At 64.4% G+C, this 57,671-nt stretch carries 50 protein-coding genes and 1 pseudogene (2 of these 51 running past the window's edge); 22 read left to right on the forward strand and 29 right to left on the reverse strand.

What is annotated here, in order from left to right; genetic code table 11:
* A protein-coding gene (locus tag XH96_RS35650; protein ID WP_194389971.1) for an NlpC/P60 family protein crosses the window boundary here: on the forward strand, positions 1–47 show its final stretch. It extends 808 nt beyond the left edge of the window; only the last 47 of its 855 coding nucleotides appear in the window; its start codon lies off the left edge, out of view; it ends in the stop codon at positions 45–47.
* Positions 48–225: 178 nt separating this feature from the next.
* Positions 226–552, forward strand: coding sequence for a BA14K family protein (locus XH96_RS35655; protein ID WP_194389972.1), 327 nt, complete (start codon positions 226–228; stop codon positions 550–552).
* 116 nt (positions 553–668) lie between these two features.
* On the opposite strand, the gene XH96_RS35660 is transcribed toward XH96_RS35655, so the two are convergent.
* The 6 genes from XH96_RS35660 to XH96_RS35685 form a co-directional block, all read right to left on the reverse strand.
* Entirely contained in the window at positions 669–2,306 is a 1,638-nt protein-coding gene (locus XH96_RS35660) for an ABC transporter ATP-binding protein (protein ID WP_194389973.1), read from the reverse strand.
* Positions 2,307–2,310: 4 nt separating this feature from the next.
* Complete coding sequence (locus XH96_RS35665; protein WP_194389974.1) at positions 2,311–3,492, reverse strand: ABC transporter permease; 1,182 nt, start codon at positions 3,490–3,492, stop codon at positions 2,311–2,313.
* Complete coding sequence (locus XH96_RS35670; RefSeq protein WP_194389975.1) at positions 3,492–4,601, reverse strand: microcin C ABC transporter permease YejB; 1,110 nt, start codon at positions 4,599–4,601, stop codon at positions 3,492–3,494. Before XH96_RS35670 ends, XH96_RS35665 begins: the two co-directional genes overlap by 1 nt.
* A 2-nt stretch (positions 4,602–4,603) precedes the next feature.
* Complete coding sequence (locus tag XH96_RS35675) at positions 4,604–6,487, reverse strand: extracellular solute-binding protein (protein WP_194389976.1); 1,884 nt, start codon at positions 6,485–6,487, stop codon at positions 4,604–4,606.
* 14 nt (positions 6,488–6,501) lie between these two features.
* Entirely contained in the window at positions 6,502–8,403 is a 1,902-nt protein-coding gene (locus XH96_RS35680) for an extracellular solute-binding protein (RefSeq protein ID WP_194389977.1), read from the reverse strand.
* 212 nt (positions 8,404–8,615) lie between these two features.
* Positions 8,616–9,170: a cytochrome c family protein gene (locus tag XH96_RS35685; RefSeq protein WP_194389978.1), complete on the reverse strand. Its 555-nt coding sequence runs from the start codon at positions 9,168–9,170 to the stop codon at positions 8,616–8,618.
* A 234-nt stretch (positions 9,171–9,404) separates the two neighbouring features.
* Here XH96_RS35685 and XH96_RS35690 point away from each other — a divergent pair, with 234 nt between their 5' ends.
* Both XH96_RS35690 and XH96_RS35695 read left to right on the forward strand, forming a co-directional pair.
* Positions 9,405–10,145 (forward strand): 3-deoxy-manno-octulosonate cytidylyltransferase, encoded by a 741-nt coding sequence (locus XH96_RS35690; protein ID WP_194389979.1) that lies wholly within the window; start codon positions 9,405–9,407, stop codon positions 10,143–10,145.
* A gap of 21 nt (positions 10,146–10,166) precedes the next feature.
* Positions 10,167–11,024 (forward strand): prephenate dehydratase, encoded by an 858-nt coding sequence (locus XH96_RS35695; protein WP_194389980.1) that lies wholly within the window; start codon positions 10,167–10,169, stop codon positions 11,022–11,024.
* An 87-nt stretch (positions 11,025–11,111) separates the two neighbouring features.
* Here XH96_RS35695 and XH96_RS35700 read toward each other — a convergent pair whose 3' ends face one another.
* On the reverse strand, positions 11,112–12,128 hold the full coding sequence (locus XH96_RS35700) for an LLM class flavin-dependent oxidoreductase (RefSeq protein WP_194389981.1): 1,017 nt from the start codon (positions 12,126–12,128) through the stop codon (positions 11,112–11,114).
* 375 nt (positions 12,129–12,503) lie between these two features.
* Here XH96_RS35700 and metF point away from each other — a divergent pair, with 375 nt between their 5' ends.
* Together metF and metH are read left to right on the forward strand one after the other, a co-directional pair.
* Positions 12,504–13,415, forward strand: a complete 912-nt coding sequence (metF, locus tag XH96_RS35705; RefSeq protein ID WP_194389982.1) for a methylenetetrahydrofolate reductase [NAD(P)H] — start codon at positions 12,504–12,506, stop codon at positions 13,413–13,415.
* Between the two features lie 6 nt (positions 13,416–13,421).
* Positions 13,422–17,267: a methionine synthase gene (gene metH, locus XH96_RS35710; protein ID WP_194389983.1), complete on the forward strand. Its 3,846-nt coding sequence runs from the start codon at positions 13,422–13,424 to the stop codon at positions 17,265–17,267.
* A gap of 386 nt (positions 17,268–17,653) precedes the next feature.
* On the opposite strand, the gene XH96_RS35715 is transcribed toward metH, so the two are convergent.
* Positions 17,654–18,283 carry a glutathione S-transferase family protein gene (locus XH96_RS35715; RefSeq protein WP_194389984.1) on the reverse strand — a complete coding sequence of 210 codons (630 nt, stop codon included), beginning with the start codon at positions 18,281–18,283 and terminating at the stop codon, positions 17,654–17,656.
* A gap of 115 nt (positions 18,284–18,398) precedes the next feature.
* On the opposite strand from XH96_RS35715, the gene XH96_RS35720 reads away from it, so the two are divergent.
* On the forward strand, positions 18,399–18,542 hold the full coding sequence (locus tag XH96_RS35720; RefSeq protein ID WP_194394424.1) for a hypothetical protein: 144 nt from the start codon (positions 18,399–18,401) through the stop codon (positions 18,540–18,542).
* On the opposite strand, the gene XH96_RS40005 is transcribed toward XH96_RS35720, so the two are convergent.
* The 10 genes from XH96_RS40005 to XH96_RS35770 form a co-directional block, all read right to left on the reverse strand.
* The gene (locus tag XH96_RS40005; protein WP_371739914.1) at positions 18,486–19,088 is read right to left on the reverse strand and encodes an NACHT domain-containing protein; all 603 of its coding nucleotides are present in this window, start codon (positions 19,086–19,088) and stop codon (positions 18,486–18,488) included. The genes XH96_RS35720 and XH96_RS40005 overlap by 57 nt on opposite strands.
* The gene (locus tag XH96_RS35730; RefSeq protein WP_194389986.1) at positions 18,997–19,467 is read right to left on the reverse strand and encodes a hypothetical protein; all 471 of its coding nucleotides are present in this window, start codon (positions 19,465–19,467) and stop codon (positions 18,997–18,999) included. The genes XH96_RS40005 and XH96_RS35730 overlap by 92 nt, the downstream gene beginning before the upstream one ends.
* A 313-nt stretch (positions 19,468–19,780) precedes the next feature.
* Positions 19,781–20,374: an N-acetyltransferase gene (locus XH96_RS35735; protein WP_194389987.1), complete on the reverse strand. Its 594-nt coding sequence runs from the start codon at positions 20,372–20,374 to the stop codon at positions 19,781–19,783.
* A 206-nt stretch (positions 20,375–20,580) separates the two neighbouring features.
* Positions 20,581–22,086: a glycerol kinase GlpK gene (gene glpK / locus XH96_RS35740; RefSeq protein ID WP_194389988.1), complete on the reverse strand. Its 1,506-nt coding sequence runs from the start codon at positions 22,084–22,086 to the stop codon at positions 20,581–20,583.
* A 267-nt stretch (positions 22,087–22,353) separates the two neighbouring features.
* On the reverse strand, positions 22,354–23,127 hold the full coding sequence (locus tag XH96_RS35745) for an SDR family NAD(P)-dependent oxidoreductase (RefSeq protein ID WP_194389989.1): 774 nt from the start codon (positions 23,125–23,127) through the stop codon (positions 22,354–22,356).
* A 122-nt stretch (positions 23,128–23,249) separates the two neighbouring features.
* The gene (gene pimD / locus XH96_RS35750) at positions 23,250–24,392 is read right to left on the reverse strand and encodes a pimeloyl-CoA dehydrogenase small subunit (protein ID WP_194389990.1); all 1,143 of its coding nucleotides are present in this window, start codon (positions 24,390–24,392) and stop codon (positions 23,250–23,252) included.
* A 132-nt stretch (positions 24,393–24,524) separates the two neighbouring features.
* Entirely contained in the window at positions 24,525–25,715 is a 1,191-nt protein-coding gene (gene pimC, locus XH96_RS35755; protein ID WP_194389991.1) for a pimeloyl-CoA dehydrogenase large subunit, read from the reverse strand.
* A 135-nt stretch (positions 25,716–25,850) separates the two neighbouring features.
* Positions 25,851–27,038 carry an acetyl-CoA C-acyltransferase gene (locus XH96_RS35760; RefSeq protein WP_194389992.1) on the reverse strand — a complete coding sequence of 396 codons (1,188 nt, stop codon included), beginning with the start codon at positions 27,036–27,038 and terminating at the stop codon, positions 25,851–25,853.
* Positions 27,035–28,717: a dicarboxylate--CoA ligase PimA gene (gene pimA / locus XH96_RS35765; RefSeq protein WP_194389993.1), complete on the reverse strand. Its 1,683-nt coding sequence runs from the start codon at positions 28,715–28,717 to the stop codon at positions 27,035–27,037. The genes XH96_RS35760 and pimA overlap by 4 nt, the downstream gene beginning before the upstream one ends.
* 220 nt (positions 28,718–28,937) lie before the next feature.
* Positions 28,938–31,034 (reverse strand): 3-hydroxyacyl-CoA dehydrogenase NAD-binding domain-containing protein, encoded by a 2,097-nt coding sequence (locus tag XH96_RS35770; RefSeq protein ID WP_194389994.1) that lies wholly within the window; start codon positions 31,032–31,034, stop codon positions 28,938–28,940.
* Between the two features lie 129 nt (positions 31,035–31,163).
* Here XH96_RS35770 and XH96_RS35775 point away from each other — a divergent pair, with 129 nt between their 5' ends.
* From XH96_RS35775 to XH96_RS35820, 10 genes are all read left to right on the forward strand, one after another.
* Positions 31,164–32,030 (forward strand): IclR family transcriptional regulator, encoded by an 867-nt coding sequence (locus XH96_RS35775; protein ID WP_194394387.1) that lies wholly within the window; start codon positions 31,164–31,166, stop codon positions 32,028–32,030.
* Between the two features lie 66 nt (positions 32,031–32,096).
* Positions 32,097–32,894, forward strand: a complete 798-nt coding sequence (locus XH96_RS35780) for an ABC transporter ATP-binding protein (RefSeq protein ID WP_028179414.1) — start codon at positions 32,097–32,099, stop codon at positions 32,892–32,894.
* Positions 32,891–33,604 (forward strand): ABC transporter ATP-binding protein, encoded by a 714-nt coding sequence (locus tag XH96_RS35785; RefSeq protein ID WP_025033919.1) that lies wholly within the window; start codon positions 32,891–32,893, stop codon positions 33,602–33,604. Before XH96_RS35780 ends, XH96_RS35785 begins: the two co-directional genes overlap by 4 nt.
* A 13-nt stretch (positions 33,605–33,617) precedes the next feature.
* Positions 33,618–34,496 carry a branched-chain amino acid ABC transporter permease gene (locus XH96_RS35790; protein ID WP_194389995.1) on the forward strand — a complete coding sequence of 293 codons (879 nt, stop codon included), beginning with the start codon at positions 33,618–33,620 and terminating at the stop codon, positions 34,494–34,496.
* A gap of 2 nt (positions 34,497–34,498) precedes the next feature.
* Positions 34,499–35,518, forward strand: a complete 1,020-nt coding sequence (locus XH96_RS35795) for a branched-chain amino acid ABC transporter permease (protein WP_194389996.1) — start codon at positions 34,499–34,501, stop codon at positions 35,516–35,518.
* Between the two features lie 38 nt (positions 35,519–35,556).
* Complete coding sequence (locus XH96_RS35800; RefSeq protein ID WP_194389997.1) at positions 35,557–36,792, forward strand: ABC transporter substrate-binding protein; 1,236 nt, start codon at positions 35,557–35,559, stop codon at positions 36,790–36,792.
* 116 nt (positions 36,793–36,908) lie between these two features.
* Positions 36,909–38,135, forward strand: a complete 1,227-nt coding sequence (locus XH96_RS35805; RefSeq protein WP_194389998.1) for an ABC transporter substrate-binding protein — start codon at positions 36,909–36,911, stop codon at positions 38,133–38,135.
* A 256-nt stretch (positions 38,136–38,391) separates the two neighbouring features.
* Positions 38,392–39,621 (forward strand): ABC transporter substrate-binding protein, encoded by a 1,230-nt coding sequence (locus XH96_RS35810; protein ID WP_194389999.1) that lies wholly within the window; start codon positions 38,392–38,394, stop codon positions 39,619–39,621.
* A 174-nt stretch (positions 39,622–39,795) separates the two neighbouring features.
* Entirely contained in the window at positions 39,796–41,025 is a 1,230-nt protein-coding gene (locus XH96_RS35815) for an ABC transporter substrate-binding protein (RefSeq protein WP_194390000.1), read from the forward strand.
* A 193-nt stretch (positions 41,026–41,218) separates the two neighbouring features.
* The gene (locus tag XH96_RS35820; protein ID WP_194390001.1) at positions 41,219–42,502 is read left to right on the forward strand and encodes a glycerate kinase; all 1,284 of its coding nucleotides are present in this window, start codon (positions 41,219–41,221) and stop codon (positions 42,500–42,502) included.
* Between the two features lie 138 nt (positions 42,503–42,640).
* Here the strand turns inward: XH96_RS35820 and XH96_RS35825 are convergent, their stop codons facing one another.
* The 7 genes from XH96_RS35825 to XH96_RS35855 are packed head-to-tail and all read right to left on the reverse strand — an operon-like array spanning position 42,641 to position 50,047.
* On the reverse strand, positions 42,641–43,165 hold the full coding sequence (locus XH96_RS35825) for an NADH-quinone oxidoreductase subunit B family protein (protein ID WP_194390002.1): 525 nt from the start codon (positions 43,163–43,165) through the stop codon (positions 42,641–42,643).
* A 3-nt stretch (positions 43,166–43,168) separates the two neighbouring features.
* Positions 43,169–44,683, reverse strand: a complete 1,515-nt coding sequence (locus XH96_RS35830; protein ID WP_194390003.1) for an NADH-quinone oxidoreductase subunit C — start codon at positions 44,681–44,683, stop codon at positions 43,169–43,171.
* Positions 44,684–44,686: 3 nt separating this feature from the next.
* A complete protein-coding gene (locus XH96_RS35835) occupies positions 44,687–46,126 on the reverse strand; it encodes a hydrogenase 4 subunit F (protein WP_194390004.1) in 1,440 nt (479 codons plus the stop codon).
* Complete coding sequence (locus XH96_RS35840; RefSeq protein ID WP_028138582.1) at positions 46,123–46,785, reverse strand: hydrogenase-4 component E; 663 nt, start codon at positions 46,783–46,785, stop codon at positions 46,123–46,125. The genes XH96_RS35835 and XH96_RS35840 overlap by 4 nt, the downstream gene beginning before the upstream one ends.
* A 1-nt stretch (position 46,786) precedes the next feature.
* Positions 46,787–47,743, reverse strand: a complete 957-nt coding sequence (locus XH96_RS35845; RefSeq protein ID WP_194390005.1) for a respiratory chain complex I subunit 1 family protein — start codon at positions 47,741–47,743, stop codon at positions 46,787–46,789.
* A complete protein-coding gene (gene hyfB, locus XH96_RS35850; RefSeq protein ID WP_194390006.1) occupies positions 47,740–49,740 on the reverse strand; it encodes a hydrogenase 4 subunit B in 2,001 nt (666 codons plus the stop codon). The genes XH96_RS35845 and hyfB overlap by 4 nt, the downstream gene beginning before the upstream one ends.
* 40 nt (positions 49,741–49,780) lie before the next feature.
* Complete coding sequence (locus tag XH96_RS35855; protein ID WP_194390007.1) at positions 49,781–50,047, reverse strand: transcriptional regulator; 267 nt, start codon at positions 50,045–50,047, stop codon at positions 49,781–49,783.
* A 138-nt stretch (positions 50,048–50,185) separates the two neighbouring features.
* Here XH96_RS35855 and XH96_RS35860 point away from each other — a divergent pair.
* A pseudogene (locus XH96_RS35860) lies at positions 50,186–50,359 on the forward strand (MOFRL family protein); the annotation flags it as partial.
* Positions 50,360–50,703: 344 nt separating this feature from the next.
* On the opposite strand, the gene XH96_RS35865 reads toward XH96_RS35860, so the two are convergent.
* Positions 50,704–51,225 (reverse strand): MarR family winged helix-turn-helix transcriptional regulator, encoded by a 522-nt coding sequence (locus XH96_RS35865; RefSeq protein WP_194390008.1) that lies wholly within the window; start codon positions 51,223–51,225, stop codon positions 50,704–50,706.
* Positions 51,226–51,402: 177 nt separating this feature from the next.
* Between XH96_RS35865 and XH96_RS35870 the strand changes: the two genes are divergently transcribed.
* Genes XH96_RS35870 through XH96_RS35880 form a run of 3 tightly spaced genes read left to right on the forward strand, consistent with a single transcriptional unit; the run spans position 51,403 to position 54,948 of the window.
* The gene (locus XH96_RS35870) at positions 51,403–52,443 is read left to right on the forward strand and encodes a branched-chain amino acid ABC transporter permease (protein ID WP_061881026.1); all 1,041 of its coding nucleotides are present in this window, start codon (positions 51,403–51,405) and stop codon (positions 52,441–52,443) included.
* Between the two features lie 7 nt (positions 52,444–52,450).
* A complete protein-coding gene (locus XH96_RS35875) occupies positions 52,451–54,220 on the forward strand; it encodes an ATP-binding cassette domain-containing protein (protein ID WP_194390009.1) in 1,770 nt (589 codons plus the stop codon).
* Entirely contained in the window at positions 54,217–54,948 is a 732-nt protein-coding gene (locus XH96_RS35880; protein ID WP_194390010.1) for an ABC transporter ATP-binding protein, read from the forward strand. Before XH96_RS35875 ends, XH96_RS35880 begins: the two co-directional genes overlap by 4 nt.
* A gap of 179 nt (positions 54,949–55,127) precedes the next feature.
* Here XH96_RS35880 and XH96_RS35885 read toward each other — a convergent pair whose 3' ends face one another.
* Positions 55,128–55,763, reverse strand: coding sequence for a pyridoxamine 5'-phosphate oxidase family protein (locus XH96_RS35885; protein ID WP_194390011.1), 636 nt, complete (start codon positions 55,761–55,763; stop codon positions 55,128–55,130).
* Between the two features lie 124 nt (positions 55,764–55,887).
* On the opposite strand from XH96_RS35885, the gene XH96_RS35890 reads away from it, so the two are divergent.
* Positions 55,888–56,772: a LysR family transcriptional regulator gene (locus XH96_RS35890; protein WP_194390012.1), complete on the forward strand. Its 885-nt coding sequence runs from the start codon at positions 55,888–55,890 to the stop codon at positions 56,770–56,772.
* Between the two features lie 140 nt (positions 56,773–56,912).
* On the opposite strand, the gene XH96_RS35895 is transcribed toward XH96_RS35890, so the two are convergent.
* Together XH96_RS35895 and pobA are read right to left on the reverse strand one after the other, a co-directional pair.
* Complete coding sequence (locus XH96_RS35895) at positions 56,913–57,332, reverse strand: PaaI family thioesterase (protein WP_194390013.1); 420 nt, start codon at positions 57,330–57,332, stop codon at positions 56,913–56,915.
* A gap of 234 nt (positions 57,333–57,566) precedes the next feature.
* Positions 57,567–57,671: the 3' end of a 4-hydroxybenzoate 3-monooxygenase gene (gene pobA / locus XH96_RS35900; RefSeq protein ID WP_194390014.1), read on the reverse strand. Its footprint extends 1,065 nt past the window's final position; only the last 105 of its 1,170 coding nucleotides appear in the window; its start codon lies off the right edge, out of view; its stop codon occupies positions 57,567–57,569.

A 57,671-nucleotide genomic window follows, 5' to 3' on the forward strand; every position in this document is an offset into this window, starting at 1 on the left:
GGATCAGGCAGGCCGGCAGCGAGGTCACCGCGATCAAGCGACTCTAGCGGGCCTGCTTCGACCACTGCCTCTCGTTCCACAAACACACGACGCTTTCTGTGTTTGAACGACAGCATTGGGCCGGGCAGCAAGTATGGCTCACAACGAGCTTGTTGACCGCACCATGTCGATCCACATCTCACCGCGCCGGCTGCACGACGCGCCGGCTGGTGATGGAGATCGACTATGACTGGACTTAAGACACTCGCTGCCGCGATCTTGCTGTCGAGCCTGACCTTAAGCACCGCCTACGCGCAATCCGGCTTTGCAGGCAGCCATCCGGATACGTACGAGGCCGAGTACCCCAATCGCAACCTGAATGGCACACTGACGCCGGCAGGTCGGATAGGCCTCGAGTTGCCGGATGGCGCGGCTCCTTCGCGGAGCGTGGACAACGCCCTGGCTCGCATTGACGGCGCCGCCTCACGTGCTTGCGCGGAGCGCTACCGATCCTACGATCCCGCAACGGGCACCTACATCGGTCGAGACCGTCGCCACCATCTCTGCAGGTAACGCCGTGAATTGCGGGCCTGCATTCCCGGCAGGATTTGAGGCGACGCCTCGAATCTTGCCGAACATTTCGCCTTCGCCCCCGGACGGACAGATCGCAGTCCCAGGAATGACGACAGCTACGTCGCGACCGAGCCATTCCCGGCCGTCTCCAGCCGGAACGCGGCCGCGAACAGCGCGCGCGTATAATCCGTCTTCGGATTCTTGAACAGCTCGGCGGCCTGGCCTTCCTCGACCACCTTGCCGCCGCGCATCACGATGAGATGGCTGGCGAGCGAGGCGACGACGCGCAGATCGTGCGAGATGAACATGTAGGTGAGATCGCGCTTGCGCTGGAGCTCGCGCAAGAGGTCGACCATCTGCGCCTGGAACAGCATGTCGAGCGCGCTGGTCGGCTCGTCCAGCACGACGAAATCCGGCTCCAGCACCACCGCGCGCGCGATGCTGATGCGCTGGCGCTGGCCGCCGGAGAATTCATGCGGATAGCGGAAGCGCGTATCCGGATTGAGCCCGACATCCTCCAGCGCCTTGACGACGCGCACCTCGCGCTCCTCGCGCGACAGCTTCGGCTGATGCACGGAAAGACCTTCGGCGATGATGTCGGCCACCGACATGCGCGGGCTGAGCGAGCCGAACGGATCCTGGAACACGATCTGCATGTCGCGCCGGAACGGCCGCATCTCCTTGAAGCGCAGGCCCTGGATGTCCTTGCCCAGGAACACGATGCGCCCGTCCGAGGAGATCAGCCGCAGCAGGGCGAGACCCAGCGTGGTCTTGCCCGAGCCTGATTCGCCGACGACCCCGAGCGTCTCGCCCTTGCGCACGGCGACGCTGACGCCATCGACCGCCTTGATGTGGCCGACCGTCTTGCGCATCAGGCCGCGCTTGATCGGAAACCAGACCTTGAGATCATCGGCCGACATCACGACGGGCGCATCCGGCTGCGGCGGTGCCGGATCCGGCTTCGGCTCGGCCGCGAGCAGGTCGCGCGTATAGGGATGCTTCGGGGTCTTGAAGACCTGCTCGACCGGTCCCTGCTCGACGACCACGCCACCCTTCATGACGCAGACGATGTCGGCGATGCGGCGAACGATGCCGAGATCGTGGGTGATGAACAGCAGGCTCATCCCGAGCCGCGAACGGATCTCGGCGAGCAGTGCCAGGATCTGCGCCTGCACGGTGACGTCGAGCGCCGTCGTCGGCTCGTCCGCGATCAGAAGGTCCGGCTCGTTGGCGAGCGCCATCGCGATCATCACGCGCTGGCGCTGGCCGCCGGAAAGCTGGTGCGGATAGCTCTTCAGCCGCGTCTCGGGCTCGGGAATGCCGACCTGCGTCAGCAGTTCCAGCGTCCGCCTGCGCGCCTCGGCATTGCTGGTGGGATTGTGCAGCTGGATGATCTCGCCGATCTGCGCCTCGATCGTGTGCAGCGGATTGAGCGAGGTCATCGGCTCCTGGAAGATGATGGAGATGTCGCTGCCGCGAATCTCGCGCATCTTCTGCTCGGACCGGTCGATCAGCTCCTGTCCCTTGAAGCGGATGCTGCCCGAGGGGTGCGACGCGTTCGGATAGGGCAACAGCTTCAGGATCGAGAGCGCGCTGACCGACTTGCCGGAGCCGGACTCGCCGACCAGCGCCACGCATTCGCCGCGCTTGATCTGGAACGAGACCTTGTCGACCGCGAGCGTGGTGGCGCCGCCCTGGTGGAAGGCCACCGAAAGGTCGCGCACGCTGAGCAGGGGCTGGTTGATTGCGTCCATGGCCCTACCTGAACGTCTTGCGCGGATCAAAGGCGTCGCGCACGGCCTCGCCGATGAAGATCAACAGCGACAGCATGATCGCAACCGAGAAGAAGCCGGAGAAGCCGAGCCACGGCGCCTGCACATTGGACTTGGCCTGCGACAGCAATTCGCCCAGCGAAGGCGATCCCGGCGGCAGGCCGAAGCCCAGGAAATCGAGCGCCGTCAGCGTCATCACCGAACTCGACACGATAAAGGGCAGGAACGTCATGGTCGCGACCATCGCGTTCGGCAGCAGGTGACGGAACATGATGACCGGGTTGGAGACGCCAAGCGCCCGCGCCGCCTGGATGTATTCGAAGTTGCGCCCGCGCAGGAACTCGGCCCGCACCAGACCGACCAGCGAGACCCAGGAGAACAGCAGCAGGATTCCGAGCAGCACGAAGAAGCCGGGCACGAGGACCGAGGACAGGATCAAGAGAAGGTAGAGCGAGGGAATCGCCGTCCAGATCTCGATGAAGCGCTGGAAGATGAGGTCGACCCGCCCGCCGAAGTAGCCCTGCACCGCCCCCGCCGCGATGCCGATGACGGACGAGACGATCGTGAGACAAAGTCCGAACAGCACCGAGATGCGGAAGCCGTAGATCAGCCGCGCCACCACGTCGCGGCCCTGATCGTCGGTGCCGAGCCAGTTATATTCGAGATCGCGGCAGCTCTTCAGTCCCTTCTTCTCTACCACCGGCTGGCACTGCTTCTCCGTCAACATCCAGGTTGGCGGCGACGGCGCTGGCGTCGGCAAGTCGAGATTGTGAGTATCGTAGGAATAGCGGATCAGGGGCCAGACGATTGTGCCGTTCTTGTCCTTGATGAGCTTCTGCAAGTAGGGATCGCGATAGTCGGCCGCCGTCTCGAAATCGCCGCCGAAGGTCGTTTCCGAATAGGTCACGAAGGCGGGCCAATAGAGCCGGCCGTCGAACTTGATCAGGAAGGGCCGATCGTTGGCGATCAGCTCGGCGAACAGCGACACCACGAACAGGCCGATGAAGAGCCAGAACGACCAGTAGCCGCGGCGGTTGGCCTTGAAGTTCTGCCAGCGCCGCCTGTTGAGCGGCGAAGGCGCGAACGGCTTTCGCGTGATGGGCACCGAATCGCCGAGCGGAGATTTCGCCGTGGTTTCAATCGGCGTCGTTGGGGCGGCCAGCGTCATCAGACCTCCCGCGCCTCAAAATCGATCCGGGGGTCGATCCACATATAGGTCAGGTCGGAGATCAGGTTGATCACGAGACCGACCAGCGAAAAGATGTAAAGCGTGCCGAACACGACGGGATAATCGCGGTTGAGCACGCTCTCGAAGCTGAGCAGCCCCAGCCCGTCCAGCGAGAAGATGGTCTCGATCAGAAGCGAGCCTGAAAAGAAGGCGTGGATGAAAGTCCCGGGGAAGCCGGCGATCACGATCAACATCGCGTTGCGGAAGACATGGCCGTACAGCACCCGGTTTTCGCTGCACCCCTTGGCGCGCGCGGTCATGACGTATTGCTTGCGGATCTCGTCAAGAAACGAGTTCTTGGTCAGGAATGTCATGGTGGTGAACGCGCCGAGCCCCATGGCGATCAGTGGCAGCGTCAGATGCCAGAAATAGTCGATGATCTTCCAATACCAGGGAAACTGCGACCAGCCGTCCGAGGTCAGCCCGCGCAGCGGAAACCAGTTGAAGAACGAGCCGCCGGCAAACAGGATGATGAGGAGGATCGCGAACAGGAAGCCGGGAATGGCATAGCCGAGCACAAGCACCGTCGACGTCCAGGTGTCGAAGCGGGTGCCGTCCTTGATCGCCTTGCGGATGCCGAGCGGGATCGAGATCAGATAGGTGATCAGCGTCAGCCAGATCCCCAGCGAGATCGAGACCGGTAGCTTCTCCTTGATCAGCTGGATCACGCTGACGTCGCGAAAATAGCTCTTGCCGAAATCGAAACGGGCGAAATTCCAAACCATCAGCGCGAAGCGTTCCGGTGCCGGCTTGTCGAATCCGAACTGCACCTCCAGCTTCTTGATGAAATCGGGGTCGAGCCCCTGCGCGCCGCGGTATTTCGAGTTGATGGCATCGCCGCCGGCGCCGACCTGCCCAGGCGCGCGCTGGGCAAAATCGCTGCCGCCAGAGATGCGCGAGGTACCGCCGGTGTCGGCGCCCGAGAGCTGGGCGATGACGCGCTCGACCGGGCCGCCCGGCGCGAACTGCACCACGACGAAGGAGACGAACAGGATTCCCAGCAGCGTCGGGATCATCAGGAGGATCCGGCGGGCGATATAGGCGCTCATGGCTATTTTGCCTGCTCGAGCTTGGCCGCCTTGGCGGGTTCATGCCACCAGATGTCCGGCGCGCCGACGCCGTTGGCATAGCGCGGCAGCTTCTGCGGATGGCCGAACTGGTCCCAATAGGCCAGCCGGTGCGTCTTGTTGTACCATTGCGGCACCCAATAGCGGCCGGCGCGGAACAGCCGATCGAAAGCGCGGCAGGCGACGGTCAGCTCTTCGCGGCTGTCAGCCGCCATGATTTTTTCGATCATGGCGTCGATGGCCGGGTTGGCGATGCCCGCGAGATTGTACGAGCCCTTGGTATTGGCGACCTGCGAGGAGAAGAACGAGCGCATGGCGTCGCCCGGCGTCGCGGACATGCTGAAGCGCTGGATCGTCATGTCGAAATCGAAGTCGTCCTGACGCGCCCTGTATTGCACCGCATCGACGAGGCGCACGTTCGCTTCGATACCGAGCGTCGCGAGATTCTTGATGTAGGGCGCATGATGCGGCTGGAAGGAAGGCTCATCCAACAGGAACTCGATCTTGAACACCTCGCCATTCGGCAGCATCCGCTTGCCGTCCTTGATCGGCACACCCGCCTCGCTCAGCAGTTGCTGCGCCTTGCGCAACAGGCTGCGGTCCTGCCCGGAGCCGTCCGTGACCGGAGGCGTGAACGGTGCGGTGAAAACGTCGTCCGGAACCTGGCCACGAAACGGCTCCAGCAATTTCAGCTCTTCCGGCGAAGGCGGCGTGTTGCCTGCCATGAGGTCCGAGTTCTGGAATGGCGACACCGTACGGGCATAGGCGCCGTACATGATGGTCTTGTTGGTCCATTCGAAATCGAAAGCGTCGATCAGGGCCTCGCGCACGCGAGGATCCTTGAATTTCTCGCGTCGCGTGTTGATGAACCAGCCTTGCGCTCCGGACGGAGTGTCATCGGGCACGACCTCCATCTTGACGCGGCCATCCTTCACCGCCGGAAAGTCATAGCGCGTCGCCCAGATGCGCGAGGTGAACTCTTCGCGATAGAGATAGCTCTTGCCGGTGAAACCTTCGAAAGCGACGTCGCGGTCGCGATAGAACTCGTAGCGCACGACATCGAAATTGTAGCTGCCGCGGCAAACCGGCAGATCGGCGGCCCACCAGTCCTTGACCCGCTCGAATTCGATGTAGCGATTGACCTCGAACCTGCCGACCTTGTACGGACCGGAGCCGAGCGGAATATCCAGTGTCGATTCATCGAACGGCCTGGACGCATAATAGGCCTTCGAGAAGATCGGCAGTCCGGCGACATAGAGCGGCACGTCGCGGGCGCGTCCCTTGGCGAAGGTGACGACGAGCGTCGCGTCGTCGATGGCTTCCGCGTTCACGAAGTCACGCATCTGCACGATGATCAGCGGGTGGCCCTTGGCCTTCAACGTCGTCAGCGAGAACGCCGCGTCGTGGGCGGTGAGCTTGGTGCCGTCGTGGAATTTCGCCTCCGGCCGCATCGTGAAGCGATAGACCAGCCTGTCCGGCGATATCTGCACGGATTTTGCGGCAAGTCCGTACATCGCGTCCGGCTCGTCGCTGCCGCGCACCATCAGCGGCGAAAACGTCATGTCCATGCCTTGCGCGCCATCGCCCTTGAGGATGTAGGCGTTGAGCGAGTTGAAGGTCTGGTAGGACTGGTTATACGACCTCGTCGATGGGATGAGCGAGAACGTGCCGCCCTTCGGCGCGGACGGATTGACGTAGTCGAAATGGTGGAAATCGGCGGGATATTTGAGATCGCCGAACGCAGAGATGCCGTGCGCATCGGTCCCCGCTTCCGATGCACACGCACTGCGCAACGGCGCACCAATGGACGCCCCGAGGGCGCCGCCAACACCCAAGGCCAGCACATGGCGGCGTGACATCTGCGTCATGCGGGGAATGTCCTTCACGACTTCTTTGCGATCCGCGCCGCCTTGTCTGCGTCGTACCACCAGATAAACGGGAAACCGGACTGACCATATCTGGGCAATTCCGCCGGCCGGCCGAAGCGATCCCAGCGCGCGGTACGCACCTTGTTGTAGGTCCACTGCGGCACGACATAGTGATTCCACAGCAGCACCCGGTCCAGCGCCTTTGTTGCGGCCACCAGGTCGTCGCGATCGGTGGCGTAGATGACCCGTTCGATCAGCTTGTCGATCGCGGGATTCTTGATGCCGGCGATGTTGCGCGACCCGGCGATGTCGGCCGTCTTGGACGACCAGAACTCGCGCTGCTCATTACCCGGCGACTGAGACTCGCCCCATGAATTGGTGACGACGTCGAAATCCCACTCGCGGGTCCTGTTCTCGTACTGGGTCGGATCGACTGTCCGCACGCTGACGGCAATGCCGAGCCGCTCAAGCGACGGCTTGTAGAACAGCGTGATCCGCTCGAAGCTCGGATCCTGGTTCAGCAACTCCAGCGAAAACTGGGTGCCGGTCTTGACGTCGATCAGCTTGCGGTCGCGCACCTCATAGCCAGCCTCCTTGAACAGACGCAGCGCCTCGCGAAGATTTTCCCGGACGGCCTCCGGGCTGCCGCCAACCGGATTGCTGTAGGGCGTCGTGAAGACCTCGGGCGGGACCTGGGCGCGGACGGTTTCGAGGATCTCGAGCTCCTTGCCCTGCGGCAAGCCGGTCGCCATGAGCTCCTCGATGCCGTCGAAATAGCTGCTGATACGCTTGTACTGACCAAAGAAGATTTGCTTGTTCATCTCCTCGAAGTCGAAGGCGTAATTGAGCGCACGACGCACGCGGGGGTCGCTGAATTTGGCGCGTCGCAGGTTCGGCACGAAAGCCTGCATCACGCCCGAGCTGCGATTGACGAATTCCTCTAGGATCACGCGCTTTTCGCTCACGGCCGGGAAGTCGTAGGCCGTCGCCCAGCTCTTGGCGCTGTTCTCGGTGCGCCAATCGACCTGATCGGCTTTGAAGGCCTCGATCGCGACCGTGGCGTCTCGGAAATATTCGTAGCGCAGCTCGTCGAAATTGTTGCGGCCAACATTGGCGGGGAGGTCGCGGCCCCAATAATCCTTGACGCGCTCCAGCGCGATCGACCGTCCTGCGACGAACTCCTTGACCCTGTAGGGGCCCGAACCGAGCGGCACTTCGAGCGTGGTGGCGGAGACATCGCGCTTGCGGCCCTGCGCGTCGGTCCCCTCCCACCAATGCTTCGGCAAGACCGTAAGCTGTCCCACGATCTGCGGCAATTCGCGATTGCCCGGCGCGTCGAATACGAACTTCACCTCGCGCTCGCCGACCTTCTCGGCCTTCACCACATGGCTGTAGTACGCCGAATACATCGGATGGTGCTTCTTGAAGGAATCGAGCGAGAAGATCACATCCTCCGGCGTGACGGACTTGCCGTCATGCCATTTCGCCTGCGGCCGCAAACGATAAATGACGAAGGAGAAATCGTCCGGGTGGCTGACCGCTTCGGCCAGCGCGCCGTATTCGGTCGAGACCTCGTCAAGCGAGGGCGTGGTAAGGGATTCGTAGATGAAGGCGACGGCACCGGCGACCTGCCCCTTCACCCCTGAGACCACAATGTTAAAATTGTCGAATGTGCCGACGGCGATCTGGCGCGCGACGCCGCCTTTGGGCGCGTCCGGATTGACGTAGTCGAAGCGCTTGAAGTCGGCGGGGTACTTGACCTTTCCGAACAGGGACAGCGCATGGCGCCAAGGCAGCTCATTGGAAGACTGCGCCTCGGCCGCGCCGACGACGGGAACGCCCGCCACGGAACCGAGGACGGGAAGCGCTGCGGCCGCAGTGCCGGTGAGCAGAAGATCGCGTCGGGTGATGGCCAAATCAACATCCCTGTCTTGAAGGAGGCTACTCCTTTAAGTTCCTAATATAGACGAGGTTTCGACCGAATATGTGTTGCTTTTTCCTCATCTTGGAGGCCGGGCGGCCGATCGGATGCGGCCAAACGCCCCGATAAACTGGCCGCGAGGCCTGGATAAGCAAACGGCCAGGCATTTCAGCCTGGCCGCTCATTCCAAGATGCGCTCCGGCGGCCTTATTTGGAGGCCGTCGGCAGCGGCTGCGGATGCTCCGACAGCGTGTTCAGATAGGCGATAACGTCGGCGCGTTCGGAATCCTTCTGGATGCCGGCGAAGCCCATCGCGGTGCCGGGAATGAAGCCCTTCGGATTGGCGATGAACTTGTTGAGGTCGTCGAACGTCCAGTTGCCGCCCTTGCCCTTCATCGCGGCCGAGAAGTTGAAGCCACCACGGCCCTGGCCCTTTGGCTCGCCGACGACGCCATAGAGGTTCGGACCGACCCGATTCGGGCCACCCTTCTCGAACGTGTGGCAGGCGCCGCACTTCTTGGCGGCCGCCGCGCCCTTCTCGACGGAGGCGGTCTGGAGCAGCTTCTCGATCGGCTCGGACGGTGCGGCCGCAGCGGCGCCTTCCTTGCCATGGCCGGCATCTTCCTTCACAGCGATTTCAAAGCCCGGCTTTTCCGGCATCTTGGGGGAGAACAGCGCACTCGCGGTGAAGCTCGTCACCAGCAGAAAGAGACAGGTGCCGAGCACGGCACCGAGAATCTTGTTGAGTTCGAAAGAGTCCATTTCCGGCCAGGCCCCACCGCAAGAAGGAAACAGCGGCCCAAGCGGCCGCCAGGACGAGCCTCGGGAGAATCAAAACATTCCTTATTGTTTCCCCGAGTTTTGCCATTGAGATATCGGTTTGCCCGGGGTCTGGCAACCCGTATAAGCGAGCCGGCTTTCAGCCCGTCCCCACCCCATTTCTCGGCGCGGAAAACGCCCCGTTCCCAGGCTCTTGACCCCAGACCTTTGAACCCAATGATCGATCCCCGCATCCTGGTGCTGATCCCGGCCCGCATGGCCGCCACCCGCCTGCCCGGCAAGCCGCTCGCCGACATCGCGGGATTGCCGATGATCGTGCATGTGCTGCGCCGGGCCGAAGCCGCCGCCATCGGCCGGGTCGCGGTGGCCACCGACACGCCGGAGATTGCCTCGGTCGTCACCGCCCATGGCGGCGAGGCCGTGATGACCCGCTCCGACCACCCGTCGGGCTCCGACCGCATCCACGAAGCCATGCAGAAGCTCGATCCCGAGGGCAAGGCTGAGATCGTGGTCAATGTTCAGGGGGATTTTCCGACCATTACGATCGACAACATCCGCGAGGTGCTGCCGCCGCTGCAAGACCCGGCCGTGGACATCGCGACGCTGGCCTCGCAGATCCACACCGAGGAAGAGGATCTCGCCCCAAGCGTGGTGAAGGCGATCGGAACCTCGGTTGGCGGCAGGCGGATGCGCGCACTTTATTTCACCCGCGCGACCGCCCCGACCGGCGACGGACCACGTTACCACCATATCGGCCTCTATGCCTTTCGCCGCGCCGCGCTGGAGCGCTACGTCTCGCTTCCGCCGTCTCCGCTGGAATTGCAGGAGAAGCTCGAGCAGCTCCGGGCGCTCGAGGCCGGAATGCGCATCGATTTCACCATCGTCGATACCGTGCCCCGCGGGGTCGATACGCCGGCGGACCTCGAAACTGCGCGCAGCATCCTTTCCAAATCCTGAGCCGCTGTTACAAGGCCGATCATGAGCAAGATGAAGATCGCATTCCAGGGCGAACCCGGAGCAAATTCCCACATCGCCATCGCCGAGGCCTATCCCGAGGCCGAACCGATGCCCTGCGCCACCTTCGAGGACGCGCTCTCGGCGATCTCCTCGGGCGAAGCCGAGCTCGGCATGATCCCGATCGAGAACTCGGTCGCCGGCCGCGTCGCCGACATCCATCATTTGCTGCCGGCGTCGGGCCTCTTCATCATCGGCGAATGGTTCTTGCCGGTCCGGCACCAGCTGATGGCGGTCAAGGGCACCAAGATCGAAGACATCAAGAGCGTCGAGAGCCATGTGCACGCGCTTGGCCAGTGCCGCCGCATCATCCGCAAGCTCGGCATCAAGCCGATCGTGCACGCCGACACCGCCGGCAGCGCCCGCGACATCTCCGAGCGCAAGGACAAGACCGTGGCCGCGATCGCCTCGCGCCTCGCCGCAAAGATCTACGGCCTCGACATTCTCGCCGAGGACATCGAGGACGAGGCGCACAACACCACCCGCTTCGTGGTGCTGGCACGCGAGCCGAAATGGGCGCCCCAGGGCGCGGGCCCGCTGGTCACCACTTTTGTGTTCCGGGTGCGCAATTTGCCGGCCGCACTCTACAAGGCGCTTGGCGGCTTTGCGACCAACGGCGTCAACATGACCAAGCTCGAGAGCTACATGGTCGACGGCAACTTCTTCGCCACGCAATTCTATGCCGACGTCGACGGTCACCCCGACGACAAGGGTCTCGCCTTCGCGATCGAGGAGCTGAAATTCTTCTCGCGCGAATTCCGCATCGTCGGCGTGTATCCGGGACATCCGTTTCGCGCGACGTTCAGCGAGACGCAGGACTGATAGCGTCGTTCCGGGGCGCGCGCAGCGCGAACCCGGAACCTCGAGATTCCGGGTTCGATGCGATGCATCGCCCCGGAATGACGGTAACTATTCCGCCTGCTTCACCAATCCGAACGCCTCCGCCAGCAGCGAATATGATTTCTTGCGCGCCTCGTGGTCGTACACGGCGGTGATCACCATCAGCTCGTCCGGCTTGCTGGTGTAGATCAGCGGCTGAAGCTTCTTCTGCACCGTCGCGGGGCTGCCGACGAACAGGCGCGAGCGGTTGCGCAGGATCGAGGTGCGCTCGGCGTCCGTATACGGATAGGCGATCGCCTCCTCGACGCTCGGCAATGGCAGATATTGACCGCGGTCACGGCGCAGCCGGTTGAGGTCGAAGGACGAGGCGAGCCTCTCCGCTTCCTCGTCGGTATCAGCCGTAATGACGGCAACCGCGAGAATGGCATACGGACTCGCACGCCAGGCCGAGGGCTGAAAACGATTGCGGTAATGGACCATCGCATCGATCGCGTCGTGGGTGGCGAAATGATGGGCGAAGGCGAAACCCATGCCGACTTGTGCGGCCAGTTCCGAGGAATAATCGCTGGAGCCGAGCAGCCAGATCGGCGGCAACCTGGTGTCGTCGGGCATCGCGACGACGTTGTTGTAGGGGTGTCCCGCAGGGAATTCGCGGGTCTCCCACAGAATCAGCTCGTGCAGGCGCTCCAGGAAATCGTCGCCCTCGCGCCGATCGAGCCGGCTGCGCAGCGCGTAGGCCGTTGCACCATCGGTGCCCGGCGCGCGGCCGAGGCCGAGATCGATCCGGCCGGGAAACAGCGCCTCCAGCATCTTGAAGCGCTCGGCCACCACCAGCGGCGCGTGGTTGGGCAGCATCACGCCGCCGGACCCGACGCGGATGTGCTTCGTCACCGCTGCGATCTGCCCGATCATGACGTCGGGCGCGGGACTCGCGACGGAAGCGAGGTTGTGATGCTCGGCGAGCCAGTAGCGGAGATAGCCGAGCCCGTCGACGTGGCGCGCCAGATCGATGCTGTTGCGCAGCGCCGCGGCGGGCTTGGTGCCTGTCGTAACGACGGAGAGGTCGAGGACTGAGAGCGGGATCATGGCGCATTAACCTAACGAAGGGCCGTGCGGCGGCAATGGCAGGCTGCGCAGATCAGAGGGTACGGAGGGGCGGGTCGTCGCGGAAGATGCCGGTTGGGACAGATTACCTACGTAACACGTCAAATTTATCATGCCCACCAGCCAGATACAGATCTTGAAGGCACCAAAATCAAACTAACTCATTATAATACAATATATTACAGCAATTGACCCATCTTCCCACGACAAGAGCCAGTGAGCATCAAACTTCAAAATATCCAGCATTAGTGGGCCACTTCCCATCGTCGATGGGCTGTCGGCCAAACTGCCTTTGCCTTATCTTAGGCGCTCCCAAGCTAGACCCCACGGCCGGCGAAAATTGGAGCGAGTGGTGCCATGACTGACGTGACGACCCCTGCGACCGCCGACGGGCACCTGAAGCGGCCTGCGATCTCGTTCGAGTTCTTTCCGCCCAAGACCGAGGAGATGGAGCGCAATCTCTGGGAGACCATCAAGCGGCTCGCCCCGCTCGAGCCGAAATTCGTCTCGGTGACCTATGGCGCCGGTGGCTCGACCCGCGAGCGCACCCATTCGACCATTGCCCGTATCCTGAAAGAGACCGCGCTGCTGCCGGCTGCGCATCTGACCTGCGTCGGCGCCTCGCGCGGCGAGATCGACGAGATCGTCGACCGCTATCACGAGGTCGGCGTCCGCCACATCGTGGCCTTGCGCGGCGATCCCGTCGGCGGCATCGGCACGCCCTATGCGAGCCATCCCGACGGCTACCAGAGCTCGGCCGACCTCGTCGCCGGAATCAAGAAGCGGCACGGCGACATCGAAGTGAGCGTGTCGGCCTATCCCGAGAAGCACCCGGAAGCACGCGATTTCGACGCCGACATCGACACGCTCAAGGCCAAGGTCGATGCGGGTGCGACCCGCGCGATCACACAGGTGTTCTTCGACAACGAGCTCTACTTCCGCTATCGCGACCGCGTCCGCGCCCGCGGCATCGACATCCCGATCGTGCCGGGCATCATGCCCATGCACAATTTCAAGCAGGCGCGCAATTTCGTGACCCGTGCCGGCACCACGGTGCCGGACTGGTTCGCCGCGAAGTTCGAGGGCCTCGATGACGATGCCGAGACGCGCAAGCTGGTGGCCGCGACCGTCGCCGCCGGCCAGGTGCAGAAGCTCTCCAAGCACGGCGTCGACACCTTCCACTTCTACACCATGAACCGCGCCGATCTCGTATTCGCGATCAGCCATTTGCTCGGCATTCGCGCCAAGAGCGTGCAGAAGGCTGCGTAAGAGAAAATGACCGTACCCGTATCCGCCAAGCGAACCGCCCTCCTCAACGCCGCACGCGAGCGCATTCTCGTGCTCGACGGCGCCATGGGCACGATGATCCAGAACCTCCAGCTCGACGAGGCCGCCTTCCGCGGCGAGCGCTTCAAGAATTTTCATCGCGACCTGCGCGGCAACAACGACCTCCTGATCCTGACCCAGCCGCAGGCGATCGAGGACATCCACGCCGCCTATTTGCGCGCCGGCGCCGACATCGTCGCGACCAACACGTTCTCCACGACCTCGATCGCGCAGGCCGATTACGACCTCACCGACATCGTCAACGAGATGGCGCGCGAGGGCGCCCGCCTCGCCGGCAATGCCGCACGGCGCGTGGAGGCGGAAGACGGCAAGCCGCGCTTCGTCGCCGGCGCCATCGGCCCCACCAACCGCACCGCCTCGATCTCGCCCGACGTTTCCAATCCCGGCTACCGCGCGGTCACCTTCGACGATCTGCGCAAGTCGTACGGCGAACAGATCCGCGGCCTGATCGACGGCGGTGTCGATCTGCTGCTGGTCGAGACCATCTTCGACACGCTCAACGCCAAGGCGGCGCTCTATGCGATCGCCGAGATTACCGAAGCACTCGGCATCGACGTGCCCGTGATGGTGTCGGGCACCATCACCGACAAGTCCGGCCGCCTGCTCTCGGGCCAGATGCCGGAAGCGTTCTGGAATTCGGTGCGGCACGCCAAGCCCGTCACCATCGGCTTCAACTGCGCGCTCGGCGCCGAGGATCTGCGCGCGCATATTGCCGACATCGGCCGCGTCGCCGATACGCTCGTCTGCGCCTATCCGAACGCAGGCCTGCCCAACGAGTTCGGCCAGTATGACGAGACGCCGGACTACATGGCGCGCCTGATCGGCGAGTTTGCCCGCGACGGCCTCGTCAACATCGTCGGCGGCTGCTGCGGCACCACGCCGGACCATATCGCGGCGATCGCAGCTGCCGTCGCCCCGCACAAGCCGCGCACCGTGCCGGAGATCGAACCTCGCTTAAGGCTCTCCGGCCTCGAGCCGTTCATGCTGACCGACGCAATCCCGTTCGTGAACGTCGGCGAGCGTACCAACGTCACGGGCTCGGCGCGCTTCCGCAAGCTGATCACTGCCGGCGACTACACCGCCGCGTTGCAGGTCGCGCGCGACCAGGTCGAGAACGGCGCACAGATCATCGACGTCAACATGGACGAGGGCCTGCTCGACTCCGAAGCTGCGATGGTGACCTTCCTCAACCTCGTCGCCGCCGAGCCCGACATCGCCCGTGTCCCCGTCATGGTCGACTCCTCGAAATTCTCGGTGATCGAGGCCGGCCTGAAATGCGTGCAGGGCAAGCCGGTCGTCAACTCGATCTCGATGAAGGAAGGCGAGGAGAAATTCATCCACGAGGCGCAGATCGCGCGCCGCCACGGCGCGGCGGTGGTGGTCATGGCGTTCGACGAGGCCGGCCAGGCCGATACGTTCGCGCGCAAGACCGAGATCTGCAAGCGCGCCTACGACATCCTGGTGGACCGGGTCGGCTTCCCGCCTGAGGACATCATCTTCGATCCGAACATCTTCGCGATCGCGACCGGCATCGAGGAGCACAACAATTACGGCGTCGACTTCATCGAGGCGACGCGCTGGATCCGGCAGAACCTGCCCGGCGCGCATGTCTCCGGCGGCGTCTCCAACCTGTCGTTCTCGTTCCGCGGCAACGAGCCGGTGCGCGAGGCCATGCACTCGGTGTTCCTGTATCACGCCATCAAGGCCGGCATGGACATGGGCATCGTCAATGCCGGGCAGATGATCGTCTATGACGACATCGATCCGGAGCTGCGCCAGACCTGCGAGGACGTCGTCCTCAATCGCGACCCCGGCGCGTCCGAGCGCCTGCTGGCGCTGGCGGAGAAATTCCGCGGCAAGAAGACCGAGAGCAGGGAAGCCGATCTCGCCTGGCGCGAATGGCCGGTGGCGAAGCGGCTGTCGCATTCGCTGGTGCACGGCATCACCGAATTCATCGAGCAGGACACCGAGGAAGCCCGCAAGAACTCCTCGCGTCCGCTCGACGTGATCGAGGGGCCGCTGATGGCCGGCATGAACGTGGTCGGCGACCTCTTCGGCGACGGCAAGATGTTCCTGCCGCAGGTGGTGAAGTCCGCGCGCGTCATGAAGCAGGCGGTCGCCTATCTCATGCCGTTCATGGAGGAAGAGAAGGCGCGCAACCTCGCCAACGGCATCGGCACCGAGGGCTCCTCGTCCGCCGGCAAGATCGTGCTTGCGACGGTGAAGGGCGACGTCCACGACATCGGCAAGAACATCGTCGGCATCGTGCTCCAGTGCAACAATTTCGAGGTCATCGACCTCGGCGTGATGGTGCCCGCCGCCAAGATCGTCGAGACGGTGAAGGCGGAGAAGGCCGACATCGTCGGGCTGTCGGGCCTGATCACGCCCTCGCTCGACGAGATGGCGTTCTTCGCCGGCGAACTGCAGCGCGAAGGCCTCAAGCTGCCGCTGCTGATCGGCGGCGCCACGACCAGCCGCGTGCATACCGCCGTGAAGATCGACCCGAGCTATCGCGCCGGCCCCGTCGTGCACGTCAACGATGCCAGCCGCGCCGTCGGCGTCGCGTCCTCGCTGCTCTCGCCCGAGAAGCGCGAGGCCTACGCCGCCGAGGTGCGGGCCGAATACGCCAGAATCTCGGAGGCGCATCTGCGGGCGCAGGCCGACAAGAAGCGCCTGAAGCTGGCTGACGCCCGCGCCAATCGCGTTCCGGTCGACTTCGCCAAGAGCAAGCCGGTGAAGCCGACCTTCCTCGGCATCCGCAGCTTCGACGAATACGATCTCGCCGAGCTCGTGCCCTACATCGACTGGACGCCGTTCTTCCAGACCTGGGAGCTCGCCGGGCGCTTCCCCGCCATCCTTGACGACGCCAAGGTCGGCGAGGTCGCGCGCTCGCTCTATGACGATGCGCGCAAGATGCTCGACACCATCGTGAAGGAGAAGTGGTTCCGGGCCCGCGCGACGATCGGCTTCTGGCCGGCGAATGCGCAAGGCGACGACATCGTGCTCTATGCCGACGATAGCCGGACCAAGCCAATCGCGACGCTGCACACGCTGCGCCAGCAGCTGGAGAAGCGCGAGGGCCGCTTCAACGCCGCGCTCGCCGACTTCATCGCGCCCGCCGGCGTGCCCGACTATATCGGCGGCTTCGTCGTCACCGCAGGGATCGGCGAGGACGCGGTCGCCGACCGCTTCAGAAGCGCCAACGACGACTATTCCTCGATCCTGTGCAAGGCGCTGGCCGACCGCCTCGCCGAAGCCTTCGCCGAACGCATGCATGCCCGTGTGCGCCGCGAATTCTGGGCCTATGCGCCGGACGAGGCGCTCACCAGCGAGGAGCTGATCCTGGAGAAGTACTCTGGGATTCGCCCCGCGCCGGGCTATCCCGCCCAGCCCGATCACACCGAGAAGGCGACGCTGTTCGAACTGCTCGACGCCGAGGCGACGGCCGGCGTGAAGCTGACCGAAAGCTTTGCGATGTGGCCGGGCTCGTCCGTCTCAGGGCTCTATTTCGCGAACCCCGAGAGCTATTATTTCGGCGTCGGCAAGATCGAGCGCGACCAGGTCGAGGACTATGCAGCACGCAAGGGCATGACGGTGGCGGAGACCGAACGCTGGCTCGCCCCGGTGCTGAACTACATCCCCTCGCAGCAGGACAAGACATTCGCGGCAAAGCCTGCGAACGACGAGCCGTCGAACGACCTCGCCTCGCACCCGCCGGGCTGCACCTGCGCGGTGCACCTCGTCTGGCAGAAGAAGCGCGCCGGGGCGGGTTAGGCGCGTCTCCAAACAGAAACTGCGAAAACAACCCCATGCACAGTAGCGATGGGGTTGAAAAGGCTGGCGATTTCTGTTTCACCGAAAAACGCGTTGCGGCGTCGGGCAAAACAGGGGTAGTATTGCATCATCGGGCTGTCACGCGCGGTGACGCAAAGGCGGCGGATGTATCCTGTAACCCTCCCACATGCACGGTGCCCATCCTCCCCTGGAGGGTCCGGGACGAGCATAGCTCGCCCGTGGATCGGTTCGCATGCAGCGAAGCGCAATGCGGACCGAGGTGGGGTGACGGTCTCTCCACATCCAACACTGCCCGTGTGGGAGATCACCCCACCCCGCTCGCGCTTCGCGCGATCGCCCCTCCCCCTCCAGGGGAGGGTAAGCGCTCACCCCTTCGGCGGCGCCAGCGGCTGCACGATCTCCTGGAATGGGGCCAGCGCTTCGCATCGCTCCGCATGTGCCGCCAGCGCCGGATAGCGTGACGCGTCGAACAGCTGCGGGTGCGCTTCGCGGGTGAAGCGGAGGACGCAGGCGACCACGACGTCGGCGTGGCCGATACGATCACCCAGCCAGTACGGCGTCGTCACCTTGGCGCGCTCGGCCTCGAGCACCTTCAGGACGTCGCCGATCTGCGCCTGGCAGCGTTCGACCCACAGCGCGAGCTGCTCCTTCCGCAGCACACGCTCGTAGAGCAGGCTCACCGCCTTGTCGCCGAGGCCGGACGCGAGCGCGCAGATGCGCAGATGCTTCCGCCGCTCAACACCCCCGCGGGGCAGCATCGCCTTGTCAGGACCAACGAGGTCGTCGAGATAATCGAGGATGATCATGCTCTCGATCAGCGCCTCGCCGTCGTCCAGCACCAGGGTCGGCACACGGCGCAGCGGATTGTACGGCGCGATCTTGTCGGCATCGCCAAAGGTCGACCACGGCCTGTGCTCGAAGGCGAGCCCGTAAAGCCGGAGCGCAATCGCGACGCGGCGGACGAAGGGGGAATCATATTGGCCGATCAGGAACATGGGATGACCTCTCGTCATTGCCGGGCTTGACCCGGCAATCCATCTTTCCTCAGACTAGAGAACGATGGATGCCCGGATCAAGTCCGGGCATGACGGAGCTGGACGCGGAGCGCCTATGTCGCAACGACTCGCAATGGTCACACTCGGGCTATCCTTGCTCAGCCCGCACGCCGCCCAGGCCCAGGACCGCGCGATCGGCTTCCTAACGCCATCGAAGAACATCGCCTGTCAGTTCTTCACGAATACCGACGACGTGTAGCGTGCCTTTTCCATGCAGACTTAATCGCCGCCGAGCCTCCTGCATGGACGGAGCGCGGCCCAAAACTAGAAATCTCGCAGCAACATCGCCAACCCTCGCGCGCCAATCTGCCAACGCAGATGCGAAATCCTGCGCCGCACTCTCGGACCCAGGCCCCTCCTTGGCTAATTCATCAAGGCCGTCAAAAATTACGAGCCAATGACGATGACCGTCCCGGCCCATCGAGAGCAGCGGCGCCGTATCCAACTCGAAAGGTTCGTCACCCTGGAGGCGAAAGTAGTCATTTATACGTGCTTCGAGTGGTCCAATCCCCTTAAGCCTCTGCAATGGAACAAAGACCACCCGCCATTCTGGACGCACGGCAAGAGATGAAGCCAGACGTTTGGCAAAGGTTGATTTTCCAGACCCAGGCCCGCCCGAGATCAAGCGAACTCGGTCCTGCGGATCGTCATTCTCAAGCCACTCTCCAATGAGAGAATCGAGCAGCTTCGCGTGCCTTCGGCCCGTTAGGCTTAAGCTCATGAAATATCCGAGAGGAAATATCATCGAAAATCTCGAATGATGAAGGATGCTCCAGGTCGGCAGCCGTGAGGAACACTTCCTGTTGGTCACAGAGATTTTCCACACGAGCTAGCAACTGCTGAACAATCGCCTCGACTTCCGGCTGGAGCGGCGCCCGCGTTAACTGGATCGACTGCAACGTTTGTGCAATAGAGTAGCTTAGTACCTCCAGAACGAATCGAGCAGCACGACGTTCAGTGCTATCTTCGCCGCGAAGGGATTCCAATATTCGGAACAGTGGAGGAATAGCGGCTGAGAAGCCGTCCTTTCCCAGCGTAAGTGATTTGATCGCTGCCTCAGCAGTGGCGCCAGCCAGCTTAAACCAATCTCGTTTCGTGGTTCCTTCCTTAACAAGTATGCCCATTTCCGCCCCCGCAAAATTGTACAGAATACTAGGACAATTCTCGGTTGATCCCAGCCCAAGCGAATGGGCTTCCACAAGACTCTTGATATTTCCCGCTACTCTTCACCCCTTCACCCTCATCGCCCGGCCCTTTACTGCGCGCCCAGCCGGCGAGCTTTCGACTGTGCGTGGCTTGGCTCATGTTCAGTTAGTAGCTGCGCTCAGACCGTAAATAGTCGGAGAACTGGTCGGCTCCGGATCATCGCCCGCATTCAGGCCGGCGGGATAATGGCCGCCGGATTGCACTACCCTCCCTCTGGGTCACGCTCTCCCACTATTCGATGATCGGCACGTGCTTCGCCGCGTCGCGCGGCGCGGTGCCATCAAGGCGCGGATCGTCGGCCACCTCGATCTGGCGGCGGAAGGGGCGGAAGCCGGAGCGCTGGTAGAACGCGACGGCGGCGGGATGATCGAAGGTGCAGGTGTGGACCCAGACGCGGCGGACATCGCGTGACCAGGCGCGCTCCAGCGCGCGGTTCATCAGGAAGCGGGCGGCGCCGGTGCCGATCAAGGGTGCGGTGACGCCGAAATAGACCAGCTCGCACTGGCCGGGCTCGCGGAAGTCCAACTCGAGCAGGCCTTCGTCGCGGCCATCCAGGGCGAGGGCGTAGACTTCGATTCCCGGCGCGTGGATGATTGCGGCGAGCTCTGCATCGGTCATGCGTGCGCGCGAGAACCACAGCCAGTTCTCGCCGACGCGGCGGAAGAGATCGCGGTACCAGGCGAGCGCGGGGGTATCGACTTTGCGCAGGGACCAGCTGCCCGGCGGATCGGCACGGCGCGCGGGAGCCGCGGTCATCTCCAGATGGGTGACGACGGCGGCGATCTTGCCGGCGGGGACGTCGGAATAGCCGTCGGGGAGGATCATGGGCGGTTGTTTCTTTTGTTAGAGGCGATGCCGATTTGAAGAACAGCAGCAGCCTCGCACTCCGTCATTGCGAGCGCAGCGAAGCAATCCAGAATCTTTCCGGGGAGGCAGCCTGGATTGCTTCGTCGCAAGGGCTCCTCGCAATGACGGTGTAGAGGCAGTTGAGCGCGCCTCGCGGCATTGGGCTACGAGGCCTCTGCCTGCGCCTACCCCTCCCCCTCATCGCTCGCAAGCACGCCCTTCACGGCCCTTGCCCATCCCGCGAGCTTCCGCTCGCGCGTGGCCTGGCTCATGTTCGGCTTGAAGCGGTGCTCGAGGCGCCAATTGTCGGCGAACTTGGTCGGCTCGGGATAGACGCCGGCGTTGAGGCCGGCGAGATAGGCGGCGCCCAGCGCCGTGGTCTCCTGGATCACGGGACGATCGACCGGGGCATCCAGGAGATCGGCGAGGCGCTGCATGGTCCAGTCCGACGCCGTCATGCCGCCGTCGACGCGGAGCACGACGCTTGCCGTTTCCGAGCTTGGCCAGTCCGCGCGCATCGCGGCCCAGAGGTCGTAAGTCTGGTAGCAGACGCTTTCCAGCGCGGCGTGGGCGAGCTCGGCCGGGCCGGTGTTGCGGGTGAGGCCGAACAGCGCGCCGCGCACGCGCGGATTCCAATAGGGCGCGCCCATGCCGACGAAGGCGGGGACGAGATAGACGCTCTGCATGGAGTCCGACTGATCGGCAAGGGGCCCGGTCTCGGCGGCGTGCTTGATGATGCCGAGGCCGTCGCGCAGCCATTGCACGGCGGAGCCTGCGACGAAGATCGAGCCTTCCAGCGCGTAGGTGCGTTTGCCGTCGAGCTGATAGGCGACGGTGGTGAGCAGCTTGTTCTTCGACACCACGGGAGTCGTGCCGGTGTTGAGCAGCGCAAAGCAGCCGGTGCCGTAGGTCGACTTCATCATGCCCGGGCGGAAGCAGGCCTGGCCGATGGTCGCGGCCTGCTGGTCGCCGGCAATTCCGGAGATCGCGATCGCGCCGCCGAACAGGTCGGGCGTGCTCTCGCCGAAGCGGGCGGAAGAGTCCTTCACCTCGGGCAGCATCGAGCGCGGCACGCCGATGATCTCCAGCAGCTCGTCGTCCCACTGGCCGGTGTGGATGTTGAACAGCAGCGTACGCGAGGCGTTGGTGGCATCGGTGGCGTGCACCTTGCCGCCGGTGAGCCGCCAGAGCAGGTAGCAATCGACGGTGCCGAACATCAGCTCGCCGCGCGCGGCGCGGGCGCGCGCGCCGGGAACGTGGTCGAGGATCCAGGCGACCTTGGTGCCGGAGAAATAGGGATCGATGATCAGGCCGGTCTTCTGCGAGATCACGCCCTCGCGGCCGTCGGCCTTCAGTTTGGCGCAGATGTCGGCGGTGCGGCGGTCCTGCCAGACGATGGCGCGGTGCACGGCCTGGCCGGTGGCGCGGTCCCACACCACGGTGGTTTCGCGCTGATTGGTGATGCCGATCGCGGCGATGTCCTTCGCGCTGATGCCGGCGTGCTCGATGGCCTCGCGGCAGACCATCACGGTCGAGGTCCAGATATCCTCGGGCTCGTGCTCGACCCAGCCCGAGGCTGGAAAATGCTGCGGAAACTCAGCCTGCGCCTTCGCCGCGATGGAGATGTCGCCACGAAACACGATCGCGCGCGAGGAAGTGGTGCCCTGGTCGATGGCGAGGACGAAAGACATGGGAGCTTACCTTGGCGTTTCCCTAAGACCTGTCATTGTGTCGCGCCAAAAGGAGCGGATTAGGGCGGCGAGGTCAAGGTTTGGATACGGTGCCGCGGCCCCCTTCCCTTCTCCCCTTGTGGGAGAAGGTGGCGCGAAGCGCCGGATGAGGGGTTCTATCGGCAAAGGGTATTGCGAGAGAGGGTCACGGGCGGATAGAGACCCCTCACCCGTCTCGCCGCTACGCGGCGATCCGCCCTCTCCCACAAGGGGAGAGGGGAAGAAAAGTTACACCGCCGCGGTCGTCACGCCGCCGTCGATGACGATGGTCTGGCCGGTCATGAAGCTCGAGGCGTCGGAGGCGAGATAGGCGACGGCGCCGGCGATTTCGTCGGGCTCGCCGATGCGGCGGAGCGGGGTGGTGGCGGTGCGGCGCTTGAGGTTGGCTTCGTCTTCCCACAGCGCGCGGGCGAAGTCGGTCTTGACGAGGCCGGGCGCGATGCAGTTGACGCGGACGCCTTTGGGTCCCCATTCGCCGGCGAGCGAGCGGCACAGCGCGAAGTCGGCGGCTTTCGAGATGCCGTAGGCGCCGATCACGGTGGAGCCGCGCAAGCCCCCGATCGAGGAGATGATGATCACGGAGCCTTTGCCGCGCTCCGCCATCTGCGGGATCGCGAGCGCGGAGAGCCAGATGTTGCTCTTGACGTTCGAGCCCATAATCTTGTCGAAGGCTTCGTCGGTGATGTCGAGCAGCGGGCCGTAATAGGGATTCACCGCGGCGTTGCAGACGAGGATGTCGATCTTGCCGTAATGCTTCGTCGCACCCGCGATCAGCGCCTCGACCTCGCTCTTGCGCGCGATGTTGCAGGGGATGACGGTTGCATCGCCGCCGGCCGCGTTGATGCCGTCGGCCACCTCCTTGCAGGCCTCCGCCTTGCGGGAGGAGACCACGACCTTGGCGCCAAGTTTGGCGAGCAGCTCCGCCGACGAGCGGCCGATGCCACGGCTGGAGCCGGTGACCACGGCGACCTTGCCGGTGAGATCGAACGGGGTATTTTTCATTGTTGTTGCCCTGCCTTGTTGTCATTCCGGGGCACGCGCATCGCGCGTGAACCCGGAATCCAGAGGTTGTGGCGCGAGATCCCGGGTTCGCGCTACGCGCGCCCCGGGATGACGCCAAGACGTCAGATCAACCCGCCCGCATCGGCGACGCGGCGCTGGTGGTAGTCGGTGTCACCGAACGTGTTCTCGATCATGGTGAGACGCTTGAAGTAGTGGCCGATCCTGGCCTCCATGGTCATGCCGATGCCGCCGTGCAGCTGGATCGACTGCTGGCCGACGAATTTCAGCGACTTGCCGATCTGCACCTTGGCCGCGGCGATCGCGTTCGTGCGCTCCCTGGCGTCCTCGAAATCACCAGCCATGGTCGCGAACATCGACATCGAGCGCGCCTGCTCGGCGGCGACGAACATGTCGGAGGCGCGGTGCTGCAGCGACTGGAACGAACCGATCGCGACGCCGAACTGCTTGCGCGTCTTGATGTACTCGACCGTGGTCTTGAGCGATTCGTCCATCAGGCCAACCGCCTCGGCGCAGAGCGCAACGCGGGCTTCGTCCACCACGCGCTCGATCAGCGCGAGCGAATCCTCGGGGTTGCCGAGCACGGCATCGGCACCGACCTCGACACCGGTGAAGGTGACGTCGGCGGCGTGCAGGCCGTCCTGGGTCGGATAGCCCTTCCTGGCGACGCCCTTGGCATTCGCCGGAACCAGGAACACGCCGATGCCGGTCTTGTCACGGCGATCGCCCCTGGTGCGTGCGGTGACGATCAACGTGTCGGCGCTCTCGCCGTTGAGCACGACGAACTTCTCGCCGTCGATGATCCAGCCCTCGCCCTTCTTCTTCGCGGTGGTCGAGACGTCGAACAGATCGTAGCGCGAGTTCTTCTCGAGCTGGGCGAAGGCGAGCGTCTTGCTGCCGTCGATGATCGAAGGCACGTGCGCGGCCTTCTGCGCATCAGTGCCGGCATGGCGCAGGAAGCCGCCGCCGATCACGACCGTGGCGAGATAGGGCTCGAGCACCAGCGCCTTGCCGAGCGCTTCCATCACGATCATGGTCTCGACGCCGCCGCCGCCGAAGCCGCCATCGGCCTCGCTGAAGGGCAGGCCGAGCAGGCCTTGCTCGGCGAGCTTGAGCCAGACCGCTCTGCTCCAGCCGCCCTTCTCCTTCATGTACTTCTTGCGCTGCTCGAAATCGTAGGAATCGGTCAGCAGGCCGTCGATGCTTTCCTTGAGAAGCCGCTGCTCCTCGGACAGATCAAAATCCATGTTGTTTTGTTCCTCGTACCCGGAATTTTTGCTTCGTCATTCCGGGACACGCGCGATAGCGCGGGGACCCGGAATCTAGAGGTTGTGGCGCGAGATTCCGGGTTCGCGCTGACGCGCGCCCCGGAATGACGTCTAGAGCCCCAGCACCGCCTTCGCGATGATGTTGCGCTGGATCTCGTTGGAGCCGCCGTAGATCGAGACCTTGCGGTTGTTGAAGTAGCTCGGCGCGATCTGGGCGGTCCAGTCCATGGCTTCGTTGGAGCCGTCGTCGCCGTGCTCGTCGTAGGGCGCAGCGAACGGGCCGATCACTTCCATCAGCAGCTCGGTGGTGGTCTGCTGGATCTCGGAGCCCTTGATCTTCAGCACCGAGGACGCCGGGTTGGGCTTGCCCTTGCCGTGCTTGCCTTCGTCGGCGACGACGCGGAGCTGCGTGAGTTCGAGCGCCTTCAGCTCGATCTCGCAAGCGGTGAGCTTCTCGCGGAACGCCGCGTCCTGGATGATCGGCTTGCCGCCGGATTCGACCTTGGACGCCAGATCCTTGATGCGGCGGATGCGCTCCTTGGAGACGCCGACGCGGGCGATGCCGGTGCGCTCGTTGCCGAGCAGGAACTTGGCGTAGTCCCAGCCCTTGTTTTCCTCGCCGATCAGGTTCTCGATGGGCACTTCGACGTCGTCGAAGAACACCTCGTTGACCTCATGGCCGCCGTCGATGGTCTGGATCGGGCGCACGGTGACGCCCTTCGACTTCATCGAGAACACGATGAAGGAGATGCCCATCTGCTTCTTGGCGTTGTTGTCGGTGCGGCAGAGGCAGAAGATCATGTCGGCGTGCTGAGCCAGCGTGGTCCAGGTCTTCTGGCCGTTGATGATCCACTTGTCGCCACGGCGCTCGGCCTTGGTCTTGAGCGAGGCGAGGTCGGAGCCGGAGCCGGGCTCGGAGAAGCCCTGGCACCACCAATCGTCGACATTGGCGATGCGCGGCAGGTACTTCTTCTTCTGCTCCTCGTTACCGAAGGTGTAGATGACAGGGCCGACCATGCTGACGCCGAAGGCGAGCGGCTGCGGCGCGGGATGGGCCTGCAGCTCCTCGTTGAAGATGTAGTGTTGCACGGGCGTCCATCCCGTGCCGCCATATTCCTTCGGCCAGTGGCTGACGCCCCAGCCCTTCTTGTTGAGGATGCGCCACCAATTCACCATCTCGTCCTTCGAGAGGTGGCGGCCCTCGACCATCTTGCGCCGCGTATCCGGCGGCACGTTGTCGCGGAAGAACTGCCGCACTTCCTCGCGAAACGCCTGCTCTTCTTTCGTGAATGCGAGATCCATCGGATCCTCCTGTGAAACGTTATTCCCTATTCGTCATTCCGGGGCGCGCGCAGCGCGAGCCCGGAATCCAGAGATTGTGGCGCGAGGTTCCGGGTTCATCCGCGTGCCGCGAATGCCCCGGAACGACGGAGTCTCCTACTGCAGCACCTCGAACAATCCCGCCGAGCCCATGCCGCCGCCGACGCACATGGTGACGACCGCGTATTTCGCCTTGCGGCGGCGGCCTTCGATCAGGGCGTGGCCGGTGAGGCGCGCGCCCGACATGCCGTAGGGATGGCCGACCGCGATCGCGCCGCCATCGACGTTGATCTTCTCGGGGTCGATGCCGAGCTTGTCGCGGCAATACAGCACCTGCACGGCGAAGGCTTCGTTGAGCTCCCACAGGCCGATGTCGTCCACGCTGAGGCCGTGGCGCTTGAGCAGGCGCGGCACGGCGAAGACCGGGCCGATGCCCATCTCGTCCGGCTCGCAGCCGGCGGAGACGAAGCCGCGGAAGATGCCGAGCGGCTTGAGGCCCCGCCTGGCGGCTTCCTTGTCGGTCATGATCACGCAGGCGCTGGCGCCGTCGGAGAGCTGGCTGGCGTTGCCGGCGGTGATGCTGAAGCCGTCGCCGCGCACCGGCTTGAGGCCGGCGAGGCCTTCGGCGGTGGTCTCGGGGCGCGGACCCTCGTCCTGCGACAGCGTGACCTCCTTCATCGAGACGGCGCCGGTCGCCTTGTCGGTGACCGCCATCTGCGTGGTGATCGGGGCGATCTCGTCCTTGAACCTGCCGCCCTGCTGCGCGGCCGCGGTGCGGCGCTGGCTCTCCAGCGAATATTCATCCTGGCGTTCGCGCGAGATGCCGTAGCGCTTGGCGACGACTTCCGCGGTGTCGATCATGGGCATGTAGACCTCGCCCTTGATCTTGAGCAGCGCGGGATCCTGGGCGTGGAAGCCATTCATCTTGTCGTTCTGCACCAGGCTGATCGACTCGCCGCCGCCGCCGACCGCGATCTCGACGCCGTCGAACAGCACCGAGCGCGCGGCGAGCGCGATCGCCTGCAGGCCCGAGGCGCATTGCCGGTCGATGGTGGTGCCGGCGACGGTGACGGGAAGGCCGGCGCGCAGCAGCGCCTTGCGCGCGATGTTGCCGCCGGTCGCGCCCTGCTGGAGGGCGGCGCCCATCACGACGTCCTCGATCTCCTTCGGGTCGACCTTGGCGCGCGCGACGGCCTCGCGAATCGCGTGGCCGAGCAGGGTTGCGCCCTCGGTGGCGTTGAGCGCGCCGCGATAGGCCTTGCCGATCGGGGTGCGGGCGGTGGAAACGATGACGGCGTCGGTCAAGAACGGACTCCTGATGCGGTTCTGGTGGATTGTGACGGTTTCTGCTGCTGGCGCAATTCGTGGCGCGACAATTTTCCGACTGGCGTGCGCGGCAGATCGTCGACGAACTCGACCGCGGCCGGCAGTTCGTGCTTGCCGAGCTTGCCGCTGAGCTGCGCGCGCAGCTCGTCGAGCGAGAACGGCTTTGCGCCGGGCTTCAGCTTGATGAAGGCCTTTGCGGCCTCGCCGCGGTACTGGTCGGGGATGCCGAGCACGATCACCTCGTGCACGCCGGGGATGGTGTAGATCGCCTGCTCGATCATCTGCGGATAGACGTTGAAGCCGCCGGAGATGATCATGTCCTTCTTGCGATCGACCAGGAAGAAATAACCGTCGGTGTCGACATAGCCGATGTCGCCGGTGAGGAAGCGGCCGTCGACGAAGGCATCCGTGGAGCCTTCCGGCCTGTTCCAGTACCCCTTGGTGACGTTCGGGCCCTTGATGCGGATCTCGCCGACCTCGCCGGGCGGCAGCACGCGCCGGGGATCGTCGAGCGCGACGACGTCGAGCTCGATGCCGGGCAGCGTCAGGCCGATCGAGCCCGGCTTCTCGGGCCCGTCGGGCGGATGGCCGGTGCCGGGCGAGCAGGTCTCGGTCATGCCCCAGCCGCTGCGCAGCTTCTTGCCGACCTTGCGCTCGAAGAAATTCGCGATCTCGACCGGCAGCGGCGCGCCGCCGGAGCCGATGGTGGCGAGCGAGGAGAAGTCGCGCTTGTCGAGGTCCGGGAGCGCGGCGATCGCGATCCACATCGTCGGCACGCCCGGGAAATATGTCGCGCGCTTGACCTCGATGTCGCGCATCACGGCTTCGACGTCGAAGCGCTGGTGCAACGAGATCAGATTGCCGCGACGGAGCGAGGACAACAGCACGACGGTGAGCGCGTAGATGTGGAACAGCGGCAGCACGCAGATGACGCGCTCGATCGTCTCGCCACGCGCGGCGCGTGCCGGCTTGCCCCAGACGTCGTAGATCGACACCGCAGCGGTGAGATTGCCGTGCGTGAGCATCGCGCCCTTGGGCAGGCCGGTGGTGCCGCCGGTATATTGCAGCAGCGCGACGTCGGCGGCGCTGACTTGCGGCCATTGCGCGGGCGCAGTGGCGCCCTCGACGAAGGCCTTATAGGTCACGATGCGGGGATCATCGGGGATCGCCGCCTGCGGCGTGCCGACCTTGCCCCAATGATCGTCCTCGCAGACGACCAGGCGGTCGATCAGCCCCTTCTCCAGGAATTTCAGCGCGGTCGGCAGCAAGGCCTGGAGGTTCGAAGTGACGAGCAGGCGTGAGCCGGAGTCGGCGACCTTGTGCGTCAGCGCGATCTCGCCGTCGAGCGGGGACAGGTGCGCAACGCGGGCGCCGGCCTTGAGCGCGCCGAAGAAATTGACGGGATGGTCCGGCGTGTTGCCGAGGAACAGCGCGACGGAAGAGTCCTTGCCGATACCCTCACGCAGGAACGCCGCCGCCGCGCGCTCGGCCTGAGCTGCGAGCTCGGCGTAGCTGATCGGGCGGTCGCGGAATTCCAACGCGGTGCGCGGGCCGTACTCAGCGGCGGCTTTCGCCAGCAGGTCGGGCAGCGTGCCCTGGACGATGGTGTCGTCCCAACGCACGCCCTCGGGGTAAAACTGTTCGCCGGGATGGGTCATTGGCGGTCGATACTCTTCGCTGCCAGGGCAGCAATTCCATGTGAGGCAGGCACTGGCGGTCGGGCACACTCCCCCCTTGTGGGGGAGGGTTGGGGAGAGGGGTAGCCACAAACTCGAACCTCGCCCGGAGCCACCCCCCTCCCCAACCCTCCCCCACAAGGGGGGAGGGAACGGAGAGAGTGTTGCCCTGAGCGCGACATCGCGGCAGCTACCAATCCAATCACGCCGCCTTCGAAGCCGCCGCGAGCGAGGCGAACGTCTTGCCTTCGGCGGCGAGCTTCTTCAGCAGCGGTGCGGGCTCGAGGCTCGGATCGTTGGTCTCCTTGGCGTAGAACGACAGGCGATCGGCGATGTGCTTGAGGCCGACGCTGTCGGCCCAGAACATCGGGCCGCCGCGGTAGATCGGCCAGCCATAGCCGTAGAGCCAGACCACGTCGATGTCGCTGGGGCGCGCGGCGATGCCCTCTTCCAGGATCTTCGCGCCCTCGTTGATCATCGGATACATCATGCGCTCGAGGATCTCCTCGTCGCTGACGACGCGCTTCTTGCGGCCGAGGCGGGCAAGCGTCTCGTCGATCAGCTTCTCGACCTCAGGATCGGGCAGCGGCGCGCGGGAGCCGGCTTCGTACTTGTAGTAGCCCTTGCCGGTCTTCTGGCCGAAGCGGCCGGCTTCGCACAGCGCGTCCGCGATCTCCGACTTGATGCCGCGGTCCTTGCGCGAGCGCCAGCCGATGTCGAGGCCGGCGAGGTCGCCCATCGCGAACGGACCCATCGGCATGCCGAACTTGGTGACGACGGCATCGACCTGCTGCGGCAGCGCGCCTTCGAACAGCAGCTTCTCGGACTGCTTGCCGCGCTGGGCCAGCATGCGGTTGCCGACGAAGCCGTCGCAGACGCCGACCACGGCCGGGACTTTCGCGATCTTGCGCGCGATCGTGACGGCCGTCACGAGCGCGTCCGGCGCGGTCTTGTCGGCACGCACGATCTCGCACAGCTTCATGACGTTGGCCGGCGAGAAGAAGTGCATGCCGAGCACGTCCTGCGGACGCTTGGTCGACTTCGCGATCTCGTCGATGTTCAGGTACGAGGTGTTGGAGGCGAGCACCGCGCCCGGCTTGGCGTACTGGTCGAGCTTGCCGAACACTTCCTTCTTCACCGCCATGGTCTCGAACACGGCCTCGATGACGAGGTCGGCGTCGCCGACATTCTCGATGCCGACCTTGCCGTCGATCAGCGCCATGCGCTTGGCGGGCGCGTCGGCCGGGATGCCGCCGCGCGCGGCCGTCGCTTCCCAGTTCTTCTGCATGACGCCCATGCCGCGCTTGAGCTGCTCCTCGGCGGTCTCGATCAGCGTGACGGGGATGCCGGCATTGGCGAACGACATCGCGATGCCGCCGCCCATGGTGCCGGCGCCGAGAATGGCGACACGGTTCACAGGGCGCGACTTGGTGCCTTCGGGGACACCCGCGATCTTGGCGGCTTCGCGCTCGGCGAAGAACGCATAGCGCTGCGCCTTGGACTGGTCGCTGGCGACGAGCTTCAGGAAGCCCTCGCGCTCCTTCTTCAACCCCTCGTCAAACGGAAGGTCGATGGCGTAGCCGACGGCGTCGGCCGCCGCGAAAGGCGCCTCCAGGCCGCGTGACTTCTTGGTCATGGCGGCGACGGCATTGGTGAAGATCGAGCGGTCGGCCTTGGCGGCCGCGATCTTGGAATCGTCGTCGCGCAGGCGGCGCAGCGGGCGCTTCTCGGCCAGCAGCTTGCGCACGAAGGCTTCGCCGCCCGAGGCCGGCCCCTCGACGATCTCCTCGATCAGGCCGTTCTTCAGCGCTTCGGCGGCGCCGATCGGGTCGCCGCCGACGATCATCTTGACTGCGAGCTCAGGCCCGACCGCGCGGGGCAGACGCTGGGTTCCGCCGGCGCCCGGCAACAGGCCCAGCTTCACCTCGGGCAGGCCGAGCTTGGCCTCTTTCACCGCGACACGGAAATGACAGGCGAGCGCGACCTCAAGGCCGCCGCCGAGGGCGGTGCCGTGGATCGCGGCAACGACGGGCTTGGGCGAATTCTCGATCTCGGACAGCACGTCGTTGAGGGCCGGCGGCTTCGGCGGCTTGCCGAATTCGGTGATGTCGGCGCCCGCAATGAAGGTGCGGCCGGCGCAGGTCAGCACGATGCCCTTGATGGCGGGATCGGCGATCGCGGCCTTGATGCATTCCAGAATGCCGCCGCGGACCGCGGCACTCAGCGCATTGACCGGCGGGCTGTTGACCGTGACGATGCCGACCTCATCATGACGCTCAAGCTTGACCACTTCGCTCACGGTGTCCCTCCTTGGTGGGGATTGCTTTTGTTCGATTTCGCGGTGCGGAATTTAATTCCGCATCTTGACGGCAGGGTTATTTTGAAGCACGGACGTTGTCAACGACTCCGCGCAAGAAGCAGATCAGGGATGAAGCGTACAGGAAAGAAGACTGCGACCGATCGGAATTTCGTCGTCGCGCTTTCCCGCGGACTGGATGTATTGCGCGCGTTCCAACCCAATGACGGCCTGCTCGGCAATCAGGAGATTGCGGCGCGCACCAATCTGCCCAAACCGACCGTGTCGCGGCTGACCTACACCTTGACCAGGCTCGGCTATCTGACGCCGGTTCCCCGCTTCGAGAAGTACCAGCTCGCACCCGCAGCGATGTCGCTCGGTTACGCGGCGTTGGCCAATCTGGGCGTTCGGCATCTGTCGGAGCCGTTCCGCGAGGAAGTGATGCGCGCGACCGGCGGCGCCGTCGCCGTCGGCGGCCGCGACCGTCACAGCATGATCTATTTCGGGCAGAGCCGCGGCAGCGAGACGGTCGGCGTTCAACTTGACGTCGGCTCGCGCGTGCCGATTGCAACCAGTGCGATGGGCCGCGCCTATTTCTGGGCGCTCGACGACGAAAGTCGCGCTGAAGTGTCGCGCATTCTGCGCGAACATTACGGCAGCCGCTGGCCGAAGATGCGCGAAGGATTGGAGCGTTCCGGCGAAATGGTCGCGAAATACGGCTTTGCGATCTCGGTCGGCGATTGGCACGACGACATCGGCGCGGCCGGCGTCGCGCTCAAGCTCAACGACGGAACCGGACCTTACGCATTCAATTGCGGCGCGCCGGCATTCCGTTTCACGGAAGAGCGTCTGATCAACGACATTGGACCGCGTCTGCTGGCGATGGTAAGGAACATCGAAGCGGCGCTCGGGGGTCTGATGCCGCATTCAAAAAAAGACAACAGCAAAAAGCTGAAATCAGGAGGAAAAGTTGCGCGTGTGGCCGAGGGGTTCAGATAGCCTTTGTCATCATCGGGAGCGGTTTGCATCGCCCCATCGCTCACTGAACGACGTGAGCGAGACGAGATGACGCAGGCACAGCTCGCGCGGGGGACATCGCCCCTGCTCGCAGTTCGCGACGTCAGCGTCGTGTTCGGCGGCATCATCGCGCTCAACGGCGTGTCCTTCGACATGCACAAGGGCCAGATCCTCGGCTTGATCGGCCCCAACGGCGCCGGCAAGACCACGCTCTTCAATTGCCTTTCGCGGCTGTATCAGCCGTCGTCCGGCGACATCCTGATGGACGGCGTCAGCATCCTGTCGCGGCCGCCGCACCGGATCGCCGAGATCGGCATCGGCCGCACCTTCCAGAACGTGGCGCTGTTCCCGAATTTGTCGGTGATGGACAACGTCCGCGTCGGTGCGCATTCGAAGACCTCGAGCGACATCATCAGCGACTCCCTGAGGCTTGCCTGGGTCCGGCGCAGCGAGACCAGCGTCAACAAGAAGGTGCACGAGATCCTCGCCTATCTCGACCTCGAGGACGTCGCCCACACTATCGTCTCCGGCCTGCCCTTTGGTACGCAGAAGCGGGTCGAGCTGGCGCGTGCGCTCGCGGCCGATCCGAAGATCCTGCTGCTCGACGAGCCTGCCGGCGGCCTCAACCACGAGGAAGTCTACGTGCTCGGAGCTCTCATCCGCCGCATTCGCGACGAGCGCCACATGACCGTGCTCCTGGTCGAGCACCACATGGGCCTCGTGATGTCGATCGCCGACCACGTCGTCGCGCTGAATTTCGGCAAGAAGCTCGCGGAGGGGACGCCCGCCCAGGTGCAGGCCGACCCCGACGTCATCAAGGCGTATCTCGGGAGCAAGGACCAATGACGACGCTGCTCAACGTCAAGGACCTGCGCGCCTATTACGGCCAGGTCCAGGCACTCCATGGCCTGTCCTTCTCGCTCAACGAGGGCTCGCTGGTGACGCTGCTCGGTGCCAACGGCGCCGGCAAGACCACGACGCTGCGCGCGATCTGCAACATGGTGCGCTCGACCGGAGCGATCGAGTTCGAAGGCAAGCCCCTGAACAACCGCTCGACCGAAAGCATCGTGCGGTTCGGCATCGCCCACGTGCCGCAGGGCCGCGGCACCTTCACCACCATGACGGTGGAGGAGAACCTGCAGCTCGGCGCCATCACCCGCAAGGACAGCGCCGGCATCGTCTCCGACATCGAGCGCATGTACGCCCACTTCCCGGTGCTGAAGCAGCGGCACACCCAGGTGGCCGGCACGCTGTCCGGCGGCGAGCAGCAGATGCTCGCGGTCGCCCGCGCCCTGATGCTGCGGCCGCGGCTGATGCTGCTCGACGAGCCGTCCTTCGGCCTCGCGCCGCTGGTGGTGCGCGATTTGTTCGGCATCCTCGGCAAGATCAACCGCGAGGACAAGGTGTCGATCCTGGTGGTCGAACAGAACGCCCAGCTGGCGCTCGAACTCGCCGACCAGGCCTATGTGATCGAGACCGGTCGGATCGTGATGTCGGGCAAAGCCAAGGACATCGCGAACAACGAAGAAATCCGCAAATCCTATCTGGGTTACTGAGGGAGCCGGGACAATGGAACTGTTCACCAACCAGGTCCTGGCCGGCATCGCCACGGGCGCGATCTACGCCTGCATGGCGCTCGCCGTGGTCATGATCTACCAGGCCATCGACCATCTCAATTTCGCGCAAGGCGAGATGGCGATGTTCTCGACCTTCATCTCCTGGCAGCTGATGCAGTGGGGCGTGTCCTATTGGGCGGCCTTCCTGATGACGCTGGCATTCTCCTTCGTCGCCGGCATCGCGATCGAGCGCATCCTGTTCAAGCCGCTCGCGAAGGCGCCGGTGCTGACCAACGTCGCCGGCTTCATCGCGCTGTTTGCGATCATCAACTCCTCGGCCGGCCTGATCTGGGACTTCACCATCAAACAGTACCCGACCCCGTTCGGCTCCTCGCCGTTCCTGGGCAGCCAGCTGATCTCGACCCACCAGGCCGGCATGATCGGCGTCACCGTGCTGCTCCTGCTCGGCCTCTACTTCTTCTTCCAGTACACCCGGATCGGCCTTGCAATGCGCGCCGCCGCCTCGGTGCCTGAATCGGCCCGCCTCGTCGGCATCAACACGAGCTGGATGATCGCGCTCGGCTGGGGCATGGCAACCGCGATCGGCTCGATCGCCGGCATGCTGATCGCCCCGGTCGTGTTCCTCGAGCCCAACATGATGGGCGGCGTCCTGATCTACGGCTTCGCCGCGGCCGTGCTCGGCGGATTGTCGAGCCCGTTCGGCGCCGTGGTCGGCGGCTTCCTGGTCGGCGTGTTCGAGAACCTCGCCGGCACCTACATCCCCGGCGTCGGCAACGAACTGAAGCTCCCGATCGCGCTCGCGCTGATCATCTCCGTCCTGGTCGTCAAACCCGCTGGCCTGTTCGGCCGGCACATCGTCAAGCGAGTTTGATCATGAGCGCTGCAGAAGAAGTCGTCGCCGAAGGCCACCAGGCGGTCGAGGCCGTTCCGAAGCGCGCCATGACGCTGGGCACCGGCACCTCGCTGGTGGTGCTGGCGGCGCTGCTGGTCGTGCCGATGTTCGTCAAGAACTTCATCATCTTCCAGATGACGATGCTCCTGATCTACGGGCTCGCCGTGCTGGCGCTGAACATCCTGACCGGCGGAAGCGGCCAATTCTCGCTCGGCCAGAGCGCGTTCTACGCCGTCGGCGCCTATACCTCGGCGGTGCTGATGGAGCACGCCAACATCAACTACGCGCTGACAATTCCGATTTCCGCCGCGATCTGCTTCGGATTCGGCTACCTCTTCGGCAAGCCGGCGCTGCGGCTGTCCGGCGTCTATCTCGCGCTCGCGACCTTCGCGCTCGCCACCGCGATGCCGCAACTGTTGAAGCTGAACTTCCTCGAGCACTGGACCGGCGGCGTGCAGGGCCTCGTCGTCACCAAGCCGGACGCACCGTTCGGCCTGCCGATGTCGCAGGACATGTGGCTGTACTACTTCACGCTCGCCGTGACGATCGCGATCTACATCTTCTCGGTGAACCTGCTGCGCTCCCGCTCGGGCCGCGCATTCATGGCGATCCGCGACAACGAGATCGCGGCTTCCTCGATGGGTGTCAACGTCGCGCTCTACAAGACGCTGGCTTTCGGGGTGTCCGCCGGCATCACCGGCGTTGCCGGCTCGCTTGGCGCCATCGCCGTGCAATTCGTCGCGCCCGACAGCTACACCATCACGCTCGCGATCTCGCTGTTCCTCGGCATGGTGGTCGGCGGCGTCGGCTGGCTGCCCGGCTCGTTCGTCGGTGCGGCCTTCATCATCTTCGTGCCGAACATGGCGGAAAGCATCTCCAAGGGCCTCTCCGGCGCGGTGTTCGGCGTGCTGTTGTTCCTCGTCATCTACCTCGTGCCGCATGGCGCGAGACAGGTCGCGGTCCTGGGCCAGCAACTCGTCGGCAAGCTCAGGAAGAACTGAAAACTCTCAAGGACTGTTGTTTAACCAAGGAGACCCAATTGCTTTTCGGAAGAACACTGCGAGCCGCCGCGCTGGTCACGGCAACGGCGGCCGTCACCCTCACCTCCGGCGCTGCACTCGCCCAAAAGAAATACGACACCGGCGCGTCCGATACCGAGATCAAGATCGGCAACATCATGCCGTACAGCGGTCCGGCCTCGGCCTATGGCATCATCGGCAAGACCGAAGAGGCCTATTTCAGGATGGTAAACGACAAGGGTGGCATCAACGGTCGCAAGATCAACTTCGTAACCTATGACGACGGCTATTCGCCGCCGAAGGCCGTCGAGCAGGTCCGCAAGCTGGTCGAGAGCGACGAGGTGCTGGCCGTCTTCAACCCGCTCGGCACGCCCTCGAACACGGCGATCCAGAAATACCTCAACGCCAAGAAGATCCCGCAACTGTTCGTCGCCACCGGCGCAACCAAGTGGAACGATCCGAAGAACTTCCCCTGGACCATGGGCTGGCAGCCCTCCTACCAGAGCGAAGCGCACATCTACGCCAAATGGCTGATGAAGGAGAAGCCGGACGCCAAGATCGCTATCCTCTATCAGAACGACGATTTCGGCAAAGACTACCTCAAGGGCACCAAGGACGGTCTCGGCGCGAAGGCCTCGTCCATGATCATCATGGAAGAGAGCTACGAGGTCTCCGAGCCGTCGATCGACGGTCACATCGTCAAGATCAAGGCGGCCAATCCCGACGTGCTCCTGATCTACACCACGCCGAAGTTCGCGGCCCAGACCATCAAGAAGACCGCCGAGCTCAGCTGGAAGCCGCTCCAGATCCTCACCAACGTGTCGATCTCGGTTGGCAGCGTGATGAAGCCGGCCGGCTTCGAAAACGCGCAGGGCGTGTTGTCGGCAGCCTATGCCAAGGACTCCACCGACCCGCAATGGGCCAACGATCCCGGCATGAAGCGGTGGAACGAGTTCGTCGACAAGTACATGCCGGGTGCCGACAAGTCCGATACCAGCATGGTCTATGGCTACGGCGCCGCGTCGACCCTGGCCAAGGTGCTGGAAATGTGCGGTGACGATCTCACCCGCGCCAACCTCATGAAGCAGGCCGCGAGCCTGAAGGACTTCGCGCCGGATACCATGCTGCCCGGCGTCAAGCTCAACACCAGCGCCACCGACTTCGCCCCGATTGCGCAGCTTCAGATGATGCGCTTCAAGGGCGAGAAGTGGGAACTGTTCGGCGAGATCATCAGCGGCGATATCGCCTCCGAGTGACCCGCTGACGCGATCATCCAACGTAACAGCCCCCGCGGGCGACCGCGGGGGCTTCTTGTTGACGGCCGGCGCCAATCTTGTTCAATGCGACCGATCCGCCCCGAGGAAGGAGAACAATGGTCGCCGTTCGTTTCCAGGTTGCGTCCCTCTGGGTCGCGCTCGCCTTGTGCACTGCAACGAGCGGCGAGGTGTTGGCGCAGAAGAAGTACGACAACGGCGCTTCCGATACCGAGATCAAGATCGGTAACATCATGCCCTATAGCGGGCCGGCCTCCGCCTATGCCGCGATCGGCAAGACCGAGGAAGCCTATTTCAACAAGATCAACGCCGAGGGCGGCATCAATGGCCGCAAGATCAAGTTCATCTCCTATGACGACGCCTATTCGCCGCCGAAGACGGTGGAGCAGGCGCGCAAGCTGGTCGAGAGCGACGGGGTGCTGCTGATTTTCGGCTCGCTCGGCACCTCCACCAACAGCGCCATCCGCAAATACATGAACGAGAAGAAGGTGCCGCAATTGTTCGTGGCGAGCGGTGCATCGAAATGGAACGATCCCAAGCACTATCCCTGGACCATGGGCTGGCAGCCGAACTACGCGAGCGAGGCGCGCATCTACGCCAAATACCTCATGAAGGAGAAGCCGAACGGAAAGATCGGTGTGCTCTACCAGAACGACGATTTCGGCAAGGACTATCTGAACGGGCTGAAAGAGGGTCTCGGCGCCAAGGCCTCGATGATCGTGGCGGAAGAGCCCTACAGCACCTCGGAGCCGGCGATCGACGAGCACGTGGTCAAACTGAAAGCCTCCGGCGCTGACGTCTTCATCAGCATCACCACACCGAAATTCACGGCGCAGGGCATTAAGAAGGCGGCGGAGATCAACTGGCATCCGGTCCACATCGTCTCGAACGTCTCGGCTTCGGTCGGCGGCGTGCTCGAACCGGCCGGGCTCGAGATCTCGCAAGGCATCCTGTCGGCGAGCTACACCAAGGACGGCTCCGATCCGCAGTGGAATGCCGATGACGGCATGAAGAAATTCTACAACTTCCTCGCCCAGTATGACCCCAAGGCCAACAAGCTCGATGCCGGCGTCGTGTTCGGCTATGCCGCCGCGCAGACCATGGTGAAGGTGCTGCAGATGTGCGGCGACGATCTCACCCGCGAGAACGTCATGAAGCAGGCCGCCAGCCTGAAGGACTTCGAACCCGATACGCTCTTGCCCGGCATCAAGATCAATACCGCGCCGGACGATTTCGCGCCGATCGAACAGCTCCAGATGATGCGGTTCAAGGGCCGGAAATGGGAGATCTTCGGCGACGTCATCTCGAGCCACGTCGGCCACTGACCGCCACGACGGCTCAATTCAAGATAGCCGCTTCTTCTGAAAGCAACTGCAGCGGCGGATTGGCGGCACGAAATCTCACGCGCCGGAATATTCCAGGATCGTCTTCGACGAGAATCGCCCACCCCGCGACGCTTATGCGGGGGCGTTCTTCTTGCTGACGGCCGTGGATAGGTATTGAATGTGCGATGGAGCGAGGAGCAACCATCGCCCCCAACAAGAACAATCGACACATTCAAACCTTCCTAGGGAGATCAAGATGCCTGCAATGCATGTGCGATTGGGGGCCTTCTCGGCTGCCCTCGTGCTGGCTGTCGCTCTATCCACGGCAGCATCCGCGCAGAAGAAATACGATACCGGCGCATCCGACACCGAAATCAAGATCGGCAACATCATGCCCTACAGCGGACCCGCCTCCGCCTACGGCGTGATCGGCAAGACCGAGGAGGCCTATTTCCGCAAGATCAACGCAGAAGGCGGCATCAACGGCCGCAAGATCAATTTCATCACCTATGACGACACCTACTCGCCGCCCAAAACGGTGGAACAGGCGCGCAAGCTCGTCGAAAGCGACGAGGTGCTGTTGATCTTCAACTCGCTGGGCACGCCGCCCAACACAGCGATCCAGAAATACATGAACTCGAAGAAGGTGCCGCAGCTCTTCGTCGCCACCGGCGCCACCAAGTGGAACGATCCGCAGAACTTCCCGTGGACGATGGGCTGGCAGCCCAACTACCAGATCGAGTCGATCATCTATGCCAAATACATCCTGAAGAACCATCCGAACGCCAAGATCGCCGTGCTCTACCAGAACGACGACTACGGCAAGGACTATCTGAAGGGGTTCAAGGACGGGCTCGGCGCCAAGGCCGCCTCGATGATCGTCATTGAGGACAGCTACGAAGTCTCCGAGCCAACCATCGATTCCCACATCGTGAAGATGAAGGCGACGGGCGCGGATATCTTCTTCAACATCACCACGCCGAAATTCGCGGCGCAGGCCATCAAGAAGAACGCCGAGGTCGGCTGGAAGCCGCTGCACTTCCTCAACAACGTCTCGAACTCGATCGGCAGCGTGATCAAGCCGGCCGGCTTCGAGAACGCCCAGGACATCATCTCGTCGCAATACTTCAAGGACCCGACCGACGCGCAGTGGAAGAACGACAAGGCCATGATCGCCTGGAACGAATTCCTGGACAAGTACTATCCGGAAGCCAACCGCGCCGACGCCGCGGTGATGTACGGCTACATCGTCGCGCAAGGCCTGGCACACGTGCTGAAATCCTGCGGCGACAACCTGACCCGCGAAAACATCATGAAGCAGGCCGCCAGCATCAGGGATTACGAGCCGGCCGGGCTGCTGCCGGGCGTCAAGGTCAACACCTCGGCCACCGACTTCGCGCCGCTCTCGCAGCTCCAGTTGATCCGCTTCAAGGGCGAGCATTGGGAGCGATTTGGCGAGGTCCTGAGCGGCGACGTCGGCGGCTGACCTTACCCAGTTGCTCAAGATGTAGCCAAATCGACTAAAGACGCAGCCCCTGCGGCCTTGCCGCAGGGGCTTTTCCTTGAAGCTTCCGGGCAAATCGTATTGAATTGCGGTCGCGTCGCCAAAAAACGAGACAAGAAAAGGGACGCACACACCAAGAAGAATAGGGAGATTGGAATGCCTGCTGTCACCGGCAAACTCGCGGCCGCATCATTGGCGCTCGCGCTCATTGCGGCTTCGACTTCAACTGCATCGGCCCAGAAGAAATACGATACCGGCGCGACCGACACCGAGATCAAGATCGGCAACATCATGCCCTACAGCGGACCGGCGTCCGCCTACGGCATCATCGGGCGCACCGAAGCCGCCTATTTCAAGAAGATCAACGACGAAGGCGGCATCAACGGCCGCAAGATCAATTTCATCTCCTACGACGACGCGTACTCACCGCCGAAGACGGTGGAGCAGGCGCGCAAGCTGGTCGAGAGCGACGAGGTGCTGCTCGTCTTCAACTCGCTCGGCACGCCGCCGAACACGGCGATCCAGAAGTACATGAACTCGAAGAAGGTGCCGCAGCTGTTCGTCGCCACCGGCGCCACCAAGTGGAACGATCCGCAGAACTTCCCCTGGACCATGGGCTGGCAGCCCAACTACCAGAGCGAGACGCAGATCTACGCCAAATACATCCTGAAGGAGCTGCCCAACGCCAAGATCGGCGTGCTCTACCAGAACGACGATTACGGCAAGGACTACCTGAAGGGCCTGAAGGACGGCCTCGGCGCCAAGGCCGCAAGCATGATCGTGCTGGAGGAAAGCTACGAGACGTCGGAGCCGACCATCGACAATCACATCGTCAAGCTGAAGGCGACCGGCGCCGACGTCTTCATCAACATCACCACGCCGAAATTCGCGGCGCAGGCGATCAAGAAGAATGCCGAGATCGGCTGGAAACCGATCCACTTCCTCAACAACGTCTCGGCCTCGGTCGGAAGCGTGATCAAGCCGGCGGGCTTCGAGAACGCGCAAGGCATCATTTCGGCGGCCTATCTGAAGGACACGACCGATGCGCAATGGGCCAACGACGCGGGCATGAAGGCGTTCCTCGACTTCATGACGAAGTACTTCCCCGAAGGCGACAAGACCGACGGCGGCACGATCGTCGGCTACGGCGTCGCACAGACGCTGGTCCAGGTGCTGAAGAACTGCGGCGACGACCTCACGCGCGCGAACGTCATGAAACAGGCCGCGAGCCTGAAGGACTTCCGCACCGAAGCGCTGCTGCCCGGCATCAAGATCAACACGTCGGCGACGGATTTCGCCCCGATCAGCTCGCTGCAGCTGCAACGCTTCAAGGGCGAGCGATGGGAGCTGTTCGGCGACGTCATCAATGCGGAAGCCGGCGGCTAGCTGACGCCTGAAAGGCACGACGGAAAATCCCCTGCGCCGGTCGCGCAGGGGGTTTCTGCTTGCGCGGCGGTTCTGATCACGCGATTGCACAATCGAATGATGGCGGAGGCCGCTTACGCTTTGGCGCACGATGCGGTAGGCAGTTGGCCGGCGACCTCGTCGCCGCAACTTCAGTCTGCCGAAGGCCATCGTCATGACCGACCGACGTCCCCTGCTCCGCGCGCTCTACGACGCCGCCGTTGCCGCCGCCCATCCGAATACGATCCTGGCACCGCATCTGCGCCCCGCGCCCAGGGGACGCGTGATCTGCCTTGCCGCCGGCAAGGGCGCAGGCGCGATGGCCGCGGCGGCCGAGCGGCACTATCTCGACGCGCTCGGGCTCCCGCCGGAACGGCTGGTCGGCATCGCCACCACGCGCCACGGCTACGGCGTGCCGACCCGCCGCATCCGCGTGGTCGAGGCCGGGCATCCCGTGCCTGACGAAGCCGGCCTGAAAGGCGCCGCCGACACGCTCGCGCTGGCGGGCGAGGCCGGGCCTGACGATCTGCTCCTGGTGCTGCTCACCGGCGGCGGCTCGGCCAACTGGATCGCGCCGGCGAATGGCGTCAGCTTCGCGCAGAAGCAGGCGGTCAACAAGGCGCTGCTGCGCTCGGGCGCGCCGATCGGCGAGATGAACATCGTCAGGAAACATCTGTCGCGGATCAAGGGCGGGCGGCTGGCGCGGGCCGGCAGGAACGCCGCCGAGATCGTCACGCTCGCGATCTCCGACGTGCCGCATGACGATCCTTCCGCGATCGCCTCCGGCCCCACCGTGCCGGATCCGACGACGCTGGCCGATGCGCGCGCGATCGTGGACAAGTACAGGCTCGACGTCGACGATGCGGTGCGCCGCGCGCTCGACGATCCCGCCAATGAGAGCTGCAAACCGGGCGACGCGGCCTTCGGGCGTGCGACATTCGAGCTGATCGCGCGGCCCAGGCAGTCGCTCGACGCCGCGGTGAAGCTGGCGCGCGCCTCCGGCTACGAGACCATCGATCTCGGCGCCGATCTCGAAGGCGAGGCGCGCGAGGTCGCCGCCGATCACGCCAGGCTGGCGCTCGAGGCGCGTGCGCAAGGCAAGCGCATCGCCATCCTCTCCGGCGGCGAGCTCACGGTCACCGTGCGTGGCCAGGGACGCGGCGGACCGAACCAGGAATACGCGCTGGCGCTCGCCGGCCTGTTGCAGGACACCGCCGGCATCTCGGCCCTCGCCGGCGACACCGACGGCGCCGATGGCGGTGCCGGGAACCCCACGGACCCGGCCGGCGCGCTGATCGACGCGGCAACGTTCGCAAGGATGAAGGCGCAGGGACTGCAGCCGCAGGCCTATCTCGACAACAACGACGCGACCTCGTTCTTCGAGGCCACGGGCGATCTGCTCACGCCGGGGCCGACGCTGACCAACGTGAACGATATCCGGGTGATTCTGGTGGATTGAGGCTCGCCTTGCTCGACGCCATCGCGGCACTGCCTATCCATGACGGCTTTGGACATCTGTCCAGCCACGACACAGTCGTCGTTCGCCGCAAAGTGGAGAATCCAGGGCTCTCGCAGTGACGAAGTGTGTAGGTGCGGCCTACCGCTTGACGCTGACGTGCTCCAGCAGCGCCAGCAGGCCCTTCAACAAGTCCGTCGGCGACGGCGGGCACCCCTTGATGTGTAAATCCACGGGAACGATCTCGGACACGCCGCCGACGCAGGCGTAGCTGCCTCCGAAAATGCCGCCATCGATCGCGCAGCCGCCGACCGCGACGACCCATTTCGGATCGGGCGTCGCGTTGTAGGTCCGCTCCAGCGCCTGTCGCATGTTCTTCGTCACCGGGCCCGTGACCAGCAGCACGTCGGCATGGCGCGGCGAGGCGACGAAGCGCAGGCCGAAACGTTCGATGTCGTAGAAGGCGTTGGACAGCGCATGGATCTCCAGCTCGCAGCCGTTGCAGGACCCGGCATCGACCTCGCGAATGGCAAGAGAACGCCCAAGCCTGGCCTGGGCGGCGCGGTTGACTTTCGTTGCAAGCTCCGCCAGCGCCGACTCGTCCGGCGCCGGCGCGGGCTCCGTCAGCGAACCATGGGTGAGGCTTTCGAGCAGGGTCCCGCGCATAGCTTAGAGGTCCACGCCAGAATAGGAACAGTTGAACGATTTATTGCAGAGCGGAAAGTCGGCAATGATGTTGCCCTCGATCGCAGTTTCCAGCAGCGGCCACTGGAACCACGACGCATCGCGCAGGTGGCAGCGTTCGACGCGCAAGTCGCCGTCGAGCCGCAGCCACACCAGAACGTCGCCGCGGAAGGCTTCGGTGAGCGCCATGCCTTCACAGGCACCGCCGCCGATCCCGGCTGGCAGCGCGGTTTCGAGCGCGCCCGGCCCAAGCTGGTCGAGAATCTGCGCGATCAACGCGACGCTCTGCTCGACCTCGCGGATTCGGATCCAGACCCGCGCGTTCACGTCGCCGGCCTGCAGTACCGGCACTTCGAACGACAGCGAATCGTAAGGCATGTAGGCAATCGCGCGCCGCGCATCGAAATCGCGGCCGGAGGCGCGGCCGACATAGCCGCCGGCGCCGAACTGACGCGCATACTCCGCCTTCACGATGCCCGTGGTGACGGTGCGGTCCTGCAAGGACGCCGTGTTGTCATAGAGCTCGATCAAGCGCGGAAAGACCTTCTTGATTTCAGCAAGCAGCGTTCGCAGCGCCGGGATACCGTCCGGCGCGATGTCGCGCGCCACGCCACCGGGCACGACGACGTCCATCATCAGGCGATGGCCGAACGCAGCATCCGCAGCGCGCAGGGTTCGCTCGCGCAAAATGCCGGTCTGGGCGTGCATCAGCGCGAACGACGCATCGTTGCAGATCGCACCGATGTCGCCGAAATGATTGGCGAGCCGCTCCAATTCCGCCATCAGCGCCCGCAAGTACGTCGCGCGCGGCGGCACCTTGATGTCGAGCGCGGCTTCCGCCGCACGGGCAAAGGCGAAAGCATAGGCCACCGCGCTGTCGCCGGAGGTGCGGTTGGCGAGCCTTGCCGCAGTCTCGAGGTTCGCGCCCTGCATCAGCGACTCGATGCCCTTGTGGGTGTAGCCGAGCCACTGCTCCAGCCGCACCACGTGCTCGCCATTGGCGGTGAAGCGGAAATGGCCGGGCTCGATGATCCCGGCATGAACGGGGCCGACCGCCACCTGGTGCAACCCCTCGCCCTCGGCCGGCAGGAACTGGTATGGCCTCACGTCGCGCGATGCGATGCGACCGGAGAGCGGATAGGGCTTGCCCCAGGCATAGTGATCGAGCCATGGCCGCAGATCGTCGGCGGCGGCAGGAACAAGCCCGAACAGATCATGGATGGTCCGCTCCAGCCGAAGCGCCGGCGGATGACGGCTGGCGACGCTCGGAAATGTGCCGTCCGTACACTCGTAGGTGACGACCGCGATATCGGTCGAGACGCCATCGAGCATCGCCATGTGCACCGCGGTCCGCTCGCCCCAGAAACCAAGCAGCGTGAGGCGTCCCTCCACCATTCGATCGATCGCCGTCTGCCATCCCGCCTCCGTCACGACCGCGCGCGGCCAGGGACGATGCGGCAACTCTGCGGGGACATGGGGAATACTGTCGAAGATGCCCATCGCTTATCCCAGGAGCTTCGCGACGTTCTGGAAGCCGGTGACCAGCACCGGCGGCAGATAGATGCCGGCCATCAGCACCAATCCGAGATGTGTGAACATCGGCACGTAGGAGGCTTCGGCGGGTGCGGTCTTGCCCTTGGGCTCGCCGAACATCACCGCGCCGACCCGCAAGAAAAGCCCCCCGAGCGCGATGATGATACCGAGCACCAAGATCACCGTCAGCCAGGGTGCGCGGGCGAACGTCGAGCTCACCACCAGAAACTCGCTCATGAAGATGCCGAACGGCGGCAGCCCGACGATGGCGATGACGCCGAGCATCAGGCCCCAGCCGAGCACGGGGTTGGTCGTCGTGAGGCCGCCGATCTCGGCGATCTTCTGCGTCCCCTTGACCTGTGCGATATGACCGACAGCGAAGAAGATTGCCGACTTGGTCAGCGAATGCATGGCCATGTGCAACAGAGCTGCAAAATTGGCGAGCGGCCCGCCCATGCCGAAGGCGAAGACGATGATGCCCATATGCTCGATCGAGGAATAGGCGAACATCCGCTTGATGTCGCGGCGCCGGTACAGCATCAGCGCGGCGAAGATCACCGAGATCAGGCCCATGGTCACCATCAGCGGACCCGGCGCGATCGCCTCGGAGTTGACCGCAAGCATCATCTTGAAGCGCAGCAGCGCATAGAGCGCGACATTGAGCAGCAGACCGGACAGCACCGCCGAAATCGGTGTCGGGCCCTCGGCATGCGCATCCGGCAGCCAGGCGTGCAGCGGCGCGAGGCCGACCTTGGTGCCGTAGCCCAGCAAGAGGAAAACGAAGGCGACGTTGAGCAACGCCGGGTCGAACTGTGCGGCGTGCTTCACCAACACCGTCCATACCATGCCGTCCAGCCCCTCGCCCACCGCGGGGCGCGCCGCCATATAGACCAGGATCGTGCCGAACAGCGCTAGCGCGATGCCGACGCTACCGAGGATGAAGTATTTCCATGCGGCTTCCAGCGCCTCGTGGGTGCGGTAGATGCCGACCATCAGCACGGTCGTCAGCGTCGCCACCTCGACCGCGACCCACATCAGGCCGATATTGTTGGCGACGAGCGCGAGGTTCATCGCGAACATCAGCATCTGGTACATCGCGTGATAGAAACGCAGGAAGGCCGGCGTCAGCCGCCCGATCTCGATCTCGTGGTGGATGTAGCTCGCGCTGAAGACCGAGGTCGTGAAGCCGATGAAGGTCGTCAGAACTATGAAGACCTTGTTGAGGTCGTCAAGCAGCAGATATTGCCCCGACGTCGGCTCGATCACGAACAGGGACAGCGAAGTGAGGAAGGTCGCGAGCGCCGCGACGATGTTGAGCTTCGCCGCCAGCATGTAGCCAGGCAGGACCGCGAGCAGAGCGGCCGAGAGGGACGGGATCAGCAGGATCGCACCGAGCGCATCGATCGTCATCGCCGCTCTCCCCGGAAGCGATCGAGCGCCTGCACGTCCACGCTGTCAAAACGCTCGCGGATGCGGAACAAGAATATCCCGATCACGATGAAAGCGATCAGCACCGAGAAGGCGACGCTGATCTCCACCACCAGCGGCATGCCCTTGGCTCCGGTTGCCGCCAGCACCAGCCCGTTCTCCAGCGACATGAAGCCGACGACCTGGCTCACGGCGTTGCGTCGCGTAACCATGATCAGGAGCCCCAGCAGCACCACCGACAGCGCGAAGGCGAGGTCCTCGCGCGCGAGCGCATCGGCGCCCGGCGTCACCCGCAACATCACAACCATCGACAGCGCGACGAGGCCTATCCCGGCCATCATGGTCAAGCCGATGCCGATCACGTTCTCGATCTCGCGGTGGATACCGAGCCGCTTGATGATCCGGTGCAGCGCCACGGGGATGATGATGGCCTTGAAGACCAGCGCGATCAGCGCCGTGATATAGAGATGCGGCGCTTGCTGCACATAGGCCTGCCAGCCCACCGATAGCGCCAGCACACCGGCATGCAGCGCATAGACGTTGAGTAGCGCATAGAGCCGATCCTGATAGAGCATCATGAAGCTCGCCAGCACGAGGGAGCCGGCGAGCAGATGGGCAATGTCGAATTGCAGGCTGCTCATCTCAGAGGCTCCCCGACACGAAGCGCAACAGCGTGGCAAGCAATGCCAGCATCAGCGCCGCGCCCAAGAACTCCGGGATCCGGAACACGCGCATCTTGGCGATTGCGGTCTCGAACACGGCAAGCACGAAGCCGAGAACCGTCAGCTTGCCGAGATAGACCAGCGCGCCAAGAGCGAGCCTTGCAACGCTCGCATCCGCGGTCGCCGTCCCCCATGGCAGGAACACGCAGGCGATCAGCGAGACATAGAGCAGAAGCTTGAGCTGCGACGACAAATCGATCAGCGCGAGATGCCGCCCTGAATATTCCAGCACCATGGCCTCGTGCACCATGGTGAGCTCAAGATGGGTGGCGGGGTTATCGATGGGGATACGGGCATTCTCCGCCAGCGCAACGATGGTCAGCGCCACGAACGCCATTCCCAACGACACGCGCAGGCCGACCGCGTCCGAGCCCATGAACTCGGCCACCGTGGGGAGCTGCGTCGAGCCGGCGATCATTGCAACCGAGAACGCGGTGATCAGCATCGCGGGCTCGGCGAGGGAGGCGATCATCACCTCACGGCTGGAGCCGATGCCGCCGAAGGCGGTTCCAACGTCCATGCCGGCGAGCGCCTGAAAGAAACGGGCGCTGCCGAGCAGCGCAGTGATGGCGATGAGATCGGCGGTCCAGGAGAACAACAGTCCATTGCCGAAGGTCGGCACCAGCGACGCGGCGACCCAGGTGCCCGCGAAGATCAGATACGGAATGACGCGAAACAGCCAGGATGCGTTGTCCGCGAGCACGACATCCTTGCGCATCAGACGAATGAGGTCGCGATAAGGTTGGAGCAGCGGCGGTCCGCGCCGGCGTAGCAGCCGAGCCTTCACCTTCCGCACGAAACCCGTCAGCAGCGGCGCGAGTCCCAGCACCAGCGACATCTGCGCGCCCTGGGAGAGGATGTCGCGCAGCTCGTTCATAGGGCCACCACCAGCAGCAGCACGACCAGGGCCACGAACACCAGCGTCAGGTAGCGGCGGATGCTGAGGAACTGCAGGATATTGATGCGGTCGGTCGCAAAGCCGATGGCCTTCGCGATCGGCGCGTACAGCCCATCCCAGATCAGATCATGCAGTTCGACCTGGAGCCGCGCAGGAAGCGGCGAGGACGGCGGCGGCATCTCGCCGATCTCGCGTGCGCGAAAGATGACGCTGCCGAACACGCGGCGGATCGGCTGCGAGAAGCTGGAGGCCGAGTACTGGATCGCGGGGTCCGCGTCGGGATAGCCGCAATCCCAGGCCGGCGCGCGGCGCAAGCGGTCGGAGGCGAAACGGTGAATGGCTGTCGCCGCCGTCGTGCCGCAGAGTGCCACGAACAGAAACACCAGAAGGCCGTTGTAGGAGCTGCGGCTTTCCGCGATCGGCACGATGGTGAGCCACTGCAATCCGACCTGATGCGGCATGATGTTGCCGACCATATCCTTGCTCACCGGCGCCAGTGCGTCGATGAACAGCCCGGGCAGGATACCGGCAATGAGGCAGAAGGCGGCAAGCGCGAACATTGCGGTCAGCGAGAAGCGGTCAGTCTCATGCGCTGACGCCGCGACATCCGAGCGCGGCCGACCGAGGAAGCTGATGCCATAGAGCTTGACGAAGCAGGCCGCGGCAAAGGCGGCCGCGAGCGCCAGCAAACCGCCGACCGCCGGGATGACCAGCTTGAGGCCCCAGGAGGGCAGTTGCGGTGAAAGCAGGATCGCCTGGAAGGTCAGCCATTCCGAAACGAAGCCGTTGAACGGCGGCAATGCCGAGATCGCGACGCAGCCGACCAGTGTCGCGAACGCTGTCTTCGGCATGCGATGGATCAGGCCGCCGAGCTTCTCCATGTCGCGCTCGCCGGTCGCTCCCAGCACCGCGCCGGCGCCGAAGAACAACAGGCTCTTGAACAGCGCATGATTGAAGACGTGCAGCATCGCCGCGGTGAAGGCGAGCGCGGCCACCCAGTCGAGCCCTTCCGCCTTGAAAGCCAGCGCCAGCCCGAGGCCGGTGAAGATGATGCCGATGTTCTCAATCGTTGAATAGGCGAGCACGCGCTTGATATCGCGCTGCATCAGCGCATAGAGCACGCCCAGCGTCGCCGTCGGACCGCCGACCAGCAGCACCACCATGCTCCACCACCACACCGGTTCGGGCACGAGATCAAAGACAATGCGCACGAAGCCGTAGACGGCGACCTTGGTCATGACGCCGCTCATGAGGGCGGAGACGTGGCTGGGCGCGGCGGGATGGGCGAGCGGCAGCCAGGCGTGCAGCGGCACCAGGCCAGCCTTGGAGCCGGCGCCCAGCAGCACGAGGATCACCACCACGCCGCTCAGCGCAGCGGAAGGATGCGACGCTCGGATCGCATCGAAATCGTATCCGGCGTCGCTGGCGAGCAGGCCGAAAGCCAACAGCAGCGCCAGCGTGCCGAAACTTGCCATCAAGAGATAGACGTAGCCAGCGCGGACATTCTCGGCCTCCCGGTGATGCGACACCACCATCGCCCAGGAGGTCAGCGACATGAATTCCCAGGCGACCAGGAAGCTGAAGGCGTCATTTGCCAGCACGACGACATTCATCGCTGCGAGGTAGGCGGGATAGAATGGCAGCACGCGGCCGGGGGAGTCCTCGTGCCTGAAGTAGCCGAGCGCGAACAGGCTCGCAGCGGCGCCGCCGAGATTGACGACGACGAGGAAGAAGGCGGACAGCGCATCGAGCCGGAAATGCGCACCTAGCCAGGGCAGGCCGATCGGCAGTGTCGCACTCGGCGTCAGATGAGGGAAAAAGAGCAGATCTGACAGCGCCGTGACACATAGCGTCGATGTGGCGATCAGGCATGCGCCGTAGAGGATGATCGAGCCGCGCGGGCGCATCGACAGCACGACTCCTGCAGGCGCCAGGGCCAGCAGAGCCGCCACCGACCATAGCGCCACGGCGATCATAGCCGCTCCTGGATCATGATTTGCGTGCGCATCATCGCTATCAGCCGCCTGCGCTCGGAGGTGGAGACTTCAGCCGCACCCCGCGGCCCCCGGCGCTTGACACCGCCCCCTCGGCGATCAACTCGATGCCGGCAAGCGACAGCGCGTCAACCAGCTTCACCAGAGAATCGACATTGCCGCGGATCACCCCTTCGGAGGCCTCCATGCGCTGGATGGTGGGCAACGACAGTGAACAGCGCTGCGCGAGTTCACGCTGGTCAATCCTGAGTAAGGCACGGGCGGCTCGAAGCTGCGCGGCGGTGATCACGGGCGAATGTCCGTGGCAGGTACAGTGATTGAGTTACCAAGCTTAGAGCGCGCAAAATGACGTTTCAAGCATCATTTTCTAGATGCAGCGTGTCATTCCGTTCGATGTCCTCGGAGCTTACTCCTACCGGGCGCGTGTGGCGCGCTGTTCGATGCTGCGACCTTCGCGAAGATGAAGGCGCAAGGGCTGCAGCCGCAGGCCTATCTCGACAACAACGACGCGACGACGTTCTTCGAGGCCACGGGCGATCTGCTGCAGCCCGGCCCGACGCTGGCGAACGTGAATGGTATCAGGGTGATTTTGGTGGAGTGAGGCGCGCTTACCCTCCCAGGGCAAGGCGATCGCATTTGAATATTGCAGAGGTCGCCATGCCCGGGCTTGTCCCGGGCATCCACGTTCTTTGTGCTGCGTGGAAAGGCGTGGATGGCCGGGACAAGCCCGGCCATGACGCTGTGGAAACAGACGGTGCCAATAGCCAAACCTCATATGCGATAGCCCTGCCTTGTGGGGGAGGGTCGATCGCGCAAAGCGCGAGCGGGGTGAGGTGATCTCTCCACTCGGGCACGGCTCAGCGCGGAGAGACTGTCACCCCACCCCGCTACGCATTTCGCTTCGCTCATGCGTAGCGACCCTCCCCCTCCAGGGGAGGGTCAGAGTCAGAACTCGTTGGCGATCTTGGCGAGCATCCCGATCAGGGCCTCGCGGTTGGCCTGGCCGAGCAGATCGTTCAGCCGGGCCTCGTGCTTGGTGGCGACGAGCTTTTTCGCCCGGGCCAGCACCGCCTTGCCCTTGTCGGTCAGCACCAGGATGTGCGAGCGGCGGTCGTTGGTGGAGCGGATCCGCGCGCAGAGGTCGCGGCTTTCGAGATTGTCGAGCATGGCCACGAAGTTCGGCCTGAGGATGCCGAGCGTGGAGGCGATCTCGGTCTGGTTGCGGCCGGGGTTCTTCTCGACCAGGAGCAGGACCGAGAACTGCGCCGGCGTCAGCTGGAGCGAGGCCATGCAGCGCAGAAAGTTCTCGAACACCTTGAGCTGGGCCCGCTTCAGGACATAGCCGAGCTGTTCGGAGAGCTCGCCCAGCTGGAGCGCTTCGGTTTGGAGCTCGCCCGCGTCCTTGCGGCCCTTGCCCGCGTCGGCCGGCTTTTCGGAGGACTTTTCAGCGGTTCTGGAAACGGTCATCGCCTCGTGCTCGTAATCCCGCTAAATTCGGGACGGGTCGTTCCCCACCCTTGATGTTATATTTGATAATTGTTATGGACCATATCAAATATCGTCAGCGTATTTCAATGGCTGTGAGGGGACCATCCACCGCAATTGCGGAGACCGGTCCTCAATCTTGAGGGGGAGCGTCCGGTCTTGAATACCACCATCATGCTGTTCCTGGTACAGGACGGCATTACCAATGGCGCGATCTACGCGCTGCTCGGCCTGGCGCTGGTGCTCGTGTTCGCCGTCACCCGCGTCATCCTCATTCCCCAGGGCGAATTCGTCACCTACGGCGCGCTGACCTATGCCTCGCTGGCCGCGGGCCAGATGCCGGGCACGGCCAAGCTTGCGCTCGCGCTCGGCATCGGCGCCTTCGGCTTCGACCTGTTCGTGGCGCGCAAGGCGCTGCATGCGCGGCTGATCGTTCGCAGCCTCATCACCAACATCGTGCTGCCGGCCATCGTGCTGGCGCTGACCCTGTACTTCGCCGCGCAGAAGCCGCCGGTCGCGGTCTGCATCGCGTTGTCGCTGGTGATCGTCGCGATGATCGGCCTGTATCTATACCGCATCGCCTTCCAGCCGCTGGCGCACACCTCGGTGCTGGTGCTGCTGATCGCGTCCGTCGGCGTCCACCTCGCGCTGCAGGGACTCGGCCTGCTGTTCTTCGGCGCCGAGGGCCAGCGCGGACCTGCCGTGCTGTCCGGTGCCTTCACCGCCGGCGCGCTGCGCTTCACCGGCCAGAGCATCACCGTCTACGCCATCACCATCGCCTTTATCGTCGGGCTCTGGCTGTTCTTCGGCCTGACGCTCTACGGCAAGGCGCTGCGCGCGACCGCCGTGAACCGGCTGGGCGCGCGGCTTGCCGGCATCCGCACCACGCTGTCCGGGCAGATCGCCTTCCTGCTGGCATCTGTCATCGGCGCGCTGTCGGGCATCCTGATCGTGCCGATCACGACGCTCTACTATGACAGCGGCTTCCTGATCGGCCTGAAGGGTTTCGTCGCCGCGATCATCGGCGGGCTCGTCAGCTATCCCCTCACCGCCGTCGCGGCGCTGGTCGTCGGCATCGTCGAGGCGTTCTCGTCCTTCTATGCCTCCAACTACAAGGAGGTCATCGTCTTCATGCTGCTGATCCCCGTGCTGCTGCTGCGCTCGCTCGCCGCGCCCGCGGTCGAGGAAGAGAAGGACTGACGCCAAGATGCAGAGCCGGCTTCCCATCATCGTCTTTGCAGCCGTCATGGCGGCGATCCCGTTTGTCCCGGGCATGCCGCCGTTCTGGATCGTGCTGCTCGACAATATCGGCCTCGCGGCGCTCGTCGCGATGGGCCTCGTGCTGCTCACCGGCGTCGGCGGCCTGACCTCGTTCGGGCAGGCGGCCTTCGTCGGCTTCGGCGCCTACACCACTGCGGTGCTGTCGACGGCCTACGGCCTGTCGCCCTGGCTGACGCTGCCGCTGTCGCTCGTGGTCAGTGGATCGCTCGCGGTGCTGCTCGGGCTGATCACCGTCCGCCTCTCGGGCCATTATCTGCCGCTCGGCACGCTCGCCTGGGGGCTCGGGCTGTTCTATCTCTTCAGCAAGCTGGAATTCCTGGGGAGAAACGACGGCATCTCGGCGATCCCGCCGCTGTCGATCGGCACGTTCAAGATGCTCTCGCCCGGCTCGATCTATTACGCGATCTGGATCGCCGTGATCGTTTCGGCGCTGCTGACGATGAACCTCCTGGACTCCCGCACCGGCCGCGCCATCCGCGCGCTCAGGCGCGGTCACGTCGCGGCGGAAGCCTTCGGCGTGCACACGCCGCGCGCCAAGCTGCTGGTGTTCATCCATGCCGCCGTGCTCGCCGGCCTCTCGGGCTGGCTCTACGCCCATCTCCAGCGCGCGGTGAACCCGACCCCGTTCGGCGCGCATATGGGCATCGAATATCTCTTCATCGCCGTGGTCGGCGGCGCCGGCTATGTCTGGGGCGGCGTCCTGGGCGCGGCGATCGTCGTCGTGCTGAAAGAGGTGCTGCAAAGCTATCTGCCGCTGATCCTGCCGGGCTCCGGCCAGGTCGAGACCATCGTGTTCGGCATCATGCTGGTGGCGCTGCTGCAGCTCGCGCCCGGCGGCCTCTGGCCCTGGCTGATGTCGTTCCTGCCCGAGCGGACCAGTGGCAAGAAGCCCGATACCTCGCTGCAGCTCGGGCACCGCACCCGCGCGCCCGGCGAGGCCGGCGTGCTGCTCCAGGTCGAGAAGGCGCGGAAGCAGTTCGGCGGCGTGGTCGCGGTCAACAACGTCTCCTTCGACGTCAAGGCCCGCGAGATCGTCGCGCTGATCGGCCCGAACGGCGCCGGCAAGAGCACGACGTTCAACCTGATCACCGGCGTGCTGTCGGCGACCTCGGGCTCGATCTCGGTGCTCGGCAGGAAGGTCGACAACGCGCCGCCGCAGGAGATCGTCAAGCTCGGCATCTCCCGCACCTTCCAGCACGTCAAGCTCGTCCCCGACATGACCGTGCTGGAGAACGTCGCGATCGGCGCGCATCTGCGCGGCCATTCCGGACCGATCTCCTCGATGCTCCGCCTCGACCGCACTGATGAGGCCAAGCTGCTCGCCGAGGCCGCCCGCCAGATCGAGCGCGTCGGCCTCACCGAGCAGATGCACCAGCTCGCAGGCAGCCTCTCGCTCGGCCAGCAGCGCATCGTCGAGATCGCCCGCGCGCTCTGCGTCGACCCGATGCTGCTGCTGCTCGACGAGCCGGCAGCGGGCCTGCGCCACATGGAGAAGCAGCGCCTCGCGACGCTGCTGCGCGAGCTGCGCGACGGCGGCATGAGCGTGCTCCTGGTCGAGCACGACATGGGCTTCGTCATGAATCTCGCCGACCGTATCGTGGTGCTCGATTTCGGCACCAAGATCGCGGAAGGCACCCCCGCCACGATCAAGACCAATCCCGAAGTGATCAAGGCCTATCTCGGAGTGGCGGCATGAGCGCGCTGTTGTCCGTCGCCGACGCCCATGTCGCCTATGGCAAGGTCGAGGCGGTGCGTTCGGTTTCGCTCGAGGTCGGGGCCAACGAGATCGTCACCATCGTCGGCGCCAACGGCGCCGGCAAGACCACGCTGCTTTCGGCCATCATGGGCATTCTGCCGCTGAAAGGCCGCGTCGCCTTCGCCGGGCAGGATCTCGCCCGGCTCGACATCGAGGACCGCGTCGCGATGGGCCTCGGCCTCGTCCCCGAGCACCGCGAATTGTTCGTGACCATGAATGTCGAGGACAATCTCGAGCTGGGCGCGTTCCGCATCGAGCGGAGCCGGGCGAAAGCCTCGATGGAGCGTGTCTACACGCTGTTCCCGCGGCTGAAGGAGCGGCGCAAGCAGCTTGCCGGTACGCTCTCCGGCGGCGAGCAGCAGATGCTCGCGATGGGCCGCGCGCTGATGGGCGAGCCAAAGCTCCTGATGCTGGACGAGCCGAGCCTCGGCCTCGCGCCGATCATTGTCGCCGACATTTTCCGCATTGTCACCGAGCTGCGTGCCGCCGGCGTCTCCGTGCTGCTGGTCGAGCAGAATGCGCAGGCCGCGCTGAAGATCGCGGACCAGGCCTATGTGATGGAGCTCGGCGAATTCGTTCTCAGCGGCAAGGCCAGCGACATCGCGGCGAACGAGCGGGTAGCGGCCAGCTATCTCGGCTTCCAGCACGAAGGCGCGAGCGTGGTTTAGTTTCTTACCCTCCCCTGGAGGGGGAGGGTCGCTACGCATGCAGCGAAGCGAAATGCGTAGCGGGGTGGGGTGACGGTCTCTCCGCCTCCAGCAGTGTCTGCGAGGATAGATCACCCCACCCCGTTCGCGCTGCGCGCGATCGACCCTCCCCCTCCAGGGGAGGGTAAGCGCGCAGCGTCTTACTTAGCTTGGTCAGACGCCTTCTCTCCCTTCAGCGCCGCGACCTCCGCCTCCAGCTCCGCAATCCGCGCATCCCTCGCCGCCAGCGCGGCCGCGACATCTGCCGCATCGAACTTCTGCGGGATGTGCTGGGGGCAGTTGGTGTCCCAGGCTGCGATCTTGAACAGGATCACCTGCTCGGGCCGCGCGCGGTAGCCTTTCGGCATCAGCGACGTGGTCAGCGCTTCGTCGTCCTCGACCACGCGCGCCTCGCCCCAGATCTTCACCCGGCGGCGATGGGCGTAGTCCATCACGAAGATGTAGGCCTTGGGATTCTCCGACAAATTGCCCTGCGTGATGAACTGCTGGTTGCCGGCATAGTCGGTGAAGGCAAGCGTCTGCTTGTCGAGCACCTTTAGAAACCCCTTCGGTCCGCCGCGGTGCTGGATGTAGGGCTGGCCGTCGGCCGAGGCAGTGGCGAAATAGAAGCTGTTGGCGTCGGCAAGGAAGGCCGCGAGGTTGTCGTCGACCTCGGTGCGCCAGCCGTGCTGCTCGCTGCGCGCATAGGCCTCGCGCGAGCCCTTGCGCGCCTGGATCGCCTTGACCGCCGGCGAGAAGGCGACGTCGCTGGCATAGGCATCAGCTGCTGTCGTCATCGGAACGTCTCCTTAAAAATTCCGGCGCATTCCTGCATCTTTCCAGGCATAAAATAGACCTGCAAGCCGCCAGAACAATCTGGCCACTTGACACTTCATCATTGCAGCATATGCAATAATCTCCATGGACCGGCTCGAAGCCATGCACGTGTTCGTCACCGTCGCCGATCTGCGCGGCTTCGCGCCGGCGGCGCGCAAGCTGCGCCTGTCGCCTTCGGCGGTGACCCGGCTGATCGCCGCGCTGGAGGAGCATCTCGGCGCGCGGCTGCTCCAGCGAACCACGCGGCAGGTGACACTGACCGACGTCGGCGCACGCTATCTGGAGCGCGCGCGGCGCATCCTCGCCGATGTCGAGGAGGCCGACGGCTCGGCGCGGCAGGAGCGCAACCGGCCGAGCGGGCGGCTGGTGGTGTCGGCGCCGGTCGGCTTCGGCCGGCTGCATGTCGGGCCGGTCATGACCGCCTATCTCAAGCGCTATCCCGAGGTCGCCTGCGAGCTCAGACTGTCGGATCATCTGGTCAATCTCGTCGAGGACGCCGTCGATGCGGCGGTGCGGATCGGCCATCTCGCCGATTCCTCGCTGGTTGCGCGCCAGGTCGGCGTGATGCGGCGGATCGTGGTGGCAGCGCCCGGCTATCTCAAGCGACATGGCGAGCCGAAGACGCCGGAGGCGCTTCGCGAGCACCAGACCATCCAGTTCGGCCCCTGGTCCGAATGGCGCTTCCAGCACAACGGCCGCGACATCGAGGTGACGCCGACCCCACGCTTCACCAGCAACAGCGCCGACGCGGCGCTGCAATATGCCGAGGCCGGCGGCGGCGTGACGCGCGTGCTGGCCTATCAGGCCGCCGATGGCTTGAAGCGCGGACGGCTGAAGATCGTGCTGGCGGCCTACGAGCAGCCGGCGCTGCCGATCCACATCGTCTACCCGACCTCGCGCCTGCTCTCGGCCAAGGTGCGGGCGTTCGTCGATCTCGTGGTGGAGACGGCGGAGTGGAGGTTCGGGTAGGCCTCGTGTCCCGGACGCGTCGCGAAGCGGCGCAGCGCCGGGACCGAGAAAGCGAAGAGTGAGCTGCGGATGGATGGGCCCCGGCTCAGCAGCGCACCGCCGAAGAGGGCGCTGCGCTGCGTCCGGGGCACGAGAGAGCTTCACCCCTTCTTCGGCACCACGCGGAACGTCCCGCTGGCGCGCGCGATCACGGCATCGTCCGCCTTCACCAGGCATTGCGCGAAGCAGATCGTAGAGCCGGTTTTGAGCGCCTCGCCCTCGACCGCGAGCCATTGGCCGATCCCGGCGGCGCCGACATAGTCGACCGACAGCGAAATCGTGACGAACGACGTCGCCCATGCCGTCGCCTGCGCGCAGCTGTAGCCCATGGCGGCATCGGCCAGCGCCGCGATCAGCCCGCCATGGATCAGCCCGCGCGCATTGGTATGTGGCGTCGCCAGCCGCAATCCCACGGTGACGCTCTTATCGGCCTTCTTCGAATAGAGCGGCTCCCAGGGATCGGTGAGCGGGGATTTGCGGAAATGCGGCTCGAAGCCCGCGGGGATGTCGGTGGAGGTCATGGGTGTCTCGCGTTGCTGATTGCCGGCATTGAACGCGATGTGGATGACGGTTGCATCAATTACAAAGTTTCAAACGGAATTTGCGCGGGCGTTTGAAACGGACGCGCCATCGTCCCAACTACACTGTCATCACCCGCGAAGGCGGGTGATCCAGTATTCCAGAGGCGGTTGTGATTAAACCGAGAGGCCGCGGCGTACTGGATGCCCCGCCTGCGCGGGGCATGACATCTGTGGTCAAAACGGCAGCCCGACGTAATTCTCCGACAGCGACGTCATCGCGGCCTTCGACTGCGTGACGTAGTCGAGCTCGGCGAGCTGGATGCGGGCTCCGATGGTGCC

The sequence above is a fragment of the Bradyrhizobium sp. CCBAU 51765 genome, assembly GCF_015291725.1.
Taxonomy (GTDB): Bacteria; Pseudomonadota; Alphaproteobacteria; order Rhizobiales; family Xanthobacteraceae; genus Bradyrhizobium; species Bradyrhizobium liaoningense.

Coding starts and splice junctions, on each gene's coding strand:
- XH96_RS35890 (WP_194390012.1), top strand. CDS start 55,888: ATGGACCGGCTCGAAGCCATGCACGTGTTCGTCACCGTCGCCGATCTG.
- XH96_RS35655 (WP_194389972.1), top strand. CDS start 226: ATGACTGGACTTAAGACACTCGCTGCCGCGATCTTGCTGTCGAGCCTG.
- XH96_RS35865 (WP_194390008.1), bottom strand. CDS start 51,225: ATGACCGTTTCCAGAACCGCTGAAAAGTCCTCCGAAAAGCCGGCCGAC.
- XH96_RS35735 (WP_194389987.1), bottom strand. CDS start 20,374: ATGATCCTCCCCGACGGCTATTCCGACGTCCCCGCCGGCAAGATCGCC.
- XH96_RS35665 (WP_194389974.1), bottom strand. CDS start 3,492: ATGACGCTGGCCGCCCCAACGACGCCGATTGAAACCACGGCGAAATCT.
- XH96_RS35670 (WP_194389975.1), bottom strand. CDS start 4,601: ATGAGCGCCTATATCGCCCGCCGGATCCTCCTGATGATCCCGACGCTG.
- pimA (WP_194389993.1), bottom strand. CDS start 28,717: ATGACCCATCCCGGCGAACAGTTTTACCCCGAGGGCGTGCGTTGGGAC.
- XH96_RS35880 (WP_194390010.1), top strand. CDS start 54,217: ATGAGCGCGCTGTTGTCCGTCGCCGACGCCCATGTCGCCTATGGCAAG.
- XH96_RS35825 (WP_194390002.1), bottom strand. CDS start 43,165: ATGCGCGGGACCCTGCTCGAAAGCCTCACCCATGGTTCGCTGACGGAG.
- XH96_RS35730 (WP_194389986.1), bottom strand. CDS start 19,467: ATGGGCATACTTGTTAAGGAAGGAACCACGAAACGAGATTGGTTTAAG.
- XH96_RS35805 (WP_194389998.1), top strand. CDS start 36,909: ATGGTCGCCGTTCGTTTCCAGGTTGCGTCCCTCTGGGTCGCGCTCGCC.
- XH96_RS35660 (WP_194389973.1), bottom strand. CDS start 2,306: ATGGACGCAATCAACCAGCCCCTGCTCAGCGTGCGCGACCTTTCGGTG.
- XH96_RS35840 (WP_028138582.1), bottom strand. CDS start 46,785: ATGAGCAGCCTGCAATTCGACATTGCCCATCTGCTCGCCGGCTCCCTC.
- XH96_RS40005 (WP_371739914.1), bottom strand. CDS start 19,088: ATGATATTTCCTCTCGGATATTTCATGAGCTTAAGCCTAACGGGCCGA.
- glpK (WP_194389988.1), bottom strand. CDS start 22,086: ATGTCTTTCGTCCTCGCCATCGACCAGGGCACCACTTCCTCGCGCGCG.
- XH96_RS35780 (WP_028179414.1), top strand. CDS start 32,097: ATGACGCAGGCACAGCTCGCGCGGGGGACATCGCCCCTGCTCGCAGTT.
- hyfB (WP_194390006.1), bottom strand. CDS start 49,740: ATGATCGCCGTGGCGCTATGGTCGGTGGCGGCTCTGCTGGCCCTGGCG.
- XH96_RS35810 (WP_194389999.1), top strand. CDS start 38,392: ATGCCTGCAATGCATGTGCGATTGGGGGCCTTCTCGGCTGCCCTCGTG.
- pimD (WP_194389990.1), bottom strand. CDS start 24,392: ATGGATTTTGATCTGTCCGAGGAGCAGCGGCTTCTCAAGGAAAGCATC.
- XH96_RS35745 (WP_194389989.1), bottom strand. CDS start 23,127: ATGAAAAATACCCCGTTCGATCTCACCGGCAAGGTCGCCGTGGTCACC.
- XH96_RS35835 (WP_194390004.1), bottom strand. CDS start 46,126: ATGACGATCGATGCGCTCGGTGCGATCCTGCTGATCCCGTCCCTCTCG.
- XH96_RS35895 (WP_194390013.1), bottom strand. CDS start 57,332: ATGACCTCCACCGACATCCCCGCGGGCTTCGAGCCGCATTTCCGCAAA.
- XH96_RS35820 (WP_194390001.1), top strand. CDS start 41,219: ATGACCGACCGACGTCCCCTGCTCCGCGCGCTCTACGACGCCGCCGTT.
- metF (WP_194389982.1), top strand. CDS start 12,504: ATGACTGACGTGACGACCCCTGCGACCGCCGACGGGCACCTGAAGCGG.
- XH96_RS35790 (WP_194389995.1), top strand. CDS start 33,618: ATGGAACTGTTCACCAACCAGGTCCTGGCCGGCATCGCCACGGGCGCG.
- XH96_RS35775 (WP_194394387.1), top strand. CDS start 31,164: ATGAAGCGTACAGGAAAGAAGACTGCGACCGATCGGAATTTCGTCGTC.
- XH96_RS35795 (WP_194389996.1), top strand. CDS start 34,499: ATGAGCGCTGCAGAAGAAGTCGTCGCCGAAGGCCACCAGGCGGTCGAG.
- XH96_RS35785 (WP_025033919.1), top strand. CDS start 32,891: ATGACGACGCTGCTCAACGTCAAGGACCTGCGCGCCTATTACGGCCAG.
- XH96_RS35715 (WP_194389984.1), bottom strand. CDS start 18,283: ATGTTCCTGATCGGCCAATATGATTCCCCCTTCGTCCGCCGCGTCGCG.
- XH96_RS35720 (WP_194394424.1), top strand. CDS start 18,399: ATGTCGCAACGACTCGCAATGGTCACACTCGGGCTATCCTTGCTCAGC.
- metH (WP_194389983.1), top strand. CDS start 13,422: ATGACCGTACCCGTATCCGCCAAGCGAACCGCCCTCCTCAACGCCGCA.
- XH96_RS35875 (WP_194390009.1), top strand. CDS start 52,451: ATGCAGAGCCGGCTTCCCATCATCGTCTTTGCAGCCGTCATGGCGGCG.
- XH96_RS35830 (WP_194390003.1), bottom strand. CDS start 44,683: ATGGGCATCTTCGACAGTATTCCCCATGTCCCCGCAGAGTTGCCGCAT.
- XH96_RS35695 (WP_194389980.1), top strand. CDS start 10,167: ATGAGCAAGATGAAGATCGCATTCCAGGGCGAACCCGGAGCAAATTCC.
- XH96_RS35700 (WP_194389981.1), bottom strand. CDS start 12,128: ATGATCCCGCTCTCAGTCCTCGACCTCTCCGTCGTTACGACAGGCACC.
- XH96_RS35690 (WP_194389979.1), top strand. CDS start 9,405: ATGATCGATCCCCGCATCCTGGTGCTGATCCCGGCCCGCATGGCCGCC.
- XH96_RS35685 (WP_194389978.1), bottom strand. CDS start 9,170: ATGGACTCTTTCGAACTCAACAAGATTCTCGGTGCCGTGCTCGGCACC.
- XH96_RS35815 (WP_194390000.1), top strand. CDS start 39,796: ATGCCTGCTGTCACCGGCAAACTCGCGGCCGCATCATTGGCGCTCGCG.
- pimC (WP_194389991.1), bottom strand. CDS start 25,715: ATGGATCTCGCATTCACGAAAGAAGAGCAGGCGTTTCGCGAGGAAGTG.
- XH96_RS35885 (WP_194390011.1), bottom strand. CDS start 55,763: ATGACGACAGCAGCTGATGCCTATGCCAGCGACGTCGCCTTCTCGCCG.
- XH96_RS35675 (WP_194389976.1), bottom strand. CDS start 6,487: ATGACGCAGATGTCACGCCGCCATGTGCTGGCCTTGGGTGTTGGCGGC.
- XH96_RS35845 (WP_194390005.1), bottom strand. CDS start 47,743: ATGAACGAGCTGCGCGACATCCTCTCCCAGGGCGCGCAGATGTCGCTG.